General features: G+C 61.0%; 50 protein-coding genes, 4 pseudogenes and 1 riboswitch (1 of these 55 running past the window's edge). Of the genes and pseudogenes, 27 read left to right on the top strand and 27 right to left on the bottom strand.

Features of this window, described 5'->3' with window-relative positions; genetic code table 11:
• From A3AU_RS1000000137960 to A3AU_RS0115775, 8 genes are all read left to right on the top strand, one after another.
• The coding region (locus tag A3AU_RS1000000137960; protein WP_209444653.1) for a 6-carboxytetrahydropterin synthase at nt 1-103 on the top strand (103 nt) is incomplete at its 5' end.
• Entirely contained in the window at nt 100-837 is a 738-nt protein-coding gene (gene queE / locus A3AU_RS0115805; RefSeq protein ID WP_027053706.1) for a 7-carboxy-7-deazaguanine synthase QueE, read from the top strand. The genes A3AU_RS1000000137960 and queE, both read left to right, overlap by 4 nt.
• 253 nt (nt 838-1,090) lie before the next feature.
• Nucleotides 1,091-1,202: riboswitch (TPP riboswitch) on the top strand.
• Between the two features lie 105 nt (nt 1,203-1,307).
• Nucleotides 1,308-3,143 (top strand): phosphomethylpyrimidine synthase ThiC, encoded by a 1,836-nt coding sequence (gene thiC / locus A3AU_RS0115800; protein WP_032917490.1) that lies wholly within the window; start codon nt 1,308-1,310, stop codon nt 3,141-3,143.
• On the top strand, nt 3,140-4,141 hold the full coding sequence (gene thiO, locus A3AU_RS0115795) for a glycine oxidase ThiO (RefSeq protein ID WP_027053704.1): 1,002 nt from the start codon (nt 3,140-3,142) through the stop codon (nt 4,139-4,141). Before thiC ends, thiO begins: the two co-directional genes overlap by 4 nt.
• A complete protein-coding gene (gene thiS, locus A3AU_RS0115790; RefSeq protein WP_027053703.1) occupies nt 4,110-4,307 on the top strand; it encodes a sulfur carrier protein ThiS in 198 nt (65 codons plus the stop codon). Before thiO ends, thiS begins: the two co-directional genes overlap by 32 nt.
• 3 nt (nt 4,308-4,310) lie before the next feature.
• A complete protein-coding gene (locus A3AU_RS0115785; protein ID WP_027053702.1) occupies nt 4,311-5,084 on the top strand; it encodes a thiazole synthase in 774 nt (257 codons plus the stop codon).
• Nucleotides 5,081-5,686, top strand: coding sequence for a thiamine phosphate synthase (locus tag A3AU_RS0115780; protein WP_027053701.1), 606 nt, complete (start codon nt 5,081-5,083; stop codon nt 5,684-5,686). Before A3AU_RS0115785 ends, A3AU_RS0115780 begins: the two co-directional genes overlap by 4 nt.
• Nucleotides 5,677-6,438 (top strand): hydroxymethylpyrimidine/phosphomethylpyrimidine kinase, encoded by a 762-nt coding sequence (locus A3AU_RS0115775; RefSeq protein ID WP_027053700.1) that lies wholly within the window; start codon nt 5,677-5,679, stop codon nt 6,436-6,438. Before A3AU_RS0115780 ends, A3AU_RS0115775 begins: the two co-directional genes overlap by 10 nt.
• Nucleotides 6,439-7,102: 664 nt before the next feature.
• Here the strand turns inward: A3AU_RS0115775 and pmtA are convergent.
• From pmtA to panB, 3 genes are all read right to left on the bottom strand, one after another.
• The gene (pmtA, locus tag A3AU_RS0115770) at nt 7,103-7,699 is read right to left on the bottom strand and encodes a phospholipid N-methyltransferase PmtA (RefSeq protein ID WP_032917437.1); all 597 of its coding nucleotides are present in this window, start codon (nt 7,697-7,699) and stop codon (nt 7,103-7,105) included.
• A 76-nt stretch (nt 7,700-7,775) separates the two neighbouring features.
• The gene (panC, locus tag A3AU_RS01000000135580) at nt 7,776-8,666 is read right to left on the bottom strand and encodes a pantoate--beta-alanine ligase (RefSeq protein WP_051355377.1); all 891 of its coding nucleotides are present in this window, start codon (nt 8,664-8,666) and stop codon (nt 7,776-7,778) included.
• The gene (gene panB, locus A3AU_RS0115760) at nt 8,663-9,508 is read right to left on the bottom strand and encodes a 3-methyl-2-oxobutanoate hydroxymethyltransferase (RefSeq protein WP_027053698.1); all 846 of its coding nucleotides are present in this window, start codon (nt 9,506-9,508) and stop codon (nt 8,663-8,665) included. Before panB ends, panC begins: the two co-directional genes overlap by 4 nt.
• 735 nt (nt 9,509-10,243) lie before the next feature.
• On the opposite strand from panB, the gene A3AU_RS1000000137290 reads away from it, so the two are divergent.
• The 5 genes from A3AU_RS1000000137290 to A3AU_RS0115730 all read left to right on the top strand — a co-directional run bounded on the left by A3AU_RS1000000137290 (nt 10,244) and on the right by A3AU_RS0115730 (nt 15,785).
• Nucleotides 10,244-10,702, top strand: a complete 459-nt coding sequence (locus A3AU_RS1000000137290) for a gamma-glutamylcyclotransferase family protein (protein WP_051355376.1) — start codon at nt 10,244-10,246, stop codon at nt 10,700-10,702.
• 184 nt (nt 10,703-10,886) lie between these two features.
• On the top strand, nt 10,887-11,954 hold the full coding sequence (locus tag A3AU_RS0115745) for a DNA cytosine methyltransferase (protein ID WP_027053696.1): 1,068 nt from the start codon (nt 10,887-10,889) through the stop codon (nt 11,952-11,954).
• A 1-nt stretch (nt 11,955) separates the two neighbouring features.
• Nucleotides 11,956-13,026 (top strand): HD domain-containing protein, encoded by a 1,071-nt coding sequence (locus A3AU_RS0115740; RefSeq protein ID WP_027053695.1) that lies wholly within the window; start codon nt 11,956-11,958, stop codon nt 13,024-13,026.
• Nucleotides 13,016-14,866 (top strand): ORC-CDC6 family AAA ATPase, encoded by a 1,851-nt coding sequence (locus tag A3AU_RS0115735; protein ID WP_027053694.1) that lies wholly within the window; start codon nt 13,016-13,018, stop codon nt 14,864-14,866. Before A3AU_RS0115740 ends, A3AU_RS0115735 begins: the two co-directional genes overlap by 11 nt.
• On the top strand, nt 14,796-15,785 hold the full coding sequence (locus A3AU_RS0115730) for a hypothetical protein (protein WP_245235501.1): 990 nt from the start codon (nt 14,796-14,798) through the stop codon (nt 15,783-15,785). The genes A3AU_RS0115735 and A3AU_RS0115730 overlap by 71 nt, the downstream gene beginning before the upstream one ends.
• A 32-nt stretch (nt 15,786-15,817) precedes the next feature.
• Here the strand turns inward: A3AU_RS0115730 and thyX are convergent, their stop codons facing one another.
• The 3 genes from thyX to A3AU_RS0115710 form a co-directional block, all read right to left on the bottom strand.
• On the bottom strand, nt 15,818-16,759 hold the full coding sequence (gene thyX, locus A3AU_RS0115725) for an FAD-dependent thymidylate synthase (RefSeq protein WP_027053692.1): 942 nt from the start codon (nt 16,757-16,759) through the stop codon (nt 15,818-15,820).
• A 520-nt stretch (nt 16,760-17,279) separates the two neighbouring features.
• Nucleotides 17,280-17,879: a hypothetical protein gene (locus A3AU_RS0115715; RefSeq protein WP_154674604.1), complete on the bottom strand. Its 600-nt coding sequence runs from the start codon at nt 17,877-17,879 to the stop codon at nt 17,280-17,282.
• Between the two features lie 135 nt (nt 17,880-18,014).
• Nucleotides 18,015-18,320 carry a hypothetical protein gene (locus A3AU_RS0115710; protein ID WP_027053689.1) on the bottom strand — a complete coding sequence of 102 codons (306 nt, stop codon included), beginning with the start codon at nt 18,318-18,320 and terminating at the stop codon, nt 18,015-18,017.
• A 343-nt stretch (nt 18,321-18,663) separates the two neighbouring features.
• Here A3AU_RS0115710 and A3AU_RS1000000140385 point away from each other — a divergent pair, with 343 nt between their 5' ends.
• Nucleotides 18,664-19,314, top strand: a complete 651-nt coding sequence (locus A3AU_RS1000000140385; protein WP_245235500.1) for a DUF5623 domain-containing protein — start codon at nt 18,664-18,666, stop codon at nt 19,312-19,314.
• A gap of 32 nt (nt 19,315-19,346) precedes the next feature.
• On the opposite strand, the gene scpB (A3AU_RS0115700) is transcribed toward A3AU_RS1000000140385, so the two are convergent.
• The 8 genes and pseudogenes from scpB (A3AU_RS0115700) to A3AU_RS1000000140370 all read right to left on the bottom strand — a co-directional run.
• Complete coding sequence (scpB, locus tag A3AU_RS0115700; RefSeq protein ID WP_027053687.1) at nt 19,347-20,036, bottom strand: SMC-Scp complex subunit ScpB; 690 nt, start codon at nt 20,034-20,036, stop codon at nt 19,347-19,349.
• Between the two features lie 4 nt (nt 20,037-20,040).
• Entirely contained in the window at nt 20,041-21,039 is a 999-nt protein-coding gene (locus A3AU_RS0115695) for a DUF1403 family protein (RefSeq protein WP_245235499.1), read from the bottom strand.
• 445 nt (nt 21,040-21,484) lie between these two features.
• Nucleotides 21,485-21,855 (bottom strand): annotated as a pseudogene (locus A3AU_RS1000000140380) (plasmid maintenance toxin (PemK-like)).
• Between the two features lie 27 nt (nt 21,856-21,882).
• Nucleotides 21,883-22,134, bottom strand: a pseudogene (locus A3AU_RS1000000140375) (type II toxin-antitoxin system Phd/YefM family antitoxin); the annotation flags it as partial.
• A 344-nt stretch (nt 22,135-22,478) separates the two neighbouring features.
• Nucleotides 22,479-23,684: a plasmid replication protein RepC gene (gene repC / locus A3AU_RS0115680; protein WP_027053685.1), complete on the bottom strand. Its 1,206-nt coding sequence runs from the start codon at nt 23,682-23,684 to the stop codon at nt 22,479-22,481.
• Between the two features lie 155 nt (nt 23,685-23,839).
• Nucleotides 23,840-24,841, bottom strand: a complete 1,002-nt coding sequence (gene repB, locus A3AU_RS0115675; RefSeq protein ID WP_027053684.1) for a plasmid partitioning protein RepB — start codon at nt 24,839-24,841, stop codon at nt 23,840-23,842.
• A gap of 75 nt (nt 24,842-24,916) precedes the next feature.
• A complete protein-coding gene (gene repA / locus A3AU_RS0115670) occupies nt 24,917-26,122 on the bottom strand; it encodes a plasmid partitioning protein RepA (RefSeq protein ID WP_027053683.1) in 1,206 nt (401 codons plus the stop codon).
• A 956-nt stretch (nt 26,123-27,078) separates the two neighbouring features.
• Nucleotides 27,079-27,590, bottom strand: a pseudogene (locus A3AU_RS1000000140370) (site-specific integrase); the annotation flags it as partial.
• A 416-nt stretch (nt 27,591-28,006) separates the two neighbouring features.
• Between A3AU_RS1000000140370 and A3AU_RS0115645 the strand changes: the two are divergent.
• The gene (locus A3AU_RS0115645) at nt 28,007-28,240 is read left to right on the top strand and encodes an AbrB/MazE/SpoVT family DNA-binding domain-containing protein (protein WP_027053680.1); all 234 of its coding nucleotides are present in this window, start codon (nt 28,007-28,009) and stop codon (nt 28,238-28,240) included.
• Nucleotides 28,237-28,641: a type II toxin-antitoxin system VapC family toxin gene (locus A3AU_RS0115640; protein ID WP_027053679.1), complete on the top strand. Its 405-nt coding sequence runs from the start codon at nt 28,237-28,239 to the stop codon at nt 28,639-28,641. Before A3AU_RS0115645 ends, A3AU_RS0115640 begins: the two co-directional genes overlap by 4 nt.
• 50 nt (nt 28,642-28,691) lie before the next feature.
• Here the strand turns inward: A3AU_RS0115640 and A3AU_RS0115635 are convergent, their stop codons facing one another.
• Both A3AU_RS0115635 and A3AU_RS0115630 read right to left on the bottom strand, forming a co-directional pair.
• Entirely contained in the window at nt 28,692-29,798 is a 1,107-nt protein-coding gene (locus A3AU_RS0115635) for a site-specific integrase (protein ID WP_027053678.1), read from the bottom strand.
• Between the two features lie 13 nt (nt 29,799-29,811).
• On the bottom strand, nt 29,812-30,045 hold the full coding sequence (locus tag A3AU_RS0115630) for a hypothetical protein (RefSeq protein WP_154674603.1): 234 nt from the start codon (nt 30,043-30,045) through the stop codon (nt 29,812-29,814).
• A 50-nt stretch (nt 30,046-30,095) separates the two neighbouring features.
• Here A3AU_RS0115630 and A3AU_RS0115625 point away from each other — a divergent pair, with 50 nt between their 5' ends.
• Both A3AU_RS0115625 and A3AU_RS0115620 read left to right on the top strand, forming a co-directional pair.
• Nucleotides 30,096-30,392 (top strand): hypothetical protein, encoded by a 297-nt coding sequence (locus A3AU_RS0115625; protein ID WP_027053676.1) that lies wholly within the window; start codon nt 30,096-30,098, stop codon nt 30,390-30,392.
• Nucleotides 30,382-30,975, top strand: a complete 594-nt coding sequence (locus A3AU_RS0115620; protein WP_027053675.1) for a type II toxin-antitoxin system VapC family toxin — start codon at nt 30,382-30,384, stop codon at nt 30,973-30,975. The genes A3AU_RS0115625 and A3AU_RS0115620 overlap by 11 nt, the downstream gene beginning before the upstream one ends.
• A 172-nt stretch (nt 30,976-31,147) precedes the next feature.
• On the opposite strand, the gene A3AU_RS1000000136890 is transcribed toward A3AU_RS0115620, so the two are convergent.
• Nucleotides 31,148-32,062, bottom strand: a complete 915-nt coding sequence (locus A3AU_RS1000000136890; protein WP_051355374.1) for an ISNCY family transposase — start codon at nt 32,060-32,062, stop codon at nt 31,148-31,150.
• Nucleotides 32,063-32,074: 12 nt separating this feature from the next.
• Nucleotides 32,075-32,302 (bottom strand): helix-turn-helix domain-containing protein, encoded by a 228-nt coding sequence (locus A3AU_RS1000000137285; protein WP_161633514.1) that lies wholly within the window; start codon nt 32,300-32,302, stop codon nt 32,075-32,077.
• A 459-nt stretch (nt 32,303-32,761) separates the two neighbouring features.
• On the opposite strand from A3AU_RS1000000137285, the gene A3AU_RS0115610 reads away from it, so the two are divergent.
• Both A3AU_RS0115610 and scpB (A3AU_RS0115605) read left to right on the top strand, forming a co-directional pair.
• On the top strand, nt 32,762-33,784 hold the full coding sequence (locus A3AU_RS0115610) for a DUF1403 family protein (RefSeq protein ID WP_027053674.1): 1,023 nt from the start codon (nt 32,762-32,764) through the stop codon (nt 33,782-33,784).
• Between the two features lie 6 nt (nt 33,785-33,790).
• Nucleotides 33,791-34,483 (top strand): SMC-Scp complex subunit ScpB, encoded by a 693-nt coding sequence (gene scpB / locus A3AU_RS0115605; RefSeq protein WP_027053673.1) that lies wholly within the window; start codon nt 33,791-33,793, stop codon nt 34,481-34,483.
• Between the two features lie 165 nt (nt 34,484-34,648).
• On the opposite strand, the gene A3AU_RS1000000140755 is transcribed toward scpB (A3AU_RS0115605), so the two are convergent.
• The 4 genes from A3AU_RS1000000140755 to A3AU_RS1000000140130 all read right to left on the bottom strand — a co-directional run bounded on the left by A3AU_RS1000000140755 (nt 34,649) and on the right by A3AU_RS1000000140130 (nt 36,764).
• A complete protein-coding gene (locus tag A3AU_RS1000000140755; RefSeq protein WP_272481090.1) occupies nt 34,649-35,059 on the bottom strand; it encodes a DUF2026 family protein in 411 nt (136 codons plus the stop codon).
• Nucleotides 35,060-35,090: 31 nt separating this feature from the next.
• Nucleotides 35,091-35,288 carry a DUF2026 family protein gene (locus A3AU_RS1000000140960; RefSeq protein ID WP_032917433.1) on the bottom strand — a complete coding sequence of 66 codons (198 nt, stop codon included), beginning with the start codon at nt 35,286-35,288 and terminating at the stop codon, nt 35,091-35,093.
• Between the two features lie 66 nt (nt 35,289-35,354).
• Complete coding sequence (locus tag A3AU_RS1000000140135) at nt 35,355-35,936, bottom strand: hypothetical protein (protein WP_209444652.1); 582 nt, start codon at nt 35,934-35,936, stop codon at nt 35,355-35,357.
• Nucleotides 35,937-35,948: 12 nt separating this feature from the next.
• Nucleotides 35,949-36,764, bottom strand: a complete 816-nt coding sequence (locus tag A3AU_RS1000000140130) for a hypothetical protein (RefSeq protein WP_209444651.1) — start codon at nt 36,762-36,764, stop codon at nt 35,949-35,951.
• 103 nt (nt 36,765-36,867) lie between these two features.
• Between A3AU_RS1000000140130 and A3AU_RS0115590 the strand changes: the two genes are divergently transcribed.
• Nucleotides 36,868-38,745: a competence protein CoiA family protein gene (locus tag A3AU_RS0115590; RefSeq protein ID WP_027053671.1), complete on the top strand. Its 1,878-nt coding sequence runs from the start codon at nt 36,868-36,870 to the stop codon at nt 38,743-38,745.
• Nucleotides 38,746-38,873: 128 nt separating this feature from the next.
• On the opposite strand, the gene A3AU_RS0115585 is transcribed toward A3AU_RS0115590, so the two are convergent.
• Nucleotides 38,874-39,299, bottom strand: coding sequence for an AbiJ-NTD4 domain-containing protein (locus tag A3AU_RS0115585; protein WP_027053670.1), 426 nt, complete (start codon nt 39,297-39,299; stop codon nt 38,874-38,876).
• Nucleotides 39,300-39,834: 535 nt separating this feature from the next.
• Between A3AU_RS0115585 and A3AU_RS1000000136880 the strand changes: the two are divergent.
• The 5 genes and pseudogenes from A3AU_RS1000000136880 (at nt 39,835) to A3AU_RS0115555 (ending at nt 51,804) form a co-directional block, all read left to right on the top strand.
• Nucleotides 39,835-43,126 (top strand): annotated as a pseudogene (locus tag A3AU_RS1000000136880) (DEAD/DEAH box helicase).
• Nucleotides 43,123-44,862 (top strand): phospholipase D-like domain-containing protein, encoded by a 1,740-nt coding sequence (locus tag A3AU_RS0115570; RefSeq protein WP_027053668.1) that lies wholly within the window; start codon nt 43,123-43,125, stop codon nt 44,860-44,862. The pseudogene A3AU_RS1000000136880 and the gene A3AU_RS0115570 overlap by 4 nt, the downstream one beginning before the upstream one ends.
• A 387-nt stretch (nt 44,863-45,249) precedes the next feature.
• Nucleotides 45,250-45,900, top strand: coding sequence for a hypothetical protein (locus A3AU_RS01000000135545; RefSeq protein WP_245235498.1), 651 nt, complete (start codon nt 45,250-45,252; stop codon nt 45,898-45,900).
• 10 nt (nt 45,901-45,910) lie between these two features.
• A complete protein-coding gene (locus A3AU_RS0115560; RefSeq protein WP_027053667.1) occupies nt 45,911-48,517 on the top strand; it encodes a PD-(D/E)XK nuclease family protein in 2,607 nt (868 codons plus the stop codon).
• On the top strand, nt 48,514-51,804 hold the full coding sequence (locus A3AU_RS0115555; RefSeq protein ID WP_027053666.1) for a UvrD-helicase domain-containing protein: 3,291 nt from the start codon (nt 48,514-48,516) through the stop codon (nt 51,802-51,804). The genes A3AU_RS0115560 and A3AU_RS0115555 overlap by 4 nt, the downstream gene beginning before the upstream one ends.
• Here the strand turns inward: A3AU_RS0115555 and A3AU_RS0115550 are convergent, their stop codons facing one another.
• The 4 genes from A3AU_RS0115550 to A3AU_RS0115535 form a co-directional block, all read right to left on the bottom strand.
• Complete coding sequence (locus tag A3AU_RS0115550) at nt 51,805-53,223, bottom strand: UvrD-helicase domain-containing protein (protein WP_027053665.1); 1,419 nt, start codon at nt 53,221-53,223, stop codon at nt 51,805-51,807.
• Nucleotides 53,210-54,931, bottom strand: coding sequence for an ATP-dependent nuclease (locus A3AU_RS0115545; protein ID WP_027053664.1), 1,722 nt, complete (start codon nt 54,929-54,931; stop codon nt 53,210-53,212). Before A3AU_RS0115545 ends, A3AU_RS0115550 begins: the two co-directional genes overlap by 14 nt.
• 136 nt (nt 54,932-55,067) lie before the next feature.
• The gene (locus tag A3AU_RS0115540) at nt 55,068-56,180 is read right to left on the bottom strand and encodes a nucleotidyl transferase AbiEii/AbiGii toxin family protein (RefSeq protein WP_027053663.1); all 1,113 of its coding nucleotides are present in this window, start codon (nt 56,178-56,180) and stop codon (nt 55,068-55,070) included.
• Nucleotides 56,161-56,901: a DUF6088 family protein gene (locus A3AU_RS0115535; protein WP_027053662.1), complete on the bottom strand. Its 741-nt coding sequence runs from the start codon at nt 56,899-56,901 to the stop codon at nt 56,161-56,163. Before A3AU_RS0115535 ends, A3AU_RS0115540 begins: the two co-directional genes overlap by 20 nt.
• Nucleotides 56,902-57,027: 126 nt before the next feature.
• Between A3AU_RS0115535 and ligD the strand changes: the two genes are divergently transcribed.
• Nucleotides 57,028-57,187, top strand: partial view of a DNA ligase D gene (gene ligD, locus A3AU_RS01000000135540; RefSeq protein ID WP_245235497.1) — the 5' portion only. The gene runs 1,895 nt beyond the window's last position; 160 of the gene's 2,055 nt are visible here — the first part of the coding sequence; its start codon is at nt 57,028-57,030; the stop codon falls past the right edge of the window.

The raw sequence follows: 57,187 nt of genomic DNA, 5'->3' as shown, positions 1-57,187 counted from the left end.
CCTGGCCAGGCACTTCTACGACTGGTGCAAGGTGCGGCTACCCGAAACCTCCGCCGTGCGGGTGAGCGAGACGCCGAAAACCTGGGCGGAATACCGGCCATGACTTGCGCGCTGCATACCGGAATCCGCGTAAGCGAGATTTTTGGGCCAACCATTCAGGGCGAAGGCATGCTGATCGGCTTGCCGACGGTGTTCGTAAGAACAGGCGGGTGCGATTATCGCTGTTCCTGGTGCGACAGCCTGCATGCGGTGGACAGTCGCTTCCGCCATGATTGGGAGATGATGTCTCCCGACGCGGTCTGGCAAAAGGTATTCACGCTTTCTGGCGGTCAGCCCGTGATGGTGTCGCTGTCGGGCGGCAATCCGGCCATCCAGCCGCTTGGCCCGCTGATCGACCGCGGGCATGGTGAGGGCTACCGCTTTGCATTGGAAACCCAAGGCTCGGTGCCTAAGCAATGGTTCGCGGATCTCGACGTGCTGGTGCTCAGCCCCAAGCCACCCTCAAGCGAAATGACGACAGATTGGGCCGGGTTCGACACTTGCGTCGAGGCGGCGCAGGATAAGCCGCGGATGGCGCTCAAGCTCGTCGTCTTCGACGATGATGACTATGCCTATGCCAAGGACGCCGCGGCGCGCTACCCGCAATTACCCGTCTATCTGCAGCCCGGCAACCACACGCCGCCGCGTCCCGGCAACGAAGACGCGTTGATCGACATGGCCGGTGTGATGAAACGCATGGAATGGCTGGTCGAAAAAGTGACCCGTGACAGGTGGTTCGAGGCGCGTGTACTGCCGCAACTTCATGTTCTGCTTTGGGGAAACAAACGGGGCGTCTAGCCCACGCGGCCGATGACGTAAGACGGACATCCAGTTGTCGGCAGCAACGTCGGTCCAAGAAAGCCCGAAAATGCCGTGGAAAAGGTTTCGAATCCGCATGATGGCTCGCCTATCGTGGGCGCTTCACCGCTCCCTCATAGGCGTGACTTGTTCTCCTATACGTGCGCGCACTTTTCCTTGGGTTTGATTGGTCGCTGATCGCCGCCTCGGGCCGAAAGCGCTTGACAAGATAGCGCCGGCCCGTTCAATTCGGCGCATTCACCAGGGGAGTCCCGGCAAGGGGCTGAGATACTGCTAGAGCGCGCAGTGACCCGTTGAACCTGATCCAGTTCATACTGGCGTAGGGACGGTGCAAGCGCTTTGCGGGAGTTCACGCCCGAAGTCCTGTTTCCAAGCAGGGCGACCAAAGCGTCTTTTCATCCTTCCGGCACAGAACTGGGTCTCCAATGCATGAGCAAAGGAGCCTCAAGATGAATGCCCTTACCCCCGTCGTCTCGACGGGACCACTGCCTGCCTCACGGAAGATCCACAAATCCGGCGTCCTCTATCCGCACATCAAAGTGCCGATGCGCGAAATCTCCGTCCATCCGACGGCCGGCGAGCCGCCGGTCACCGTCTACGATCCGTCCGGGCCCTATACAGACCCGACCGTCGAAACCAGCATCGAAAAGGGCCTCGCCCGGCTTCGCCACGACTGGATCATGGCGCGCGGCGATGTCGAAGCCTATGACGGCCGCCACGTGCGGCCGGAAGACAATGGATTCGCAGCGGGCGAGCGCCTGACGCCGGAATTTCCCGTTCGCAACTCGCCGTTCAGGGCCAAGGGCGGCAAGGCGGTGACACAGCTTGCCTATGCGCGCGCCGGCATCATCACGCCCGAAATGGAGTTCGTCGCCATCCGTGAGAACCTCGGCCGCGAGATCCTGCGCGGCAAGCTGCAACGCGACGGCGAAGCCTTCGGCGCGGCGCTTCCCGATTTCGTCACGCCCGAATTCGTGCGCGACGAGGTGGCACGCGGACGCGCAATCATTCCCGCCAACATCAATCATCCCGAGAGCGAGCCGATGATCATCGGCCGCAATTTCCTGGTGAAGATCAACGCCAATATCGGTAACTCGGCGGTCACCTCCTCGATGGCCGAAGAAGTCGAAAAAATGGTCTGGGCGATCCGCTGGGGCGCCGATACGGTGATGGACCTGTCGACCGGCCGCAACATCCACAACATCCGGGACTGGATCGTGCGCAATGCGCCAGTGCCGATCGGCACGGTGCCGCTCTATCAGGCGCTCGAGAAGGTCGGCGGCATCGCCGAGGACCTGACGTGGGAGGTCTATCGCGACACGCTGATCGAACAGGCCGAACAGGGCGTCGACTATTTCACCATCCACGCCGGTGTGCGGCTGCACTACATCCCGCTGACCGTCGACCGGGTCACCGGTATCGTCTCCCGCGGCGGGTCGATCATGGCCAAATGGTGCCTGCACCATCATCGAGAGAGCTTTCTCTACGAGCATTTCGCGGAGATCTGCGACATCTGCCGCGCCTACGACGTATCCTTCTCGCTCGGCGACGGCCTTCGTCCCGGCTCGATCGCCGATGCCAACGACGCGGCGCAATTCGCCGAGCTGGAAACGCTCGGCGAGTTGACGCAGATCGCCTGGGCGAAGGATTGCCAGGTGATGATCGAGGGGCCCGGCCACGTGCCGATGCACAAGATCAAGGAGAACATGGACAAGCAGCTCGCCGTCTGCGGCGAGGCGCCCTTCTATACGCTTGGACCGCTGACGACCGACATCGCGCCGGGCTATGACCACATCACCTCAGGCATTGGTGCTGCCATGATCGGCTGGTTCGGCACCGCCATGCTCTGCTACGTCACGCCCAAGGAGCATCTCGGCCTTCCCGATCGCAACGATGTCAAGATTGGCGTGATCACCTACAAGATCGCCGCCCATGCCGCCGACCTGGCGAAGGGCCATCCGGCCGCGAAAGTAAGGGATGATGCCCTTTCCCGCGCGCGCTTCGAGTTCCGCTGGGAGGACCAGTTCAACCTGTCGCTCGACCCCGAAACCGCGCGGTCTTTCCACGACCAGACCTTGCCCAAGGAGGCCCACAAGCTGGCACATTTTTGCTCGATGTGCGGACCGAAATTCTGCTCCATGCGGATTTCCCACGACATCCGCGCCGAGGCCCAGAAAGAGGGCATGGCGGCGATGGCGGCGAAATACCGCGAGGGTGGCGATCTCTACATGCCAGCGGACGAGACCGGCGTACCGCTCATGCCACAGGCGCCGGAAACGTCATGAGGGTGCTGGTCAAAGGGGCCGGCGTCGCCGGCCTCACCGCCGCCTTCGAACTCGCCGCCCGCGGCGCGACGGCGACCGTTGCCGAGATAAGGCATAGCCTTGGCGGCAATGCGTCGTGGTTCGCCGGTGGCATGCTGGCGCCATGGTGCGAGCGTGAAAGCGCTGAGCAGCCGGTTCTGGACCTTGGCCGCGATGCCGCCGGCTGGTGGGATGCGGTGCTGCCCGGCCAAGTGACACGGGCCGGAACGCTGGTCGTTGCTGCACCGCGCGATGCGGGCGAGCTCGACCGGTTCGCCAGCCGCACGGCAGGCCATCGGCGTGTCGATGAAGACGAAATTGCGCTACTGGAACCCGACCTCGCCGGCCGCTTCCGCCGCGGACTGCTCTTCCCCGATGAGGCTCATCTCGACCCGCGCCAGGCGATGGCGGCACTTCATGACAGGCTCGCTGCCATGGGTGTCGAATTCCGCTTCGGCGCCGATGCCCGGCATGTTTCCGGCTTCGATCGTCAGATCGACTGCACGGGAATGGCCGCCGTCGATGACAGGCTGCGCGGCATTCGCGGCGAAATGCTGATCCTGCGCACACCTGATGTCTCGCTGTCGCGCCCGGTCCGGCTGCTTCATCCGCGCTTTCCGCTCTATGCGGTGCCACGTGCCGACACGCAGTTCATGATCGGCGCGACGATGATTGAAAGCCAGTCCGCCGGACCGGTCACGGCGCGTTCCATGATGGAGCTTCTGGGTGCCGCCTATGCCCTCCATCCGGCCTTTGGCGAGGCCGAGATCGTTGAAGCCGGTGTCGGCATTCGTCCAGCCTTTCCCGACAACCTGCCGCGTGTTGAGGCACGTGGAACCACGGTCGCGATCAACGGGCTTTATCGCCATGGCTTTCTTCTCGCCCCGGCGATGGCGCACCAGGCGGCTGACCTGGTTTTCAGTCAAGACAGAACCAAGGAGCTTGCTCATGAAACTGATGGTCAACGGCGAAGCGCATGAGGTTGCCGCCACCACCCTAGGAGAGCTGCTTGCCGCGCTGGACTATGAGGGCGATTGGCTCGCCACCGCCGTCAACAGCGACCTCGTGCACAAAGCCAACCGGGCGGAATTCCAGTTGAGCGCCGGCGACCGGATCGAAATTCTTTCACCCATGCAGGGCGGCTAGACCATGTTCGATCTCCTTGGAACGACGCTCCCTTCCCGCCTGCTTCTCGGTACCGCTCAATATCCTTCGCCGGCCATCCTTGCCGACGCGGTCAAGGCGTCGGGAGCGTCTATGGTGACCGTGTCCTTGCGGCGTGAGATGGCGGGCGGCAAGGCTGGTGAAAAATTCTGGTCGCTGATCCGCTCGCTCGGCACGAGAATCCTGCCCAACACGGCCGGCTGTCACTCCGCCAAGGAAGCGGTCACGACCGCGAAAATGGCACGCGAGGTCTTCGGCACCAACTGGATCAAGCTCGAAGTGATCGGCAACCACGACACGTTACAACCAGACGTGTTCGGCCTTGTCGAAGCCGCCCGCATCCTGTGCGAGGACGGTTTTGATGTATTCCCTTATACCACCGATGACCTTGTCGTCGCCGGGCGGCTGCTGGAGGTGGGCTGCAAGGTCTTGATGCCGTGGTGCGCGCCGATCGGTTCGGCGCTAGGGCCAGTCAACATCATGGCACTGCGCTCGATGCGTGGACATTTCCCTGGCGTCCCGCTGATTGTGGATGCGGGGCTCGGACGGCCGTCGCACGCGGCAACCGTCATGGAACTCGGGTTTGACGCCGTGCTCCTGAACACAGCGGTCGCCAAGGCGGGCGATCCGGTCGGCATGGCGCGTGCGTTCGGCAAGGCGGTCGAGGCCGGCCGTGAAGCTTTCATCTCGGGCATGCTCGAACCGCGTGACGTCGCCGTGCCATCGACGCCGACGATCGGCAGAGCAGTTTTTTCATGAAGCTCGATCCCTTCTACCTGATCGTCGATAGCTCTGCCTGGATCGAACGGCTGGTGCCGCTCGGCGTCAAGCTGGTTCAGTTGCGCATCAAGGATAGGGACGAGGCCACGCTGCGGACGGAAATCCGCCGCGCGAACGACGTCTGCGCGGTCCATGGTTGCCAACTGATCGTCAACGACTATTGGCGGCTCGCCATTGAGGAAGGCTGCGACTTCGTCCATCTCGGCCAAGAGGATTTGGCTGCGGCCGACCTGCTGGCGATTAACTACGCCGGATTGAAGCTCGGGCTTTCGACCCACGATCACGCCGAACTGGAAACAGCCCTCGCGGCCGAGCCCGACTACATCGCGCTCGGCCCGATTTATCCGACCATCCTGAAGAAGATGAAATGGGCGCCGCAAGGGATCAAGCGGATCAGCGAGTGGAAGCACAGGGTCGCACCGATACCCCTAGTCGCCATAGGCGGCCTCAACCCTGACCGGCTCAACGGTGTCTTCGCGGCTGGCGCGGACAGCGCCGCAGTGGTCACCGACATCACGCTGAATGCCGATCCCGAAGCGCGCACACGAGAATGGATCGAAAAGACGGAGCGATGGCGCTGAGGCGAGACCCTTATGTGCTCGTCGTTGGCGGGTCGGACTCCAGCGGTGGAGCTGGAATTGCCCGCGATATAGAGACGATCTCCTCCATTGGCGTGCGCACCTGCCTTGCCGTCACCGCGCTGACGGTGCAGACGCACGACGCCGTCATGGAAATCAGTCATTCGTCCCCAAGCCTGGTGGCCGATCAGATGCGCGCCGCGCTGCAGGCCAACAAGGTGGCGGCCATCAAGATCGGCATGCTCGCAACGGCTGAGATCATCGTTGCCGTTGCCGCAGTGCTGCGCGAGAATCCGCAGGTGCCGGCAATCCTTGACCCGGTGCTGGCCTCGACCTCAGGCCGGGCGCTCCTGGAAGCAGGCGCCATCACCGCCCTGAAGCTTGATCTGCTGCCGCTTTGCCGCCTGGTTACACCCAATCTCATCGAACTGGCGCTTCTGGTTGGCTCGGAACCGGCAGTGGATGAGGACGGCGCGCTGTTGCAAGGACAAGAATTACTGGCGACCGGCGCGCAGGCCTTGCTGGTCAAAGGCGGCCATGCAGCGGGACCCCGATCTACCGATATTCTGTTGCGCCACGATCAAGAACCAATCCGCTTCGACATGCCCCGCCTTACCGCGTCGATGCGCGGGACGGGGTGCATGCTGGCCAGCGCGATTGCGGCGCATATGGCGAAAGCGAGCCCACTCGAAGACGGCGTGCGCGACGGCAAGCTGTTTGTTTTCGAGAAGCTGCAAGCCGAAAACAGCGAGTGACCGTTTTTTGGGGCGGTTTGCCGATCGCGCCGTAATGGCTGACGAGCGACCTCCCTCCTCCAAAGAAAGCGAGCCGAGGGGCCTCGCAGGGAGCGGAAGAACTCGCGTTTCCTTTTTTCGCGGTCCGCTGAAAAGTCTTCAGCCTAAACATGACTATTGTGGTTCGCCTGTCGTATTTCCCAAGGCCATCACAGGGTAGAGTGACAACGCTTCGCCGCTCGCGGCAGGGAATGGCAGATCCATGCCAAGTACGGCAAGACGGCGCAGACCGTCACGGTCCAAAGAAGACGTCACTTTCCAGAGGGAATCTTCATCAGGGGTCCGGCGATCGGGAGGTTCGGCCGGTGAATGGACGACGGCTAATGATGCGCTCCAAAGATAAATGGCACGATCCAGGCCAGACACATGCGCGAATCGCCTCCCAAAAATGGCGGGCCGGTCCCGGTATCGAGACGCCGTCGCGAGATTTTCGCGGCCGTGGTGGCTTCTTTGTCTGTTGTCCGCAGGGCGAAGTGCGTAGCAGATGAGTGAGCGCTAGAAGGCATAGCCGTCTCCGCAAAGTTGTGGCGGCAACAAAAGCGCAATCGATGCGAATTTCGTGACGGCCACCGTCCTATGCTTCAGCACGATTTTGCGAACTGCCCGCCGTCTCCGCGCACACACGTCAGACTGCTCGTCGATATGTCCAGAGCTGTGCGGGCGGGATGTTGCGGACCACGAAATCATAGTGAGACACGACGTAGCGGTCGGGCATTTTGATCACCGGCGACAAAGGCCCGTAGGTGATCTGAATCACAGGCCTCCCAGCAGGAATTCGGGCGAGCAAATCCTCGAGCAAGGCAACACGCTGTTCCATTGGAAAGCTCAACATCGGCACCGCACTTATGACACAGTCGAATTGCTCCACGCTCCGCTCGGCCAGCACCTCCTCCAGCGCGAACGCATCGCCCAATCGAAAATCCACGCCCGGAAAGCCTCGCGTCAGGCGCTGATAGAAATCCTTGGAATATTCGACCGCAATCAGCTGATGCGGCTTGATGCCTCTTTCCAGGATTGCCTTGGTGATGACGCCTGTTCCCGCGCCAAGTTCAAGAACCGGCAATCCGGATGCCGGATTAATGACGCTTGCCATGCGACGCGCGGCATGAATGGACGTTGGCATGAGCGCGCCTACTCGTTTCTTGTCCTTCTGCCAGCCCTTGAAGAATTGCACTTCTTCTTCGAACTTCTTGGCGAGGCGCTCCTTCAATCGAAAGACCATATCCACTCCCTGCTACTGCCATTTGTCTGGGTCATGTTGACGACGCACGTTTGTCCAAGCCTCGCGGCATTCTCAATCATGCGGCATTGGCTGCCGCGAGCACCTCGCCCTTGCGGTGGCCGGGCAGAACTCCGAAATTATCGATGAGCCGCGTCGCGCCGAGCCAGGCGGCGACGACCAGGCGGGCCGGTCGGTCCGCAACGGAAAGCGGCGACAGGTCCTGGTCTGCTCGTAGCTCGAGATACTCGACCTCGTCGTAACCGGCAGCGAGGATCGCTAGTCTGGCCTCGGCAAGCACAAGCTCTGCCGGCGCTCCCGCCGACAGCCGCTCGACCGAAGCCGACAGGACTTCGGCGAGCCTTGGCGCTGCCAGGCGCTGTTCGGCCGAGAGCCTGACATTGCGCGACGACATCGCCAGGCCGTCGGCTTCACGCACCGTTGGACAGGCGATGATCTCGATCGGAATATCGAGATCGCGCACGAGCCGGCGAACGACGTGCAGTTGCTGGAAATCCTTCTCGCCGAAGAAGGCGAGATCGGCACGCGTCTGGAGAAAGAGCTTGGCGACGACGGTTGCCACGCCGTCGAAATGGCCGGGACGGAACGCGCCGCACAGGCCCCTGCTCACCCCACTCACCGAGATCGTGGTGGCGAATCCTTCCGGATACACGTCCGCTGCATTTGGCGCGTAGAGCAGATGAGCGCCGAGCGGCGCGAGCCTGACGGCATCGTCATGCTCAGTGCGCGGGTAGGCCGCGAGATCTGCCGCGCTGTTGAACTGTTTCGGGTTGACGAACAGTGTCACGATAACCCGGTCGGCCTTGGCAAGTGCCGCACGCACCAGGCTCAGATGGCCTTCACGCAAGGCACCCATGGTCGGCACGACAGCCACCTTCAGGCCATTCTGACGCCATCCGGCCACAGCCATGCGCAATTCGGCGACGGTTCGTGCGATCGGAATGCTCATGCGCCTTCTCCACCATTGACCGTCTTTGGCGCATCGCCGAACAGATGCTCGGCCGCCGGAAAGCGGCGGTCGCGCACTTCCTGCGCATAGGCGGCAATCGCCGCCTCGGCGATCTCACCGAGTTCGGCATAGCGCTTGACGAATTTGGGCCGGAAGTCGCCGAAGATGCCCAACATGTCGTCGACGACGAGAATCTGCCCGTCACAGGCCGCCGAGGCGCCGATACCGATGGTCGGGATCGCTACCTCTGCGGTGATCCGGCGGGCGAGCGCCTCCGGGACCTTCTCCAGCACCACAGCGAATGCCCCCGCTTCGCTCACAGCAAGCGCGTCGGCCCCGACGCGCTCCGCATCACCGCCTCTGCCCTGCACGCGGTAGCCGCCGAAGGTATTGACCGCCTGTGGCGTCAAGCCGACATGGCCCATGACCGGCACGCCGCGTGCAGCCAGGAAGCGGATCGTCTCGGCCATTGCCTCGCCACCTTCGAGCTTGACCGCCGCGCAGCCGGTTTGCGCCATGACATGTGCAGCATTGCGAAAGGCCTGCTCGGGGCTTTCCTCGTAGGAGCCGAACGGCATGTCGACGATCATCAGCGCCTGCTCCAGGCCGCGTCGCACGGCCTGGCCGTGCATGATCATCATCTCAAGAGTCACGCCCAGCGTCGACGGCAAGCCGTGGAGCACCATGCCGACGCTGTCGCCGATGAGAACAATGTCACAATGCCGATCAACGAGCTTTGCGATCGGCGTGGTATAGGCCGTCAAGCAGACGAGCGGCGTTCCACCCTTCCGGGAACGAATATCCGGCGGTGTGATCGCCTTGGTGTTAGCAACCGCACTCAAGAGGGCTCCTTCCCCAACGTTACCAACCATGGGGGCTGCGTTTGGCACATTTTTGTGCAGGTGCGAAGAGCTAATAATGGCGGTGGCGCGTGACGTTGACGAGCCGACACTCACGTCAGAATCAATTAAATCGGTTAAGCTGCTTCAGCGTGCCCATCGAGGGATCATGGCTATCAGGCAAGGTTGAGCAACGCCGTCACTTCGACGACGCCAAGGTGAGACATTGAGGCTCCATCGGTTCGAACCCAATGGCAACGACCCATATTCCACACTCCCTTTTTATGCGACATGCGAAGCACAAATCATCAACATGGGATGACGGGGTATGGGGTTCAAATTCGCCGCCAGGCGTCAGCTTCGCGCCCTATTTCGGACGTGTCACAGGGATTCACGTCTGTCCTGAGAGCAGACATCAAGACAATTCCGCGGGCGTTTCCGTACAGGAGCGGGGCATACTTCAACCAAATAAGGTCGCCGTCGTGCTTGCCGCCAACTGGGAGGGTGGCAACGTGGGCATTGTCCTCTGCGGCGGCAACTTCGCACATCAGAGCTAAAACAACATATAGTCCCCCGACGAGACCTTCGCTGAACTTTGGGGGACGATGCTAAAAGCTGTCGCTTGATGCCACTGGATCGGCTATGTCGGAGGTGGGCATATAGAGACCGCTTGTAGCCTCTGATCGCGACTCAACGACGATCATAGTTCGGGCCGCCGTGTCTCTCACTGGGGGGCTCATGCTGTACTTCGCCTACGGGTCCAACATGGATCCAGCTCAGATGAAAATTCGTTGCAGGAACAGCGAAGTTGTCGGCATCGCCGTGCTCCCCGAACATGAACTATGCTTTCCTCGCCTGTCGAAGAACCGCGGGTGCGGTGTTGTCTCGGTAATTCCCCGCGCCGGAAAGCAAGCATGGGGAGTCCTCTACCAGCTGACCCCAGAGGACGCAGACGCGCTTGATGCGAATGAGGGCTTCAAGGTCGGCCGAAACACGTCACTCAACAGCTATAATCGCGTCGAAGTGTCCGTGCTGGTGGGCGGAATCCCTACCATCGTCAGCACTTATGTGGCCGTCACGCAGGAGACGCCGCCACTCCCGAACCTTGCTTACCTGACGCATCTCCGCGACGGTGCTCGCCACCACAAGCTACCTGAAGAATACATCGCGCTGCTTGATTTGCTGGAGTGCCAATGAATTTCCGATTTCACAGGGGCTTATCGCAACAGTGCATCGCAGGCGTCCCCAAAGATCATATCATGGGCATCGCAGTCCATTACTCGGTTCCAAGCTCTTGCCAAACTGGGCTGTACCTACTACGCGGCTCGGGCAAGGCTAAAGATCAAGAAAACGGCCAACCTGGTCCAGAGTTCGACGGCGCATGATTGGAATAGATTTGTTCGCGGGCGGGGGCGGCCTGACGCTCGGCGCCAAGCTTTCCGGCATCCATGTCAGGGCTGCCGTCGAGAACCATCCGTCTGCGTGTCTGACGTACCAGACCAACCATCCCGATACCGTGATGCTCGCGTTCGATATCGCGAAAGTCGAAACGATTGATGTCGGCAAGCGTGACCAGCCCTTGGTCCTTTTCGGTGGGCCGCCGTGTCAGGGCTTCTCCACATCGAACCAGCGGACACGCCATGCGGAGAACCCGAAGAACTGGCTGTTCAAGGAATATCTGCGGATGGTCAGGACGCTACGTCCCGAGTGGGTGGTGTTCGAGAACGTCGCTGGTATTCTTCAGACGGATGGCGGCATGTTCGCGGAGTCATTTCGGCAACAGCTGAAGGACATGGGGTACAAGGTCGCATTCGAAGTGCTCAATGCCGCTAACTTCGGGTGTCCGCAGCGCCGTTCACGATACATCGTGGTCGCGGCATTGAATGCGGAGCCAGAACTGCCCAAGGCGTCGGCCGATGCGGCGCGGCCGACGTTATGGGATGCGATTGGCGATCTTCCGGAATTGTCGAATGGGGCGATGGAGGACGTTCTTGAATACGGTAACGATGCCCAATCTGACTACGCCAAGGCGATGCGCTGCGGCCTCGCAAAATGCTCCGGACATCTGGTCAGCCGTAACGCGGACTCGATCGTAGCCCGGTATCCGTATATTCCCCAGGGTGGCAACTGGCGCGATGTGCCAGGCATGATGCGCGACCCGATTACGGACCGACGCCGATACCATTCCGGGATCTACAGGCGCCTCATGAAGGACGCACCTTCGGTCGTGATCGGCAATTTCCGGAAAAACATGCTTATTCACCCCACCCAAGATCGGGGATTGTCCGTCCGCGAGGCAGCAAGGCTCCAATCCTTTCCGGACCACTATCAGTTCTGCGGTTCGATAGGATTCCAGCAGCAGCAGGTCGGGAACGCGGTGCCGCCGATCCTTGCCAAGGCGGTATTCGACAACGTCATGGCAATTGCCAGCCAGGCGGGGGAGAACTGATATGTCTGTCGCCGTGTCAGCGCCGCTCGAAAGACTTCTGAAGGAGGACTCGGAGACGCAGCCCGAAGCGTTTCCGAACCGTGAGGGCGGATACTTCGATGTCTACAAGAACATGAAGCGAGTGCTGTCCGAGAAATTCTACTCGGTTGCGGGAGCTGGTCTTGCCAAGGACTCACATCGCTTCACCAAGCACGACATCAGCCACGTTGACGACGTCATCCACACCGCAGGCAGGATGCTCGGCTTCGAGAGTGCTGCTTCGACACCTGTGCGGCGGGACAAATTAGAGCCCTTCGAGGTATTCGTGCTGCTCACTGCCATACTGCTTCACGATGCCGGAAATGCGATCGCTCGTGATGGTCACGAGAGATCGGTCGGAAAAATCTTCAAGGAAATCTCGGCAGCAACTACCCTCGTATCGCTGGAGAAAAAGGTCATCACGTCCATCGCGCGTGCCCATGGAGGTAAACTGGCCAACGGTGACAAGGACACAATACCGAACCTGATAACCGAGGACGCGCCCAAAATTGGCGGGTTTCGGGTTCACGCGCGCCGACTGGCCGCTCTATTGAGACTAGCCGACGAGCTTAGCGAAGGTCCAAATCGCGTCGATCATGTCGCGCTGGCGGGTGATGCGGTCGTTTCGGACGAATCGGTGTTAGCCAACCTTTACTGCCGCTGCATCAATCCGAGCATTGACTACTCGGGCAGTGTGTTCCAGCTCTCGTTTCACGTCGAGAAGGAAGATCTTAATCGCGTCTTCACGCGCTTGGACGGCCGGGAAATGACGTTCATCGATTATATCGCCGAGCGGCTGGAAAAGTGCGAGTGCGAGAGGCGGTACTGCAACCGCTATCTCGCCGGATTCGCCAGCTACAACCGCATGTCGGTAAAACTGTTCATCCTCGAAGACGATGAAGAGCGCCTAGAGGCATCCTTCTTCTTTGAAGAGAAGGGATATCCGACCGAAATCAAGCCTTCGGTGAAAGACTTGGCGGAGAACTTTGACGGTTTCCGCCTTCGGGACAAATATCATCTGAGCCCAACGCAGGAGATCTCGCTTGAGCGATAATCCCTTCGGAGTCCAGAACCCCGAACACGTCGATCCCCAGTACATTGCGGAGAACTTCGTTGAGGTCCTGACCGACGTTCCACGACTGAAGGAACCATCCAACACGTTTCTGCATGGTGCGCGGGGGACTGGGAAGAGCATGCTCCTTCGAAGCCTCGAGCCTCGCGTGATGATGCTACGGGGCGATGGTGCCAAGACGCTGAAGGATCTTCCGTTTCTCGCCGTCCATGTGCCGTTGAAGATGGCGGACTTCGGCGCGCCGGAGATCAATCGATACAAGGGCTATGCCGCGACATCAATCGGCGAACATTTGCTGATCATGCACGTCATGCTCCGTATAGCCCAGTTGCTGGAAAGCTATTCGGAAGAGATCAGCGAGGCATCCGCAGACATCTTCCTCGCCCGCTTCGAAGACCTTTTCGGCATTTCGGGCGGTGGTGCGGTAGCTTCGGATCGGCCAGGTGCGGTGGGCAAAGGCCAACAGTTCCGCCGCATCGCGCGCACCTGTGAAGTCGATATCGTGGCCGTCCGACAGTTTTTCGTCCGAGCGCCCTTCAAGCAGGGTGAGGTCGACTACGACGGTGCCCTCACTGGGTTCCTCGACTTCCTAGTACCGCTTGCGGAGGAAGTGGGACGGATGGATGAGCTGCCAACCGTTCCGCTATTCGTCATGCTCGACGACGCAGACAACCTTCCGATCCCGATGCAGCGCGTGTTGAACTCTTGGGTATCCACGCGTAGCACTCGATCGATCTGCCTGAAGGTGACCACTCAGCTTGCTTACGCAACGCTACGTACGATCGACAACAGGATCATCGAAAGCCCGCATGACTATTCGGAAGTGAACCTCACTCAAGTCTACACCGCTTCATTCGATGACTACAGTCGACGTGTTCGCGAAATTGTAGCCAAGCGCCTGAAGAACTGTAAAATCGAGACACCTGTCGAGCAGTTCTTTCCTGAGGATGCCGCACAGGCGGCTCGGCTGAAGGAGATCGCTGCGGAGATCGCGGCGGAGCACGCTCTACGGGAGCAGGATGGGGCGCGTGACGGCGCTGCCCGCGCGAGAGACGAGACGCGACGGTACACGGTGCCGACTTTCATGCGGGAACTGGCAGGTTCATCGAAATCCGCGCACACCTTCAGCTATGCGGGCTTCAGGTCTCTGGTCGATCTTTCTTCAGGCGTGGTCCGCTGGTTTCTCGAACCCGCAAGTGCGATGTACGACCGGATGGTCAGTCAAGGAAACGGCAAGGTCACATCAATCCCTGTTGGGGTCCAGGACACGGTCATCAGGGAGTGGTCCGCCGAATTCTTGGAACTGCTGACGCGCAAGTCCGAGCAGGCTACCGAGGCTTCCGATACGATAGACACGAGCGAGGCGAGCCTCCACGCTGTTGGCCACGAAACCGTATTCTACGAGCAGCTTCGCAATTTGATCGATGGGCTAGGTCGCGTTTTTCGCGGTCGGCTGTTGAACGAGAAGGCCAGTGAACAGCGCGTATTTTCCATCGTTCTGCGCGATCGTCCCAAGAGGGAACTTGAGGACGTACTGAACATGGGTGTGAGAATGGGCTATCTGCAGCGGTCTGACAATGCCGCGAAGGAGGCTCTGGGCGGTCGGAGGCCACGGTTTATCATGGCTCGCCGCCTTGGCCCGTACTACAAGCTCGATGTTTCAGGGTATGCAGCTCACCTTTCGGTCATGGCTGGCGAACTGGAGATCGCGATGAAAGATCCAGGCGAGTTCGTCAAAAGGCGATTGAAGATTGAACAAGGGGAAACAAGCCAGTTTTCCCTCGATCTCGACGGTGGGCACGTTGAAAATTCTCACATCTGAACTCTCGACAAAAGTTTGGGCGCGCGATCGGCCGTTGATCAACCGTATCAGCTTCGAGGAGCGTTCTGCACAGGTGGCGCTGGCCGCACCTGAAGGGCGGAGTGCGAGTGGTCTGACATTCGTGTCCAACGGCCGCAGCGAAAAGGCGCAAGCGAACGTAGAATCGATCCGCCTACGGCATCCTGCCTTAAAGCAGGTCGAGCTGTTTCTGGCTGATCCCTTGGCGACGGCTGCCGCTATCAGCGAGGCGGTTGCCGGAGAGGACCTCCGCGATGCCCTAATCGATGTCAGCTCCTTCCGCAGGGAGGAGCTTCTGATGTTGCTGGAAGTTCTCAGGACGACAAAACCGGAGAGAAGGAAGGGCTGCGACCTTGTCTATGTAAGTGCCGGAAAGATGTCCGACCCTCTGTCAGGCAACGTCACGCAGTGCCGTTCGGTGGTGGGCTTCGCGGGCGAAATCTGGCCATCCCGTCCGACGCGTCTAGTCGTCCTGATGGGCTTCGAAATTCCAAGGGCACGTGCAATCATCGAAGCCTATGAGCCTAGATATCTGGTGTTAGGCATGGGTCGCGAGTCAGAGTCCATGAGCAAGGAACTCTTCGAAAGAAACAAAGCGTTCTTCCAAGAGCTGAAGTCGAACTACGACAATGTCGAAAACACATTCGAATTTTCGGCGCGGGAGCCGCTGTCAGTCGCGGCCGAACTGACCGAGGCGCTCTCCAAAGGAGCGCAGTCAAACGTCGTCTTGGCGCCGCTTCATACAAAGCTTTCGACTATCGGAGTGGGGCTCTACGCGCAGGCCCATCGTGAAGTTCAGGTGTGCTACGCCGAGGTAGGAGCGTACAACGAGGAAACGTATTCGACTACAGGGGGCGACAGCTACGTCTTCAGCCTCTCGGAGCTCTTTGGGGAAGCCTGACGGATCGAGTAATCGTCAGGCTCGATGCTAGACTATACGCTCGGAAGGCCAAGAGCCTGAACCACTTCCTGCCACTCGCGTGCCGTCAGGCCGCTATCAGCCTGCGTAACCGTCTCTCCAGCAATCATTCTACGAACTGCTTTCACTGCTGACGCCGACAGCTGAACGGAACCCATGCGGTACTCAAGGAATGCCGCATGCGCCAGTGGAACCCAGGCTGCCATCATGTCCAGCATAATATCGGCATAGGCCCGGATCTCGTACTGGGCATGTGCATCGGCGCGGAGACGCAGAAAATTCATGAGGTTGTGGAGGTCGGTCTTCCAATACCACTGGGTATAGAAGTTCAGCGACAGGTTCATGCGGGCGAGTTCGCGCGCCAGTCCCGAGCGGTCCTCCCGATGATCCGGACTCGACGGGTCGTTCAGCATAACTGAGTAGTCGCTGTAAGCCTGCTCGGCATCTCGGCGCAGTAAAGCGAGCACCTCGGCTGCTTCGTCGCCCTCCAGTACCGCTCCGCGCCCCTGCCTGTTCGATGTCGACTGCGCGGCGAGGTGTTCCGGTTCTGGAACATAGAACTCGTTGTCGAGCACCGAGTACCGTGCCGAGTACTCGTTCACACTGGCAGTGCGGTGCCGGATCCACTGCCGCGCGACGAAGATCGGGAGCTTCACATGGAACTTGATCTCGGCCATCTCGAACGGCGTCGTATGCCAATGCCGCAGAAGGTAGTTGATGAGGCCTGCGTCTTCCTGAACTCGCTTGGTTCCCCGTCCATAAGACACTCGCGCCGCCTGCACGATGGCGGCGTCGTCGCCCATGTAGTCGACCACGCGGATCACACCGTGGTCGAGCACAGGGAATGCCTTGTGAAGTATTTGCTCAAGTCCCAGGGAAACCGGCCGCAGGGTATTGGATGACTGAGATCGAAGGGTATCAATCTCAGCCGCGTGTTCAGTGGTCAAGTTCGGCATAACCGCATCCTTCGGGTTAAGATCGTCCCTTGGAGCGTTTACATTTTCTAGTGCGGATATGCATCGAATTTGTTTGGTCGATCACCACAGTGAAAAACTGATCTCGCTCCTGATTGTACGCGTGCGGTCACATGATATGCAAAATGGCACTAGGTCCGCGAGATGGCAGGTCTCGCGACGTATCGGCGGACAGCTTACTGCTTCCGGCCCAAAGGCTGCCTGTCTTTCTGAAATGCGCCTCAGTTGTCGTCGTTCGGGTGACAAATCGCCCACCTCGGAACCGGTCGTACAATTGGGAGCGCCATCGCGACTCCTGCCCGCCAAACGCGGGGGCGGGGTTTCCGCGTGGCTTGCCTAGCGATCGGACTCGGCCGCGAGCCTCCACGCGCCATCGTCCGCCATCTGCTCGGACAGCCGCTGCATCACGCAGATTACTTCGACGAGGCGCACGCCCTCGATCCGGCGCATGTGCATCGTCGGACGCCGGACTGCGATCAACTTCTGGATGTCATGGTCGAATTCAGTCTTCTCGACCTGACAGCTCACCCAGTTCGGTAAAATTGACTAGTGGTGCAAACGCTTCACCGCGCGCCATCGCCACCTTGCGAATCTCCTTCGCCTTGCCGATCAGGTTCGACGCGCGCAGCTTGAACCAGTCCGGACCGAAGCGCTCTTCGAGCTTGCGCTCGACATAGGCGCGAAGTTCCTGCTCGAACCGCCCGACCAACGCATAGGCATCCTTGCTGGTGCCGCGCGACTGCACAGTCATCGATACTTCGCCAAGCGTCACGACCGCCACGGCATTGGCTTCCGAGCGAAGTCCGACGGTCAGTCCGCTCTCGATCATGATCTCGAGCGCCATGCCGGGCTGGGCGACAACCAACCCTTCATCGACTTCGGCCTCGCGATACATGCGCTTGCGCACACGCCCGTCGCGCCGGAAATTTTCTGGAAGATCGACGCTCGTACGCCACTCGCCGAAGAGCGAATGATAGGCGTGGATCTGGAAATGGCTGCGCCGGTCGAAGACTTCGCCAATACCGGCGAGCGCCGACATCTTGAGCTGGGGCGCCGCGAAATCGGCTTCGAACCGGGCGGTCAGCCCGAGCATTGCGCTCATCGTGGCCTGATCGATCACAGCCGAACCGACGAAGTTCTTGGCGATCGCGTCGCGTATGTCGCCGACAGCCGTGCCAAGGCCCCCGCCGAGCAGTTTGGTGATATCGGGGGTGTCGAACCGGCCGAGCGTGCTCGCCTATTGCGAGGTCTTGGCGATGTCACCGAACGGCCCGGCAAGCGAGGCGAGCAGCGATTTCTGGACGGCACGCTGCTCTTCGAACTGCTTGACCGTCGATCCGATGCCGCCGAATGGTCGCATTGCCTCTTCGAACGTCCGCTGCGCCCCGCTGACGGTGCTCGCCAACAACGGATCGACCTTGAGCGGCTGCCCACCCTGGCCGATCCAGGCGAGCTTGGCATGGTCGATTGCCAACGGCTGGATCGCATTGAGCTTCGCGGCCAGCGCCGTGGACGGTACGAGCATCTTGCGCATCGCTTCCATGCGCGCGGTCTCGGCCGCTCCAAAGGCCGGGCCAAGCCCGAGCGCGACCTGCTGCGCAGGATGCGTATCTACCAGACTCGGCGCGCGCGGCTCTGGACATCGCTTGCGGAGCTGCGAGGGTACTTCAGTTCATGGAGATCACGGGCCTGCAGCCATCCAAGGCGCACGTCGAACCCGGAGCGGAATATTCGGCTCGCCTGCCTGGACGTGATCATGGAAGTGCCTGGTACGATCCCGTCGCAAAACATCACGTTGGGGCCGACGAACCTTACGCAGGGAGTGTTGCGTCGAAAGATCGTGACGCCTGGGCGCGGCGACACAACTCGTCGCTCGCAAGGCCGGAATGGGCGGGGATGTACTATCCGGAGGGCTGTGTCCTTTACCTGTATGCCGATGCGTCGAAGGGATATCGCTTGATGGGCTTCTCAAGGCGCTTTCCAAAGGCCCTTCACGGATCGTGCCCGCGAATTGTGACCGGGTCGCCATCGACGGTCACGCTCCTTTTGTGACTCCGGGAGAGAAGGCTAAAGCCGAGGCGAAGCTCGCGAGAAACGTCCAACGAAAAGCTACCCCGCCACGCGGTCCCAATACCACTGTCGAGTACCGGCTGCCGCTCAGCGGCAAGCGGCGCCAGCGTCCGAAGGCGGCGATGCCTGTGGACGCGCATGCCAGGATAGGCACTCTGCTGAATGGTGTGCTGACTGACATGCGAGCGAGCGCAGGCGTCTACAAGCGCGTCGATGCAGTCCGAAGAGAGCTTGATGACTGGGTTCAATGCGAACACGATCGGGCGGCCATGCCCGATGCGTTGTTTTTCGACCTCGACTACGGAGAGAATTCCGCCGGAGGAACGTCAAAAGCTGGCGAACAACACATCGAGGACCTCCGCCTCGCACAGTCCATGCTGATGCAACACTATCCGGATTGTGCGCCGTTGAGGGACCTCGTGGGGAAAATCGATCTTGCCGTCATATCGCTCGAGAAGTTGCGGTGACGATAGCGGGCGTCCGGCCAGGCACAGGCGCTCTATTCGTCGGCGTCGGCATCACTCTCGCCGGGGGCGGAAAACCCCGGCATGATGTCGCCCGCCAGAAGCTTTTCCTTCGACAGCAGCCCCGCATCCTGGAGAGCCTCGAAGTCGGGAATATCGCGCAAGGTTTCAAGCCCGAATTCCAGCAGGAACTGTTTCGTCGTCACATAGGTATAGGGGGCGCCTGGCGTCGGGCTCCGCGGGCCGGAGGCGATCAGGCCGAAGGAGCGCAAATTGCCGATCAGGTCGCGGCTAATCTCCTTGCCGAAGAAGGACGACAGTTCGGCCCGCGTGATCGGCTGGAAGAACGCGATGCACATCAAGACCAGCACTTCGGATTGCGTGAGGTCGACGGCGCGTTCGCTAGAGCCGACGGCCGTACGGATGGCGTCGGCATAGGCCGGCCGCGTCAGGTGCTTCCAGCCGCTGGCGACCGCGACCAGATCGTAGGGCCGGCCCCGCAGCTCCTCGCGGATGTCGTCGATTAAAAGGTCGATGCTGCAGGTCTTGCCGACGATGCGGGTAAGCACCTCGCGGCTGACCGGTTCGCTGGCGGCGAAGATGGTTGCTTCGACGCGGTTCATCCATTCGCGCCAACGTACTTCTGGCGGCAGGTGATCCAATTCGCGGTCGATCAGGTGACCATCTGATCGCTCCTTCGCCCTTTTCCCCCTCGCCTGCTCCATGGTCTCACAGCCCGTAGATGCGGAAGGTCGGACGACCGGACAGCTCGCGCACGGCGCCAAGTTCGATCAGCCGGTCGAACAGGCGGCGCAGGCCGCGGTCGCTCATGCCGGCGATCTTTGAGGATGCGACGATCGCGTCGTCGGACAGCAGCTTCTCGACGACAGTGTCCGCCCCTTTCGCCCGCAGCTTTGGGGCGACAGCCAGCAGGCGGTCGGCGCGGCGGCCGAGCTCGGCCGCAAGATCCATCGCCTGCAGCGCCGCCTGCGCATAAGCCGCCCAAATGCGTTGCCGGGACGCCTGCCCGGATTCCCGTTCGGCATGGGGTGACCGACGACCGCCCGCCACCGGGTGCAAGCCGAACAGGGGCACCGCATGCGTCCACCCTAGCCGGTCGGCCAGAACAGCGTCCGCAAGCCACGGTCCAAGCTCACGCGTGGCGCGACTGTGATGACGCTCGAGCACGGCCATCGCGTCGACCGCGCCAGCGACTGCATTACCGACCGCGCCAGCGATCGCCTGAATTTCGTCACCGATTTGGCCGGCCGCCCCCACGTCAAGCGCGCTCCCCAGATCCGCGGCGACATCGACCAATACCGCCTCGCTGACCAACGTCGCGACCGGACGCGATGCCAGCGTTCGCCAGGCAAGCAGCATACCGCCGGCGGGTCCAACGTCGTCGCCGGGACGGGTGAGTAGCAGCGCGTCGCGCAACGCCGCCTCGTCCTCGACCCGGCCGGCGCGTTTGGCGGTTGCCGCCGCTGCCGCGAGTGCCAGGCGCTGCCGCCAGGCGCCGGCCCACCTCTCCTTCCGGCGCACCACCGCATCGAGGGCGGTCAGCGCCGCGGCCGCGGCAAATGCAGCGTCTTCAATCGAGTCCGGACCGGCCGCAGCTGCGCGCAGCCAGATCGGCACGGGAGTGGCCAGCGCAGCCGGGGCTCCACAGGTGACGACCACAGGTCCATGGCGAAGCAGTTTCTGGCGCAGAATCATCGTCGACAGCATGAATCATCGCGGCGCTTCTGGCAATGAAAATGGCCGAAAGCCGCCGTGCCCGTCGACAGTTAACAACGAACGATAAACCGTAGCCTTTCGTTTTGATCTTTCTAGAGGAGATGCTCTCTCTCGTCGATCAAAACCCGGAAATACGCGTTGGGCAAGAGCAAGCATACCGCGAGGGTGGCCGGCAGGTCGAGGCCTGATCTCCTTTCCGAAGAAAGAAGACAGTCGGCGCGGGTGATTGGCTGGAAGTAGGCGACGCACATCAGCACCAGCACCTTATCAACGCCGCCCCCCGCCTCCGCCGCGAAGTCGCAAGGTAAAACCAGCGCCGAATTCTTAGCCTATGACTTTAATTGAATCAGGACACAGCCGCCAAGGCCGCAGAAACGCGCCTGGAAGACGCCATGATGCAAGACCGTCCCTGCCCAGCATGTCGCAGAACTAGCCGTTACGCCGAGCGCGGCCTGCTCCTATGCGATCGGCTTGTCGCGATGGCGACAAACCGGCGCTTGCCCGTGGTTAACAGCGCCGGCGGCAGCGGCCCGTAATAGCCGCTCTCCGTCTCCAGACCGCTCACGGTCCAGCCGCAAGCGCGGTTTGACTGCGGCCGGGATCTCGATGGCCTCAGCGGGATCAAGCGGCGGCGTATGGGTGATCGGCAGGCCCCGGACAATCGGCGAGCCGTCCCCTGTCTGGCGACCCGCGCTAGCACCAGGCATGGCGGGTCCTTGTCGGCTTCTTCGCGCCCCTCGCGGTGTTGCCATGCCAGAGAGACGAATAGCGGAAGACGTGACCGACCTTGATTTCAGCCGGCAGCATTTTTTGCTGTCCGACCTTTGCCGGAGGAAGCTCGCCGTTGAGATGGTCAAGGCCCGGCTCCATTTCGGCGGCTTCGACCGCGGCGATTTCGTCGGCGCTGAATTCCGCGGTCAGCTCGACCCGCCGGTCGCGCTTCGACAGTCGGGCAAAATCCACGTAAGCCAGCAACACGGTGCGCGGCCGGCCGTTCTTGGTGATGATGACCGGGACGCGAACCGCGGCATCCTGATAGGCGTCGAAGTTTTTCGACACGGCGGCGGCGGTGACGGTGGTCGTCATGGGCGGAACTCCTTTCTTCCGGAATATACGGGCCTTTCGGGCTTTCATAAGTATCGGACGCTAACCTGGGGAAACGAAGCTGTGACAGGGCTGCTTGCCATTACCAAGAAGGCCAAGCTCGTTGTGCGACAGGCGGAAGCAGTGCCGACGGCTGCTGAGACGGGTGGCGCCGATCATCGTATGATTGGGAACAGGATTCACGGAAAACTGCCCTGCCCTTGTTCCTTGTCGGTCAGACTGCGCAAAAAGCCGCCCACACGCTTGCCGGTCAGCGAAACCGACGATCGACAAGGCCGTTTTCGCACTTGAGCTGGGCGCGCGACAAGCTGCGGGATTGACGATCGTCATCCCGTCATCCTCGCCGTCGCCCCGTTCGCCTTGAGCGCCGCCATCAGCATCGGCCCGACCGAGAACTGCCCTGCCGTCGCCTTTTCGGTCAGTACCCGCAAATAGCCGCCGGCCGAGTTAATGTGCTGCGCCCTTTGCAGGATGCAGGCAATCACGATCGCCGCGATCTCCTGGCCCATCACATGGCAAGCCTCCTCATACGCTGACGGCGAAACGCCCAGATATCCCCGCACCTGGGCGGCGGTTATCATGAGATCGCGCCAATTGCCGATCCCGTCGACGGCATAATCCGCAATTTCGGGGCAGGCCTTCAGCACCATCCCCAGCGGGTATGTTTTCGGCGCCTCTGCGGTCCTCGTCCTGAGCTCGGCCTTCGCCCCGCCTTTCTCGAAAGCAGGTTCAAATTCAAAAATAGAGTCGGTGTTTGAATCAGATTGCTGCCGCTCGTTTTGAGAGTCATTGCCGCTCGGATTCGTGTATTTCATATGACTTTCCAGCAGCTTATCCACATTATCACGCAAGGCGGCCAGATCGGCAACGATGGGCTCGAGCTCGGCAATGCAAGCTCGGCGCGGAATTGCCTCCACAACGCCGCGGAAACGCTTCCACAGGCCTCCCCAGTCGCCGGGGACATCTTCGTCAAGGGCCGCCTCTATCAGCTTGTGGATGTCACGGCGGTGCAAGGTGATCCGCTCGCGCATTAGCCTGAGCGCCCGGTTGTCGGCACGAACACGCTCGGCCGCGGCCTCGAACTCGTAAGCGCGGGCCAGCAGGGGTGCCAGGGAGAAGCCGAATGCTTCCTCTATCTCCCCTCCCCTCCCCTTCCTCGCATAACGCTTGCCGTTCGGGCTATCCCGACGGATGATCAGCCCGCATTCAACAAGAGCCGCCAGGTGCCGCCTGACTGTGGGCTCGGGCATTCCGTGCGCCCTGAGCGACAGCTGGGCGTTCGAGGGAAAGACGATAAGCCCGTTCTCCTCGCTCAACTCACTGTCCGGGAAAAATGACAGCAACGCATTCAGAACGGCCAGAGCACGATCGCCGATGCCGACAATGCTCTTGCCCTCGCAGAGGTTGCGATAGATCTGCCATTTGTCGACAGCCCTGCCCTTGGGGATTTCACGTGATTCGTTTTGCGCTGCCAGCATGGCAAGCGACATAGGCCGCCGCCCAAAGGGCGTCGTTGCAATACCCGTCTCCATTTTTTCCTTCGCCTTTAATCAGGCAAAAGAAATCCGTCCGCCGAATCGACGCTTAAAACGCTTGACACTGATTCGCGGAAATGAGATTCTCGGCTTGCTAAAGATCGAGAAGGGCTTCCACGGTTCGCCGTCGGGGGCCTTTTTCTTTTGCGGTTTTAGTCTCTCTTAATTTCCTTTTCCTGCTTCCTGTAGGCCTCATAAAGACCGTCCAGTTGGCCTGCTATGAACTCAGCAAAATGGAGACCGTAAGCTGCCTCGACTATTATCGAAGCTTTCTTTGGTGTCCCTCTAATCGCAACGCTCAGTGATTTGTCGGCAGGAGCCCAGGCTTTGGGCGCGATGGCAACCTTTGGCTTCTTGGGTGTCTTGGATGATTTCAGATGACTGAGGAGCAGGTTGAAGACTTCATCCTTCACCTGACCTGCTGCAAACTGCTCGGTTCGAACGTACTCGATCGCTTTGGTAGCATTGGCTGGAATCTGGACTAGTTTTTTGAGTTCTTCCCAACGATCCCTGCCAACACCCTTTGCGGCCCCAACGACACTCAGCACCGCTTCGGGAACTGTCTCAGCAACCGACAGCATACGAGACAGCAGCGTGTCATCGACCGTAAGAGCTGATTTGACAGTATCCTTCGTCATGCCGCCCTCAATCAACTTCCGAGCGAACAACGACTTCTCGATAAACGACAGGTCGGCTCGAGCAGTATTTTCTTGGCCCTGTGCGATGACATGCTCAATGTCAGCCAAGCGCTTCACGACCGCTCGGACATCAATGCCGAGATCGCGGGCGACCTTTGCCCGTCGATGGCCAAATACAATCATGTAGCGGCCTGTATCATGGGGGTGCGGTCGCACAAGGATCGGTGTCGACTGGCCAGATGTACGAATGGCTTGTCTGAGCTGTAGGTATTCTGCGTCGTCCTCCCCTATACGATCAGCAATGAACGAACCATCGAGATCCTTGGGATCAATCGCCACCACGGTTTCGCCATCGAGCATCCGCACTGAATTCTCGGCCAGTTCGTCCAGTGACTGCATCATCGAACGCGACGCGCCACGCTTGGCGTAGTCAGACCTAGCCTGAGACGCAGAATGCACTGGCTGTTCCCGTGTAAGTGACGCGGTTACGCTTGCCAGAAGGTCCTTTCTAGCCATTCTGTCCTCTCAGAACCGCTCTCATCTTTTTGAAATTGCTCCCAAAACTGTCGTTCTGCACGGCTGTCAAAATGGTCACTTCCGCCCCCATGCCTTATGAATAAGTGATGTAATCTCGGAATTGACCGCGTTCAGACTTTCAACCGCCCGCTCATATGTTGATCGCGTGAATTGGCTTTTCTCGACCTCGTAAAGTGTCTGTTTCGTGATGCCAGCGTCTGAGATGGCCGTGGTCTTCACCATTTGGTTCTTGAGCATGCGCTTGTTGAAAAGAGCTTGCAGGAAACCAACCATCTGGGCCTGGGGACCATCAGTCGGCTCATATCGAGTCACGAGATAACGGAACCACTTCAGCTTCACGGCTGCCCCAGCCCCCTTGATGGACTGCAGGATCCCGCCGAGCATGAGCAAAAACTGAGACATCGACATCACATCGAGCATCTGCGGGTGCACGGTAATAATCACCGACGTCGAAGCTGTCAGAGATGTGAGCGTTAGGTAACCGAGCTGCGGTGGGCAATCTATGACAATCACATCATAGCGATCGTCAACTTCCTTAAGCGCCGCAGAAATGCGCGTGAAGAACAAGCGCCCTTCTGGTGAATTCTTGTTAGAAGCGGCTAGTGGAGTGTCGTACTCATATTCCTGCAGTTCAAGATTGGCAGGTACGATGTCCAAACCCGGGAAATTGGTCGGCCGAATAATCTCCTTGATTGATTTCCTGTGCTCGTCGTATCGGAGCGCTTCATAAAGCGAGGGATTCTTGTCGAGTTCAGGTTGAATGCCATGCAGAGCTGACAGGGAAGCCTGCGGATCAAGGTCAATTGCGAGAACGCGGTGCCCTGTCAGAGCGAGGTATTGAGCTAGATGGGCAGCTGTTGTTGTCTTGCCGGAGCCACCCTTGAAATTGACGACGGAGATGACTTGCAGCGTGTCACCTTGACGGCGGTGAGGAACGTAGCGCTTGAAGTCCGAACGACCGTGCTTGTCGAGGTATTGACGCAACTCGAGCATCTGCCGAGCGGTGTATGAACGACGACCCGAACTGGAAACCTCAGGTGCGGGGCCCTTGCCTTCGAGATGCAGCTTTTTGATATGGTTCTGGGTGACGCCGAGAAAGTCCGCGACCTCGACCGACGAAAATTGCCGTAGTCCCTTCATCGCATTTGGGGGATACTGCTCAAGCCGCAGCATGTTCAATTTGTCCGAGATAAGCTCTCCCTGTTCGAGAATCTCCTCGTCGAAATCGAACTCCAAGCCGTGGTCGGGCATCAAATTCATATTCGGCAACTTCCAGAATAACGCTTTTCTGACATGATTGTCACTGCAAGCGTGATTAATGCCCGATTCGGGCAATCCAGCAAGAAGTTTTTAGTTAACAGGAGGTTAACGGGCGTCCTCGCCTCGAAAGCGTAATCTAAAATTGCATCTCCCGAGCAGTTGGGAACAGTCGTCATAAGCCTATAAGGCAGCGCAAGCTTGACATGACATTCGTACGTCTACGCCGTTGAAATAACGGCACAATTATCCGATTTGCACGGCTGTCAAGTTTAAAGGCCAGGGCACCCTTCCGGTTCCGTGGTTGGGGTTAGGCCCTCTGTGCAAGATAGGAACGGTGATGGGTCGACCTGAGGGCCGAATTTCAGCGGGAGGCTAACTTGGCCTGGTCGTCACCCCTCGCAACTGCCGAACTGGCCGACCTAATTTCGGATGAGGAAAGGCCCATGTTGAAGATCGAAGCGCTGTACCGCCGGGGTGAGTTCCTAAGCCAGACATAGATTGATGAGTTCTGCTTTACAGAGCGGGGGCCGGAGGGCCACCAAGCTGGAAATCGCGCAGGCCGGCCAAGAGATCGCCGCCGCCGCCATCAGCCCCGTCATCCGAATGTATCGCCGACTCCATGCGTCCGTTCCAGAAGCGGTCTCAATGAGGGGAAAGAGGCACGATTCGTATCATTGCGATTGCATCCGCTCACCGTCGTTTCAACGAAAGCCGCGTTCGTCGATCGGCGTCTTATGCCATATGCTCCAAGCTGGCATCGGAGCGCGGGGGGCTGTGGTTATCTCGAGGCCTGGCCCATGGAGCATCTGATGAACCACGCCGACACTCCTCGGCGGGGTCCCGAAGGCCGGGAGAACTTCTCTCAGAAAGGATTCCTACGAATAGCGCCTGACGGTCCGGACCAGGTTCGCTTCTCGGTCACGACCTTTGACGGCTTGAGCAACGTTATCGTTGCCAACCTCAGTCGAGGAGGCGAGGCTAGCGCCTAAAGCGAGTGCCCGCAGAATTTCATCTCCCGCTCGCCCTCCGCAATGTCGCCGCGCACCCCGGCCGGCAGGGCTTTGACTTGCGATTTCCCGATCGTTAAGCCGCTCGGCTCCCACCGCTTTGTCTTTTCCGGTGTCCCGGCGGAACAGGGGCCGTGGGCGATGGCGGCCAGGCTGAGCCAAGTCTGCAGGGCGATGACACGGCAGGCGGCGTCCGACGCACCGCAGCCAATCTCGACCTAGCGCGAGCCGGTTTTGCCGCGCAGGGTAACCAGCCCCCTTGTCCGGGAAGAAATCGGTCGAGCCGCGGCCACCCTGGGTTTGGTCGCGAGCAAGATCGAGGCCGACGATTTCGGAGCGTCGCAAGCCGCCGGCGAAGCACAAAAGCAGCATAGGTCGGTCGCGCAGGCCACGTAGCGTGCCACGGTCGACTGTCTCCGCATGGCGATTAGATCGTCGCGCAGGACGGCCTCCTTATCTCTCGACGCTGTGTGGCTAATGAAATTGGAGGAGGGTAGAGCAGTACCGGGCGCTTGCAGAGGGCACTCGGAACGGTCGCGGCGGCGTTCGAATTTTGAGGTCATCTCGGCAATCGTGCGACCAAGCTGCTTCTGCACGTAACGCTCTTTGACCTCAACCGACGCGTCAGGCCCGGTCGCAGTCAATGGGCTGCAACTCTTTTTTCTCGATCACCCTCCGAGAGATCGCTCTGCGAGCGGGCGGCCAGAGCGGTGCGCTTGAACAGGCGGGCAACCCCCGGTCGCTCAGCGGACCGGGCATACGCGCGACTTTGAGCAGGACCGTTTAGTAGCCGGATCTGGCAATTTCGCAGCCAGGATTGCAAATCGGCGTGTGTGGTAATACCTTTAGTCAATATGGTATTACGATTGATGCAAGCATGACCACGACAGTCACAGCCAAGGGACAAGTGACGATCCCCAAACCGGTCCGCGACCTTCTCGGTATCGTTCCAGGCAGCCAAGTCGAATTCGTGCGCGCCGCCGATGGCAGCGTGGTACTCGCGCGCGCCGACAAGAAACGACCGGCGAGCCGGTTCGCCAAATTGCGTGGCCATGCCGGCAAGGGACTTGATACCGACGCAATCATGGCGCTGACGCGTGGCGAAGCGTGACGCTCGTCGACACCAACATTCTGCTGGACCTTGTCACCGATGATCCGAAATGGGCCGACTGGTCGCTTGCCAAGCTGGAGGCCGCGAGCATCGCTGGCCCGCTGCTGATCAACGATGTTGTCTACGCAGAGCTTGCGGTTCGCTATAACCGCATCGAGGAACTGGATGCCTTCATCAAGCAGGCAGCCCTGGAACTCGCCCCGATCCCGCGCGACGCCCTGTTTCTGGCGGGCAAGATCTTTACGCAATACCGCAAATCTGGCGGAGCGCGCACCGGCGTGCTGCCTGATTTCTTCATTGGCGCCCATGCCGCCGTGGGTGGTCTGCCGCTGTTGACCCGCGACGTCGGCCGCTACCGCACCTATTTCCCGTCTATAAAGCTGATCGCGCCCGACGGCTGAGGTTCTCGTGGGCACAACTCTGTCAAAGGGGCAGAGGTGAGGGCATGCGATCAAAGCCCGCTTGCCTTGGTGAGGTTGACCCGAAAACGGTCGCGGCGGCGCTGGTATTTGCGCGTCATCTCCGCCGAGGCGTGGCCAAGCTGTTTTTGCACATAGCGCTCGTCGACCTCGGCGGAGGACGCGAGGCCTGCGCGTAGCGAATGGCCAGAAAACTTTTGGCCGCGCTCGCCCTCGGAAAGATCGCCGCGCACGCCGGCGGCCAAGGCTGTGCGTTTGACCAGCCGTGCCACCTCCTGGTCGTTTAATCTCTCGGCGCCGACAGCCTTGCCTTGCCCGGTAACGCGCCGGAACAGCGGGCCATGGCCAATACGCGCTAATTTGAGCCAGATCTGCACCGCGACAACCGGGCACGTGCTGTCGGCCGAGCCGCGGCCGATCTCGACCTCGCGCCAGCCGGTCTTTCCGCGCAAGGTCACCAAAATCCCTTTGTCGAGAATCTCTATCCAGCCGCGGCCATCCTCGGTCTCGTCACGGCCGCAGTCGAGACCGACGATTTCAGAACGGCGCAAACCGCCGGCGAAGCCCAAAAGCAGCATGGCGCGGTCGCGCAGACCGCGCAGCGTGCCGCGGTCGAGCGTTTCCAGCATGGCGACAAGATCGTCGCGCAGGATGGCTTCCTTCTGACGGGGAGAGGAGGCGTGCTTGTTGCGGATGCCGGCCAGCACGGTTGCGATATGCCGGTCCTTCCGGTCGAGCGGTTGACCGCGTTGCGTATAGTTCCAGGTCAGGGACGACAGGCGGCGTTCAATGGTCGACACAGACTTTTTGTCCCTTGCCGATCCGGAGGCCTGGGCCGTGATATAGAGGCCGACAACTTGTGGATCTGGCGGCAGCGGATCAAACGACTGGCGCCGGCACCAGGCGCAAAAATGCTTCCAGTCGGCGGCATAGGCGCGACGGGTGTTTGCCGAACTTGCCGCCTCGACATAATCGCGCGCACGGTCGGCCAGCTTTTCGAGATGCGCAGGCAGTGATGCTTGTCGCGAATCAACGACCTGCGGGGGAGGGGAGGGGGCCTCATCCGGGCGGCCCATTTCCATGACGACGTCGACAATGTCAGGCAGGCCGTCGGTGTCGATCGCGTCGACGGGCGTCATGAAATTACCGGCACTACCCATCGGCGCTCTCGTTCATTGGAATGTCGCAGTGGTGCGATTCTGAGAACACAACGTGCGACCAACGCGCCGAATTGTCCACCGCGAGGCGCTTGACGAATAGCCCCGAGTTTTGCTTCCCGCCACGCACGACAAAGAGCGGGGCGCGCTTCTCGCGGCGCCGGGCGAGCACTGTACTTATGGACGATGCGGCGATCGCTTCCACGCCTTGCCCTTCCTTGCCGTTCATTGCATATGCGTTCAACATCCTCTATGTTTCGTTCAACAGGAGAATCCAGGATGAGCATACGTGGCGCGACGGCAGCCGAAAGCGAGGAGCGGATTGCCCACACCCGCAACCGTCTGGTGCTTGAGCAGGCGAGGGCGGTCGGCCTTCTTGGCGCGGCCAAGAACACACGCCTTTCCGGCAGGGTGCCGTCGGAATTGATCGAGGCGGCAAAGAAGCGCGCTCATGTGACTTCCGACACCGAACTGCTGGAGCTCGCCCTGTCGCGGCTGGCCCTCGAGGATGATTTTGGCATCCGGCTCGTCGGCCGCAAGGGCAGTATCCCGGCGGACATTGATCTTGGCGTTTGATCTCGGGAGCGCGTTGCGTTCTCTCAAACCGCAGCGGCGCACCGCGGGGCTGGAACGGCGGCCGGATTCCGCGCTGTCCTGGGCAGGCGAAGAGCCGCCTGTCGGCGGCGCGCTGCTATTGGACGCCAGCGTCTATCTGGATGTCCTGCAGGGGCGCACGCCCGAAGCGGTCGATGACCTTCTCACCTATCGGCTTTGCCACCACTCGGCCGTATGCCTTGCCGAGCTCAGCCATGTGTTCGGCCGTCTCGATCCGGCCCACGCCACGACGAAGTCGGTCCTGAAAGTGGTAGCGGACACGATCGAGGATCTTCCAGCGCACCGGCTGCATGCTCCCGACGCCACCGCCTGGGGACGGGCTGGCATGCTTGCCGGTCTGCTGTTCCGGCTCAGCCATCTGCCGAAAGGCGAGGGACACGAACGCCGCTTCCTCAACGATGCGCTGATCTTTCACCAGGCCGGTCTGCTGGGAGCCACGGTTCTGACTGGCAACATCCGGGATTTCGATCCCCTCAATCAGCTTGTCCCGTCGGTGCGTGTAATTTTCTACCGGCCGGCTGCAGGCTTGCCCTCGCAAGGTTGAAAGCATTGTTGGGAGATAGGCGCGTGCACCATCGTCGTCGCGGGCGAGGGGAGTGACCGCAGCGAACAATGAAAGGGCGAACGGGGAAAGGGCGAACGGTGTCGGTAGCTAATCAAGTTGTCCGGTTTTGGTAGCACGTCACTTGTCCGCTTCAGTTTTGCGTCGAAGCGGTTCACGCGGCTTGCCTGATTGGGCAAGTGTCTTCGATTGCTGCGCCATCGGGCATGTATCGTGCAATGCGGCGCGGCCCGTGGAAGATTGCCAGCGTCCCATCCGGATACTGCCTGATCTTGACCGTGGCTTTGACAAAGTGATGCCGGATCTGACTTTTGGGCAGCTGCAATCGCAGGCGCGCGAAGGCGATCGTGTTATCGCGGGCAACGACGCGCTCCTCTTCGATGCACAGGATCTGGGCCAGTTGTTGCGGGTCGGCGGCGACAAAGGCGCTGTCTTGGACCGCGGGCGGCCTGGCGAATCGGGCATTGTGAGCCGGCAGGTAGGTCTGTGCGATGAAGTGGTTGGCGGTCTCGATATCGGCAATTCCAGCCAGCGCCAGCTCTCTGGGCAGCCGATCCTGCAAGGTGGAGAACATTCGCTCCGAGCGCCCCCGTGCTTCAGGCGAATAGGCTGGAATATGTTCGATGCCCAGCCGCCCAAGCGCCCGGCCGACCTGGGTCAGGCGGATCTTGTCGACAGCCCCGCCGGCCTTGAGCGTCACGAAATAGTGGCTGCCACGATCGCTGTAGAGGCTTGACGGCAATCCCTTGGCGACGAACGTCTCCAGAAGTCCCTGGAAGCTCGACGCCGTGCCTTCCTCCTCGATCAGGAAGGCCGAATAGATCGTGCTCGTCGCATCGTCCATCGTCACGATCAGATCAAGCATCGGCCCACCCGCCAGCCACTGATGACGGCTGCCGTCCTGGTGCAGCATCATCCCCTCGCACGGCTTCCTTTCCCGCTTGCGCCGGTGAGCGCCGCGCCGCTTGGCCCGTTCCACTAGGCCCGCCGCGTGAAGCTGCGTCTTGATGAAGGTGTAGCCCCAGCTGAAATCGTGATCGCGCAGCAGGTGCTCGTGGAAATGCTTCACGTTCCAGCCAAGCTAACGATGACGATAAAGCTCCAGCATCTCCTCGATCGCCTCCGCCGGCACCCGACGCGTCGAAAGCTTGCCCAAACGCCGGTCGAGCAACCCTGCGTCCCCAGCCTCTTCATATCGGTCACGGTAACGCCGGAATTGCCGCTCCGACATGCCCAGCAACTCGCCAGCCTCCATCATCGAAAGGTCGCCGCCATTCCAGCGGCTCAAAACGTCCCGAAACTTCTGCATTCTCCGGTCCTGTAGCCATGCTGCCCGTCTCATCCCCAGCCTCCGTTCGCTGGAAATCAAACCGGACAACTCGCGTGCTACCTAATCCGGACAACTCGTGTGCTTACGACAGGGGAAAGGGCGAACGGTTGCGAAAAGGGCAAAAATGCGCTATACGCTGTCTTGAGGTGGAGAATGCTGTGATCGTTCCATCTTGGTCGGGTCTAAGGCTGCTGGCAGCCGATAACCCCGAGGGCCAGGCAAGATAATTTGCCGGCGTGATGGCGACAGTCGGCAGCTTTCGTGCCGCGACATGGATCTCATTTCCGGTGAAAAATAAGAGCGGCTGAGGCATTTCGTGGCTTATCCGCAAAACGAACGATAATGCAACATTATCGTTCGTTATTTGTCCACGACAAGCGCGGCGGTTTTATCGAAAAAACGTTGCGATAAGCGCCGCGCTGATTCATGCTCTCAGGGATGATTCTGCGCGCCAAATCCTCTCCGCGCCACCCTAGCCCGCTTCCTGGAGCGACAACCGCCACGCCAGCGGTCCTCGTGCCAAGCTGGCTGCGCCGGGCCATCCCCGATGCGCAAAGCCTTGCGGGGAAAGATGTGGAGGACGTCGCGCTCGCTGCCGGCGCCGCCATCGGCGCGCTCGATGCGGTGGTCCGCCGGCAGGAAAAATGGGCTGGTGCCTGGCGGCAGCGCCTCGCACTTGCGGCGGGCGCGGTGACCGCACGACAGGCGGGGCGCGTCGAGGACGATAGCCAGCTGCGCGACGCCGTGCTGCTCTCACGCCCGGGCGATTTTTTGTCGGTCGGTCCCGCCGGCCTTTTGCTGCTCGCCTGGCGTCGGCTGGCAGCCCGGCCCGCGGAGGAACTGCTGACGGGAAAAAACCTCGGCGCGGTGCTGGAGGAATTTGGTCACGCCCCCGACGATGAGGCGGTCGCAGATCTGGCGGGCGAATCGCGCCGAGTCTCCGCAGGCGCGATGGTGGGGATGTTGAAGGGCGCCTTCATTGTTGCCGAGGGTTGTGGTTTTGGGCGCGCCGTCGGCACCTGGTTGGCCGACGCTCTGGTCGCGCAGCGCCTGGGCTGGACCCACGCTGTGCCGCTGCTGGGAACGGACGGGATTGCGGGCCTCGGTGCCAGCCGTCCGCGTCGATCGGGAACCGGCATTGGAGCCACGAATATCGAGGATGAAGGCCTGTGGGCGAAGAACCTGCTCGCCGCGCAGGCCCGTGCCGCGTTGCGCGCGATTGATCTGTCTGCCGAACTCGGGCGCCGATCGGAGCGACTACAGGCGGTGGCACCTAAGTTGCGTGCTCGGGCGTCGGCTCTCGTTGTCGAAAGACTGTTGTCCGACGATGCGATCGTCGCGTCCGAAAAGATCGCCGGTATGAGCGACCGCGGCCTGCGCCGCCTGTTCGACCGGCTGGTCGAACTCGGTGCCGTGCGCGAGTTGTCCGGCCGACCGTCCTTCCGCATCTACGGGCTGTGACGACCTATGGCGGAGGCGACTCGCAAAGGACGGGGTAGGGCGGCAGAAGATGCGCTGTTCGATCGCGAATTGGATCATCTGCCGCCGGAGGCGCGTTGGCACGAATGGATGCATCGGGTCGAGGCAACGATCTTCGCCGCCAGCGAGCCGGTCGGCCGCGAGACGCTGGCGCGGATCGTCGGGAAAAACTGCAGCGTTGACCTTTTGATCGATGATATTCGCGAGGAACTGCGTGGCCGCCCTTACGATCTGGTGGCCGTCGCCGGCGGCTGGAAACACCTGACCCGCCCGGCCTATGCCGACGCCATCCGTGAGGCGGTCGGCGGAGGCGAGAAGACGGCCGAGCTGACGCAGTCCGAGGTGTTGGTGCTGATGTGCATCGCGTATTTCCAGCCGATCATACGCGGAGAACCGTCGTCGTTTTTTGGGAAAGAAATTTCCCGCGATCTGATCGGCCATCTGCGCGGCGCCAAGCTGATCGCTTCAGGCCCGCGCAGCCCGACGCCAGGCGCGCCCTACACCTACGTCACGACGAAAGAATTCCTGCTGGAGTTCGGCCTCGACACACTACGCGAGCTGCCCGATTTTGCGGCGCTCGAAGAGGCCGGATTGCTGTCGAAGGAGAAGTTGCTTGCTGGCGACATAGTGCCCGAGCTTTCCTCTAATCATCGAACCGCCGACTTCGAGATCGAGGACTAGCTGCCGCAGTCGCGCAGCAGCCGCTGGCCGTTGCGCATGTTAGCGGTACATGTTCGCAACGGCGGTCCTCGAGCCTTGTCCGCAGCCCCGGGACAGTGGACAAGCGGGGGGATCAGGCGCGCACGCCAACATAACGGTCAATGCACCGATCCGACACAGCGCCGATTACCAAGAGCTGGTGGCGACCGTCGCGGCAAGTGACAGCCGGGTAACAAGGCCTCTCTCGTCTTGCATCGCAAAGGTCGGCATCTGTTTCGCGCGCCGTTTCCCGTACCAGGCCATCGCAACTTTGATCAGATCCTCGTTGAACCGCTTGGCGAGAAAACCGTCGAGCAATTTGTCCGTCAGAGCCGGATCCGGATAATAACGAAAGTCGCCGGTGTGCGCCAAGGCATCGAGGTTGGGGGCTTCTTCATCCAGGCGCCGTTGCATCATCTTGCGCGGCAGGTCCGCTGATTTCGGGTAATCAGCAAATGCCTCTCGATAGATTGGAGCCATGAAGTCGATAATATGAGTGTCGGTCTGGAGCCACATGTGGAATGCATCGTGCCCGGACACTAACTGCCCATCCTCCAATTATCCGAAGGTGGCAACCTCGCCTCCACCGTCACCCACGCAAAGGCAGAATGCACCCCCCAACAACCTGCGCTCTGATTTTATAGCACTGGTTAAGAACATAGCCGCCAACGGCCGCAAAGAAGAGACATGCTCTCCCGGCGGTCGCGTCTGGTACGCCCTGAAGAACGCCATGGGTCACCTGATAGATCCGGTTGTATTCGCTAAGCGGCAGGAGGAACTTACCCATGAAACCTCAGGTTTTCGCGGGGAGCAAAAAACATACTGATGGCAAATCGATGTCGTCACTCGGTGTCTAGTCGGCTTCGAAATGGACACGATCCTCGGCTATTAGATGATCTTGCAGCGCTGGTGCCGGCTTATTCGCGTCCGTGATTAGAGTTTGCGACCATAAGATCGACGTCTCATAGACCGATCTGCATAACCATTCACCGTTCTCCTCGAACCAGTGCTGCGCTTCAGGTAGTAAATCGAAGGATACTGGATGGCGCGCGAAGGGGTTATGAAAAACTTCGATCTCGGCCGTCCACGGCTCATAGCCGTGCGGCCAGAGCCCTCGATACTCATCGCCGGTGATGTCGAGGCAGAACGGTATGCCCCGCAGGGCGCCGGGCGTACGGTCAAAGAAATGTCCCAGCCTGGTGTAGCGATAACCCTCAGGCGCGCCGCCACCCGAGATCGCGACTCGATTGAGCTTCGAGATCGAGCAGGCATTGGAGAAGATGACAGCCGACAGTTCGGCGTGGCGATCGTTGGCGAACAGGCCCGCCGGGAATTGTGTCGGCCCGAGCAGGTACTCAGCCGGCATTGGCACAGCTTGTTGCCGACCGTCTACCTCGGCCACAGTTGCGCCCGATCCTTGCAGATAGCCAATCAAGCCTTCGCGGCTCTATATCATTGAACCGGATGCATGAAAATCTGCGACTGCCAGCATGAACGGTTTTCCAATGACATGGGGAAGCTGATCGTATCGTCGTTCAAGCTTATTTCCGATCGTTTTGGCGAATCGTAGTGCGGCCGTGCCGAAGAATATCTCTTCGCGTTCAGTGGGCACATCCGCGAAGGGCGCGTTGACGTGATTGTATGGCACCTGTGGATTAGCGGTGACGGCCTCGACCCAGGCCTCGTTGCCAAGGCGATTCGCAATATGGAAATCCGGGGATTCAAACGGCTGTTCGACAAGCAGGCCTTGCTCGCGAAATGACGCGAGAAGGTGCGCTTCCCATAGGCGCGTGTGAAAATTGGTAGTCTGGCAGTCACTAGCCCAGTTGCGGTCAGGCTTTGGCATGGCGAGATAAAGCTGGTTCAACGCCCACCCGGCAGGCCGACGCGCCGTTGTGGCAAGCAATCGAAACACATCGCTTGGCTGCCGTCCGGCCAGATCGAATAGCGGCGGACGGCGGATGGCTCCGGCCGGCATTGGGTCAGGCGGCTGACCTTCAACGAGAAAGGGCTCCAAAGCGTCACGCGCGGCGTCGATATTTGCGAAGCCGCTTTGCTGTCGAGTGACGGTCCAGACCAAGTCCACCCGCCGTCGCATGAGAATGGTATTGAACGCGTCGGCGGTAGCGTCGTGTGTGACGATACCGCAGCTGCGACCGTCCGAACCGCCCCAGGCCGCGACCGGCGGTTCGGCACCGAAGTCGTGGCCGCGCGGGAGCGACAAGGCGTAAAAATCAAATTCCCATTGCGGGACTTTGCGCATCCATTCTCCATTTTCGCCGCTATCTGCTTTCGGCTGACGGCCTACCGTGTGGCTGCCTGTTTCGAGCTAGCAGCCATTACATGATGGCGGGTACTATCCGGTAATGTCGATTCATCAGGGCCATGACGACCCGGAAATCCGCCGCCAGTACGGCGATGACAGTGCGCGCCTCGTTTACGGCTGGGATTCTGAAAAGGAAAAGCTTTTCCACATCTCAGAGGCGCGTCGGGGCCTTGCCTGCGGCTTGATCTGCCCGCACTGCAAGGGGGTGCTGGTCGCGAACCTCAAGGACGACCTGAAGGCGGCGCACTTCGCCCATCATGGGCCTGCATGCGGAGGCGGTCCGGAAACTGCGTTGCATATCCTTTGCAAGGAAATCATCCGGGATGAGTTGCGGCTCACCGTTCCGCGCGAGTTCGCTGCACACGGCAGCTATGAACGGCTGATCGGCGAAGCGCGCGAAATCGTTTTCGCACATGTAACGCTCGAATTCCGCGACCATGTCGAGTTGATACCAGACCTCCGTCTCCAGGTTGACGATCTGGATCTCTTTGTCGAGATCGCCGTGACCCACCCTTGCGGAGAGGAGAAGATTGCCCGCCTGAAGCGACTGGGAACGGCCGCCGTCGAGATCGATATGTCCTGCGTGCCCCGCAACACGCCACGCGACGATGTGCGGATGGCCGTCGTCTCGACCGCGCCACGCGTCTGGCTGTTCAACGCGAAGATCGAGAGTGCGCTCGAGGACATGCGGCTGCGCGAACGACTAGACGTCGATGCCGCCGCCAAGCGGCTGGCATCAACTGCGAGGCGCAAGATCGAGGCTTATGGCCGAGTTCGCCAGCACGCCAACGAGCAAAAGCTGCGAATCAAGGACCTCGCCGCGCTGCGTGCTCTGGGATTGCGCGAACATCTCGGAATCCGGATCGGAGGGAGTGGTTGCTTCACGGTCCGGTCCGAGACCTGGCGATCGATTGTCCTCGCGACAATTCTGCGGCCAAGGCTCTATCATCATCGCTTCCTCGCTACAGACCATATCGTCTCCCGCCTTCTCGAAGAGGGGTACGTCCACAGCGACTTCGTCCAGCTGACAAAAGACCTTGCTGATGCGATGCGCAAGCTTGACCGTGAGTTCCTCACACCCTGGGAGGCCGTGCATCGATATCTCCAGGCTTTGACCACGGCAGGCCTGGCGGACCAACAGCACCTCTCTTTCGCGCTGAAGACCGGCCTGGTTGAACGGTGGCGCGATTGGGAAGTAACCGAGCAGAGGAAAAACGAGCGACAGAATAGCATCTCGAACCTTGTGTCCCGCATCCTGGACCTAATTCCAGACGAAGATCGCGCATTGATGACGGTCGATTCCTGGTGGCAGATGACCGAAACGGAAAGCGGAAGGCCGCGCAAGGAGACAATCGAAACCGACATCACGATCGATAGCGACCTGGAAAGGCTCCTCGAAGTCTTGGACCTGCGAAGCAGCGCATCGCCGAACAATCTGCACGGACTACCTGCTGAACGCGCCGTGAAGAAGGCGATATCCTTGAGAGCCGCGAACGAGGCGAAGGCTAAGGCAAAACGTGCGGCGGAAGAAGTGGATGGTCGCCGGCAATCGCTGATCAGGCTCGGGGAACACGCCTTGGATGACCAGGATCGCGCCGACTTCTTTCGTACGCCGCTCGCCGATCATAGTGGGGTCCTTCCGCTCGACCTGGCTGAGAGAAACTATGCCGACCTCGGGCTGGCTGAAGAGGCCTTGACCAGGTTTGCGCAGACGCGACGTTTGGAACGCGTCGCCGCTGAGTGGCGATCAAAGCTGGAGGACGAGGCCAAGAAACTCTTTGGAGATGGTGCCGCGCGTGTCGTCAGGCAAACGGTGGACGGCAAGCTCGATGGGCGCCCGCCGCTGATCTACTGTCGCAACGAACATACCTTTCGGACTGCGCTCGGCGTGTTGCAATGGATTGCGCAAATGCAATGAGCCGGGCCTGTGGCGTGCGTGCAATACCTCAACCGGATGGCAGAGCGTATATCAGTGTTCCACGCACTGCCGACTCCATGCAACGACTTCGCTCGTCCGCGATGACAGGACGGAACGTGGCGTTCCCCTTACAGGCAGTGGCGGGACGGGCGCGTTACATTGCCCAAGGGATCGTTTAGGTCGGCGGTTGTGTCTCGACCAGGAGTCGAATCGATACCCTTTCTCGCTGTTCCCGCTGATGCGAATAGGATTTGGCGAGCGCTCAGCGAACCTGCTGCGTTCGATGGACCAGTGTCATAGACCTTGAACCATTCGCAATCTTCGAGCAGCCCCCGAACCTCATCCCAGATGTTCGGGTATTCGGACCAGTTGTTGCGGTCGGGCGCCACAAATAGAACGGTGCAGACCACATCTCGAATATCGCTCGGCCCCATTCCTGCGTTGACGGCGATCTGCGCGATGGCAAAGCGCAGGTCATCCGGCGCGTCTTCCCGGATGGTGATCTCCGGTTCGGCCGGCTTGAAGCCGAAGCGGTCTGAAAAATTCTGCGACATGGCTGAAACTATACGATCGAGGCAAAGATGAAAGCGTCCCGGCACCGGAACGTTGCATTTGTTCACGTAGCGGAAAACTCGGTTGGCGTCTCGGCGCGATTTGAAGGTCAGCCGATGGAGATTTGGAGTTCCTTAACCTCCACGAGAGCAGCAATCTCCGAATAGAGGTCGACCGCTTGGCCCGATGCAGAGATCGAAATGGCCAAGGAATAGCGCGCCTTGTTCTTTGCCCGACGGCGTTGCCCGCCTATACGGGGCTCGACGCGGAAGCGAGCCCAGTCGCCATACGTCGTGCTCATCACCCGCGATTTGGTTTACCCCAGTTTTGTTGCCATCTCAAACGGCGTCGCGGCCTCGAATCTGCTAAGCAGAAGTATTCAAGGGCGCAAACCATATGGCTGCAGTCAACAAGAAGAGTAATCCGCCGTTAGATGCACGTTTCAAATTCGCAGAAGACTCGTTCGCACGGTTGACGGGAGGGTGGGATTCTCACCTTCGTACTGCTGTCGGGTCTGCGGACGGCGAGGCGTACCTACTGCGCTTGTTCAAGAAGACGGGCACCGCCCTCGACGATGATTTGCGGGCAATTGTCGCCCGTGGCCTGAGACGGATTCGACGGGTGCTTTCTTCTCGTCGTGCTCGAGACGTGCTGGTTGAAGTTCTCGAAGTTGCGGAAGACCAACACGAGCTTGCTATCGTAATGGTCGACCCCGGCAGTCCGATTTCCGGACCATCACAGCGCCGCAGGACAAGGCAGGGGCGCTATCTGACAAGCGCAAGTCGTGGCGTCTTCTGGCGGAACATGGTCCGCGTCGCAGAAGCGCTCACTCTATGTCATGACGCCGGCATTGTGCACGGTGGCGTCAGCATGCATTCGATATTCTCACACCGAGACGATGGTGCCGACTATCGTCTCGGTGGTGTCGAGGCGTGCGTCCCATATTTCGGATGGCGATCTCAAAGAGTCCGGGCACCTGCTTCGCGCCTTCGCCGCGATCTCGTTCCGGCAGGACTGGATCGACTTGGCCGCGGTTGCCGGCGAGCTCCTCGGCCTCGATGGCGACAACCCTCCCCAGCTTCTGTCCGTCGAACGCCGAATGCTGGAGCGGCTGGCCAGTCCACCGCAGTTCCAGCTCTTCGATGGTGCAGTAGTCCTCGACGAGCTACGAAACGTCGTCATCGAACTCGACAGGGTCGGTTCGAGCTCGGATGGGGAACTGGTTCTCTATCCCTCAAAGGGTGTGGTTCAAAGCGATTTGCCCGCCCTGTCTTCGGGCACCATACCCGCTGCCGATGGGGCAGCGATTATGCAGTTTGTCGCCGACGACCTGCTCTCCGCCGGCGTCAGCCTCGTTCCGGATCGGCAGGACACCGCACGTCTCATGACCGATCTCGCGATCTACAATGTTCGGCTCATGAGCGACTTCGTCGGAGTGATCGAAGGCGCGCACCAGCGTCGCGCAAATGAATGGATGCATGGTGCGGTCGACATAGTCCATCGATTGCATCTCTCCCGTAATCGAGCGAGCGCCGAAGAGCGGGTTCAGAACCTCGGGCCAGGCGCCAAGCGCTGGCGCGACCTCCTGGAACCCGTCCGGTCTGGCGACGGCACGGCCGACGTTCCGATATGGTTCGCTCTCATCCTTCTCGAAGCCTTCACCCTGCTGAGGGAACAGTTTCGCCTCTATCCCGTCGACGTCATCGCCCCAGCAAACGCCGAGGCGAACGTCCTCTGGCTGGCGCCCCACGATGACGCAGAACGTGATGCTCAACGCGAAACCATAGGGTTACGCCCGGCAGCCGAGGCGCTCAGGCGCGAATTGAAATATGACGACGGAAAGGCAAATTGGACGTTGTCACAATCGGCGCGCCTTGCAATGGGCCGCGAGCGTGTGCCTGAACTGAGCTACGAAGGCAGCGCCTTGATCAAAGGCAAGACCGCATTTGCTTTCGGAACCAACCTGTCGACCCAAGCCGGGCAACGGCTTTTTCTCCGGCCTCGCAGAGATACCGGTACCGAGCGGGCTATCCGGCGGCGGCTCCAGAATATTGTGGCCGCAAGGTCAAATGTCGAACTTCTGCGGGCGTTGGATGATCCGGCGCAGGTTGCCATGGATGAGGTGCTGCGCGACATCGCGACGCCCGGCCCGCCACCAACCGACATTGATATGGAGCGATCCAAGATCGAGGCATGGGAATCGATCGTCGCCGGCAGATCCATCAATGTGGTCGTCGGGCCGCCCGGCGTGGGCAAGACCTTTTTGATCTCACACCTCGTGAAGAGCATTTTGCATCAAACGCCCGATGCTCGTATCCTCGTGTCGTCTCAAAACCATGAAACGCTTGTCCACATGGAGGACGAGCTTCGCAAGTTCCTCCCTGCGACCTCCACGATCGTCGTTCGCGTCGAGCGATCGCGCTTCAGCGAGAAAGAGAGCACGCTAAGGCGGAGTTCGCATTCTTTGTTGCGATCCGTGTCGGAGCCGGACCCTGCCAGCGCCGCGATCATGACGAACCAGCTCAATCAAATCGTCCAGGCACTCAGACCTCTGGATACCTCGGAGCAGTCGATCGCCGACCGCGCCCTGCGTGACACGGACAATCTGATGCTGCGTTCGTCGGATGTGACGCTTGCAACCACGTCGTCGCATATTCTTGAGGAGATGATTGCCGATGGCGAGCAGTTCGACTGGGTCTTTATCGAGGAGGCAGCGCGGGCCAACGGCGCCGAATTGATCGGTGCTCTGCTCCTGGGAAACCGCAGGGTGATGATTGGCGATCACAACCAGCTGTCTCCCTTCGATGCGGCGGATCGCCAGAAGTTCTACGATTCCAGCCGGGCTAGCGAACTGCTGCGTGACGCGAAGGAGAAGCTCACCGCGATCTCCGACCTGCCGAGCGAGGTGGAGGTCGCCCTCGACGCGTTGAAGGCAGATCCCTTCCTGCTAAGCGACGTTCTCGCCATCGCGTCTCGTCTCGAAGAGCCGTTCAAATCAATTGCTGCGCGCGAAGAGATCAGGGCCGGGGACACCGGGCGCCCCAGCACGATCGCCAACACGCTGCGCGAGCAGAGCCGCATGCACCCGGCCATATGCGAACTGGTTTCCAACACGTTCTACAAACGGCTACTGCTGTCCTCAGATCGGGTGAAGGCTCGCAGGCCGGCCGTTGAGTGCGCCGACGGGTTTCCCGCTTCTCCGGTCGTGATTCTGGACGTCCCCTCGCTGAGCGTGGTCAAAAGAAGGGCATTCGAGGAAACGGCGAAGCGCTCGTATCGCAACGAGGTTGAGGCGACGGCAGTTCTGGCTGCCATGAAGAAGCTGCGGCCCGTCATACGCGAGGGCGAGCCGGTGCCGACGCTCGTCGTGCTGTCTCCGTATCTGGCGCAGGTCAATGACCTCGAACGACTGCTCAAGCCTGAGATCGACGTGTCCGCAGGCACCCTCTTCGGCTTCGCCAGCCCGCGGGGGGATGGAAAATTCGTCTACACCAGCGACAGTTTCCAGGGTGGCGAGGCCGATGTCGTCGTCGCCAGCCTTGTGCGCAACAACGTCCTGGTCGGCACGAGAGCCCTTGGCTTCATCAAGAACCCTCAGCGCCTGAACGTTTTGCTCAGTCGCGCCAAGCACAAGCTCGTCCTCGCAACCAGCCGGCAGTTCATCCGTAATGCGGTAGAGGGGATCGACCCCGACTCGGTGAGCGACGAACTCGGCTTTCTGCGGATCATGCTCGATGAAATCACCCGCTTGTCCGAGACCGACTTTCCGGCGGTCGGCAAGGGCGCCTCCGTCGTCCCTGTCGATGAGCAGGGGAGGCTACCCCGGTGAACAACATCTACATCCCGGCCTGGCACTATCGGGCACCCGGCATCGTCCAGCGGACCTGGGGATGGAGCCCGGTCGAGGAAATGATCCTGCTGTCACTCGACCGAAGCCCCGGAACGATCAATGATGTCTCCCAGACGCTCAAGATGCCCCGACAGGTGGTCGGCTCGACCGTCGCCCGGCTCATGCAATTCGGACTTGTCGAAGTCCGGCTGTCGCCGCAACCGGTTCTGGTCACCAGCAGCATTGGTCATGACTTCATACGCACAGGGCGCGCACTTCCCGAACGCTCGGCCGATCGCGAAATCGGCATCAGCGTCGTCTACGAGAAGGTCGGCTTGTCGGTTTTCAGGACGAGGGACGTTGATACGATCCCGGCCACCAAACTGCCCGCCACAGGCGCAATCATCAGGTTTCCGGAAGGCGAGCCACCCGAGACGCACTACTCGATGATGCAGCGCGTCAACGAGTTCATGGTCGGCATGCTCAGGCCAGGCGAATGGCTGCGGGGCGTACAGGCCAACAGCTCGTTCCTCGAGGCAAAGTTCCTCGTGCTCGATCTCGACGAGGTGGGCGCGGGCGTATTCCCACCAGGCGCGAGCGACCAACTCATTGATGCCCTCAAAGGGACGATCAAGACCGGCATTCTACCGAAAACCACGACCGCGCCGCCAGAGGGTCCCGTGTCCGTCGGGACCCGCTTTGGGGTCGATCAGCTTGTTGTGGGTGCCGAGCAGCACTTGCAGCGCTTTGAGGAGATTGTCGGCGCCGCAAAGTCCAACGTATTTATCCTGTCCACTTTCGTGGCGTCGCAGTCCGACGAAAAGGGGAGGGATCGCCGGGAACGCATTATCCGCGCGCTGGAGGACGCGTGCAGGCGGGGCGTCAGATGCCACCTCTTCTTCGGTACCTCGCTCGATCGCGCCAAGCATGCCGCGGCGATGCAGGAACTCTATCTGCGCTTGTCCGCCGCAAGGCAAACCAGGGGATATCTCCTGGTGCAGAGGAATCCTGTCGACAGCCATGCCAAGTTCCTCGTCGCCGACGACGGTCACGATGGAGCAGTCGTGCTTATGGGCTCGTGCAATTGGTTCCACTCCCCGTTCTCCGCCGTTGAAGTCTCGGCCGAACTCAGAGAGGCCAACGCGGTCGCAGAAGGGCTGGATCTGCTGCGTGAGATCGTTTCCAAACTTTCCAGTGCCAGCCGATCAGTGGAAACACTTCTGTTCATGGCATCCGAACTGCGGCGCCAACGGAACATGCTGTCGGCCCCCGAGGAGACGCAAGCGCCGGCAGCCACACTGACGATTCTGCTTGCCGCTGACCACCAGCGCCTGCTGCGCGCCGCAGCCCACGATGCGCAACAGCGTTTCATCTGCTGTACGAACAAGGTCGGCGCGAACATGGTGCCTGCGCTATTCGATCCGGCGGAGGTCGCCGGTCGGCGTCTGAGCGATGTCCGGATCTACTATTCGCGCCGCACCGGCCCAGTGAAGCGCAGCCATGTCACAAAGCACCGGGAAAGGCTCCATGGCATAGTGGACCTCACAGGTGTGCCCGAACCGCAGCTGCATGCGAAGTTTTTGGCCTGGGACACGGACCATGTCGTTGTCAGCAGCCTGAACTGGGGGTCCCAGTCTGGGCTCGAGGACAACCCGCTCGATGAAATCGGCCTCTATCTGGAGGGGCCGAGCCTGGCGACGTCGCTGCTCGAGAAATTCGAGGCCGAACTCGGATGATGGCCGGCGCCAGTCGCTCATTGCACGTGCCGGCCGCAAAGGCCGCCCTCAGACGGACCGCATGCGCAAAGCGGTTCAGTAGCGCGCCGAGGCTTCCTTCACCTCCGAATGACGGAAGTCCCGATCACGAACACACATCACCGACTATCTTCGTGTCAAACACAGAAGGCGGGCCATGTCGTCTCAAGAACCTCGCTTGAGGTCGTATGCCCCCGATGCTGGGCGACGATCGCCGAAACCATTGAAGAGGTTCCGAGCTATGATGTCCTGGCGGACCGCGAATCCGACGGGCAAGGCTACGCCGAACAAACGGTTACATGCTCCGGATGCGACCAGAAATTCGCAGTCGGTATCCGGAATACTGGGGGCCGCCTCGTGGCGAACCTGATGAATGAAAATATCCATGTGAGCGTGATCGATGATCCGGTCAACACTCCCGAGGACCCATGGGAGGTGGAAGCGTATCAGCGCGAGAACCTACCGAGCGACCCGGCACAGATCTTCAAATTTGCGACCTACGACATCGGTCATATCGCCGCCGAGATGGAGGGGCGGGGCCTCATTGACGAGCTGAACCGCATGCTGCTCGTCCAGTACTTTTCCGCCATCGAAGCATACCTCAGCGATCGTCTCATCAGACTGGTGCTCGATGATCCGAAGGCAATGTCAGCGTTGGTGAAGGGCAACAAGGAGTGGGTTGCCGACAAGATCGAAGTCGTTGAACTCGCGTCCAATCCGAACGCTTTTCGCGATTGGGTACACATGCGGCTGCGCGAGCTGATGTACCATAACTTCGTGAAGATCGATCATTACTACCGGAGCGCCCTCGGCTCGACCATTTTTCCAGATGAGGCGACCAAGAAAGCGCTTATGGGGTTCGTGCCCGTGCGGCACGATTGCGTCCATCGCTACGGCCGCGATCACGACGGTCGGGAGCGATCCTTAAGCAAGCCTGACCTCGAGAGGTTGAGCGAAGCCCTCGAAGGCATGGTCACTCATATCGAGGCCGCATTCGCTCGGCGGGGAGAGGCTGGCTGAGGCGGGCACCATGTCTATTCATTCTGTAGTTGTCGACGGGCCGCTGGCGTTGCGGATGCAACGGCTCGATGCCGCTCGTGAAGGAGCCACCGGGCGCCAGATACTGACCCTTCCCCTTCTTGCCGCCCGCCTCGCGGGCGGCTTTATCGCGCCGGCGTCACAGGAGATCTTGTATCCCGCAATAAGACAGGCTCTCGACGCTGGCGGATACGAAGACATCGGCAAGGTTTCCGGCTTGCCCGGAATGCCATCGGCCGTGCTCTCTGCGCTCCGGAGCTGGTGGGACGCCGGCACCCCAACGAGCATACCGGACAACGCCCGTCTTCGGGACTTCACCGTGCTGGAACGACGGGTGCGAGAGACATTGCCTCCGGGGACAATGGTGCCGCCCGATCTCTTTGAAGCGGCAGTAAAGCGCCTGCATCTCGCGCCGAAATTGCTCGGTCCAGTCACCATTCACGAGGTTCCCGATATCCGGCCCGTCTGGCGCCAGTTCCTCGCCCAACTTTGTGACGTTGTTCCAGTCCGATGGGTTGCGTCGTCCCACAGTCGACGGAGCTGGTTTCCCGGAAGGACGGAAACCGCACCCGCGGGATTGAGTCTTCTCGCCGCGGCCGATGTCTGCGCCGATCCGCGAAGTGAAGTGCGCGAAGCGCTTCGGTGGGCCCGCGCGCGGATAGCCGAGGACGGCATCCCTCCAGAAGAGATCGCCATCACAGCAGCCTCGCCGACAACCTGGGACGACACATTCCTCGTGCTCGCGCGTGAGGCGGGGCTCCCCTTGCATTTCAGCCATGGCATTCCGGCTTTGGCGACCCGCGAAGGCCAGATCTGCGCAGCGCTCGCTGACATCCTGTTGCGGGGTCTTTCCCAGGAGCGGGTCCGCCTTTTATTGGCCCGCGTCCCCCCGGCGCGCGAGAACATTCCGCTCGATTGGGCAAAGGGTTTGAGGCGCAGCGCTGCGCTGACGAGACTACAGCTGTGGCAGCACGCCCTCGAGCGGGCGCGCGCCGAGCGGGCTGATGGCGATGTTGCCGAGCGGACATTGCTGCCGGTTCTCGAGCTCCTGGCTGGTGGGATTTCGGAGGCGGATCGGGCGGGACGGCGGCTGTTGCGCGGGCCGGCGCTGAGCTTGTGGCAGGACACCCTGCGCATGGCGCCCCCACAGGCGATCGAATTGTCGCTGCAGGCGTTGCGTGTCGATGACGGGCAAGAACCCGGCAACACCATCGTCTGGGGACCCGCCCACCATCTGGCGGGCGCACCGCGGAAGCACGTCCGCCTTCTCGGCCTCGAAGCGAACGCCTGGCCACGGCGGGCGATCGAAGACCCGCTGCTTGCCGAGCATCTCCTCGAGGACATTCGGCTTCCATCGGCAGATATCGCCGACGACGATCGGATGATGCACGATATCATCGTCAACCAATCCGCCGACTACACCCTGTCGCGCGGAAATAGGAGCGCAACAGGTGCGCTGCAGGCTGCGAGCACGCTATGGCGTCGCGACCAAGAAAGAATTGTTGGTCGAAGCGCCATCCCTCGACACGCGTTCAGTCAAAGCGATCGTCTATATGCAAGGCCGGCCGATGCCGGCAAGCAACCGCAGGTTCGGTCCAGCCGCGCCTGCTGGCGCGCCTGGCAGAACAGCGATCGCCATACCGCCCATGACGGGCTCGTTCGAGCCAATCATCCATTGATCGTCGGCGCACTCGCCGACGTGCAATCGACGACGTCGCTCGATCGCCTTCTTTGCGATCCGCTCGGATTTGTCTGGGAGTACGCACTGCATTGGCGCGAGCCCAACCTCGACCCTCAACCGTTAGCGCTCGATCATCGGTCATTCGGCGAGCTCGTCCACGCCCTTATTGGAGGAGTGCTGCGCAATGGTGCGCCGCGCAATGTCGATGAAATCGAGATCGCCCTTGCGGATGAAGCCAACCGGCTCAGCGACGCCTGGCCGATCGCACGAGCCGTCCCACCAGGACTCCTCTGGCGCCATACCATGTCATTGGCGCGCGAACGCGCATCGCGCGGGCTGAGAGATGCTCTCGGTGAACCGCGCGGCACGAGCTGGACCGAACTCGCCTTCGGCGAGGCCACCGATGGGGCTCATCCTTGGACCACGCCCATGCCGGTACCAATCGGGACAACCGGTGTGGCGTTTCGCGGCCGGATCGATCGACTCGACGAAGACGGATCCAAGGGCTCGGCCATCATAACCGACTACAAGGCGGGAGCGGCACCGGAGCGCAAGAAAACCGTCGTCTTCGATCGAGGAACGGAGCTCCAACGCGTTTTCTATGCCCTAGCCGCCAGATCGTTGCTGCCGGATGTTCGAAACATCGAGTCGCGGCTGACCTATCTCCGGCACGAGCCCGCCCGCACATTGAATCTGGTACATGATGAACTGGTGACCGCAATCGAGCAGGCCGTCTCATTCACGGCGGCCGGGGTCGAACTTCAGCGGAGCGGTCAAATTGCGCCGGGTCCCCAGCCGGAGTTCTTCGATTCTATCTCGGTCGCTCTTCCGTCGGACCTGGAGGCCTACCGCCGGATCAAGCAACGGCCCTTCGCGCAGGTGAACAGCCAGCTTTCCAGGCTTTGGAGCAGTCCGTGACAATACCTGACCTAGCCGCTCGCAGGCGCGCACTGACGGATTTCAGCTCCAACATACTGGTCGAGGCGGCGGCCGGCACCGGGAAGACGGCCTTGATGGCGGCGCGTGTCGCGATGATGATAGCGAGCGGGATTGAGCCCTCCAAAATCGCCGCCATTACCTTTACCGAACCAGCAGCAAGCGAACTCGAAGCGCGCATTCGCTGGACGATCGGAAAGCTTCGCGCTGGAAAGATCCCGCCGGCGCTTGCCAAAATAGTCACCGACCGGTTGGGCGCTGACGAGCTTGAACATCTTGAGGACGCGGCCCCGCGTCTGGATGAAATTACGGCGACGACAATCCACGGGTTCTGCCAGGGCATCCTTCGCTCGCATGGGCTGGCCGCCGGTCTCGATCCCGGATCGCGGGTCGTCGACGGGACCGTCGCCGAAGCCCTTTTCGATGAAGTGCTCTCCGAATGGCTGAAGGGCAAGCTGACGGACGGTGCAGACGAAGATGGAGCGATCGCTACCGTGGCCAAGGACGATCCGCTTGGCGTCGTCGAGCGCATTCGCGAACTTGCCATGCTGCGCCGAGACCATCGCACTGCGACTGCGCCTTCACCGGATCTTTCATCCCGGCCAGACCTGACATTTGCCGATGCCGTCGCAGCGTTTTCCCGGTGGCACGCGGCTGGGCCTGGCGAAACAGGCACAGCGGACCTGATCGATGACTTGGAGCTGCTTGCCGCATTTTATAAGGAGGCCCTGGCGAATACCGACTTCGCAGCCCTGTGGCGCTTGACCCAGCCGCCGCGCATCGGTGCGATGCGGCCAAAGTCCATCGACCTGCAGCCTTACGGCAGAACAACGGCCTGGAAGAGCGTCCTTGGAGCGGTCGAGGGTCAGCGCCGGGCCGCCGAGGCGACCGCTCAGTTTGAGCAGGTCAGTGCCGCCTATCGCGTGTTGATCGGATCGATCGCGCAGAGGCTCGTACACGAACTGGCCGCGCTCTTGAGCGAAGTCATCGAGGCATATGACCGACGCAAACGAGATGCTGCGGTCCTCGATTTTGACGATCTGCTTTTGCAAGCGCGCGTCCTTGTCTGCGAGCATCCTGAGATACGGGATTGGCTCGCCGGCCGCTACCCGCACCTTCTCGTCGACGAATTCCAGGATACCGACCCGCTACAGGCCGAGATCGTCTTCTGCATCGCTGCCGCCACTCGGCCTGCCCGATGGGAAGAGGCGCAGCTTCGTCCCGGTGCGTTGTTTCTGGTCGGCGATCCGAAGCAGGCCATCTATCGGTTTCGCGGCGCCGATATCGAGGCCTACGCCCTCGCAAAGTCGGTCATCGAGAAATCATCCAATGGCTGCTTGCTTGCCGTCACCGCCAATTTCCGGTCTCGCTCGGAAGTCATCGAGCACGTCAATCAGGTGTTTAAAGAGGTGCTCGCAAAGCCGGGGCAACCGGGTTTCGTACCCTTGACGGCAACCGTGAATCCGCCGCCGCTGCCATTCCCTGCTGCTGCCAAGCTGACGATCGACGTCCCGCGCGATGCCCGTGCCGAAGAGCAGCGCGAGGGGGAGGCGGCGGCGGTGGCCGAACTGTGCGCCCGCTTGATCGGGGCACTTACGATCACCGAGGCGGACGGCACCGACAGGCGTCTGCGCGCCGGTGACATTGCCCTGCTCGCCCCGACCCATACCGATCTCTGGCGCTACGAGCGCGCGCTTGAAGGACAAGGGATCGCTGTCGCATCACAAGCAGGCAACGCGCTGTTCCGGCGACAGGAGTTGCAAGACCTTCTCGCCCTGGTCCGAATCTTGGCGGACCCCTTGGACACGCTCGCATTCGGCGCCCTCATGCGTGGTCCGCTTGTGGGGCTGACCGACGAAGAGCTGCTGGACATCACCGCGGCCCTCCAGCCCGACGCCGATGCGCGCCGGCGATTCCAGCTTCGGACATCCGCTGACGACGTGGTCCATCCCCTTGCACGGGACATGCTCGTAAAGCTCCAAGGTCTGCATCGTCTCGCGGCGGAACTCACGCCCATGCAGTTGCTCGCCTACGCGATCGAGCGCCTGGACCTTCGGGTTGTGATGGCCGCCCGGCACGGCCAACGCAACCCCCGCGCACTGGCGAATCTCGATGCCATCGTCGAGCTTGCACGACCGTATGGAGTTGCGGGCCTGCGCGCATTTGCTCTCGATCTCCAGCGTGGGTGGCAACGCAAGCGCCGCCACCCCGAGGGTAGGGTGGATGTTTCCGGCGACTCGGTCGAAATCGTCACCATGCACAGTGCGAAGGGTCTAGAATGGCCGGTTGTCATCACGGTGAACTCCTCCACCCGCTTCAAGCCTCAGGACCAGTTCGTCTATCGGCAGTCGGATGACACGATCCATTGGATCGTCGGGGGCATCGAGCCGCCAGAGCTTGCGGCCGCCCGCGAAGAGGAGGAGTTCCGCGAAGCCAGGCAGCGTGAGCGGCTGTGGTATGTGGCGACCACACGTGCCCGCGACTTGCTGGTCATCCCCGACCTGCCAGGGGCATCCTCGCGCTCATGGTCGCGCGTGATGGATCTTGGCCAGAAGCGCCTGACCGAGCTTCAAACTGACTCATTGCCGGCCCCTGTGGCCAGCCCGGCGCATGCCGACACGAACGAACAGACAGAGGCGGTCTTTGCGACTGAGGCCGAGCGGATCGATGCGGCCTCAGCACCGATTATCTGGGACCGTCCGAGCGAGCGCGACCCGGACCGCAGCGCCGACACGATTGACAGCTTCGTCGTGGATATAACGTCAGACGGCCAACGCATAATCGGGGCGGGGGCACTGCGTGGTAACGTCCTGCATAAGCTCATGGAAGAGCTTCTCAACGGTGAACTGCCCTTGGCCCGGGAAGAAGTGACCCAACGTGCGTCCGAACTGCTGGGTCAATTGCAAACTCTCGTCGATGACGAGGCGGAAGCGGCCGGGCCGGATCCGGTCGAGATGGCCGCCACGGCGCTGCGCACACTCGGCCTGCCGGAGCTCACCCCATTTGTTTCACGGCTGGTTCCCGAAATCCCACTCTGGGCCGCCAGCCCGCCACGCTTCCTTGCTGGCCGAGCGGATGCTGTCGTGATGGAGGGGGATCGGATCGCCCTGGTCGTCGATTGGAAATCAGATGTGAATCCGGACGCGGCCGCACAAGGCGCGCACGCGGCGCAGCTGCGGGACTACCTCGTGGTGACCGGCGCCGAGCGTGGCGCCGTCGTCTATATGTCGTCGGGGCACCTTGTGTGGATCGAACCCCGTTCGCCCTGATCACCAGGCCGGATTGAGGATCGGTGACGGGGAGCAGACCAGCACCCGACGCGATCCTCTGGTCATGGCGACGTAGAGATTTCGGGCGTTCAGGGCGCCGGCATTGAGCACCACGGAGATGTCGGCCTCGAGCCCCTTGAGCAGCAGCGTGCTGCCGACCGAGCGTCTGGCCAGCGGTCGACCCACAAGCCGCGACTGCTCACGGATTGCAACCGTCGCTTCCTGGAAGGACGGTCCCCCGGCCGATCCCGCCAGCTGCAAGGCTCGCTGCGCCGCCGCAAGGACCGCCGGCCGATAGCATCGCACCCCACCTGCCCGGTTGATGGCAACGAGAAGATCGGTAACGCGGAAGAGCGTTCGCTCCTCCTCAAAAGCGACGGCCGCCTGCTCCATATCTGACAAGGCACGGCCAAGTGTGCCCGCCCTGGCCGATGCAATCGTCCGCACCAGGTCGGCCGCGGAAAAGTTGCTCATCAGGTTCTCAGCGAAGTCGGCCACGACGGATAGGGCTCGGGTGTCGCTGATATCGAAAGATGCCCCAAAATCGGTGAGGTCACGCAAGTCCACGGCTTCGACAGTCACCGCGCCATCCACCTGGCGCGCAAACCGACGTTGTCCGCGGGGATCGGTGCTATCGCCAATGATTAACACCTTCGTATCGCCAGGCGCTTCCACGGCGGCCGCGGCGACACGAAGCGCATCGTCACGCCGACCGTCGAGCTGGATCCACTGAACACCGGCAGGCGCCGTGCGCAGGTCAATCGGTGCGCCCTTGGCAAGGTCCCCTCGTATGGAGAGCAACCAATTGCCTAGGTCTGCTGCACCGGCATTGTTCCACCGCCAGGGCGTCGTCAGCTCCCCGGACACCGGAAAGAATGCGATGACCTCTGTATTCCAGTCCGCCAGGCGGTCAGCCCCGAATCCGAAGATCGATTGGAACGGGTCTCCCACAATGGCAGTCGGCAGGCTCTGAGCGAGCCAGGTCACGAGCGCATGCTGGCGGATCGAGCAATCCTGGTACTCGTCCACAAACAGCCTTTCGTAGCTGGCCGCGAGGATATCATGCACATGACCAGCTGCGACAAGCCGGGCGGCGGCATCCCGAATCGCTTCGTAATTGGGCCGCCCGCCAGTCACGATCCGAGGGTCGTGTCCCGCCCGCTGTGGGAATGTTGATATGAGGCGGATCGCGAAACCGTCCAGAGTCGTGGCACGGTAGACGGCCGGTTTCACGCCCGCCTTTTCCAGACGACCGCGCAGCGCTGCGACACCCGCATTGGTATGGGTCAGCACCAGGATCGGCTTCGCGCCGCCGTGTCGGGCAAGGGCGTCCGTGATGAGCTGCGTCTTGCCACAGCCGGCCGGTGCTATGACAAGACCGCGGCCGATGGCCCTTAGGTCGATCTCAGCGGCTGCCATCTTCGACCCAATTCAGCACGCCATCCATAACGCCGGTCAGGCTGGCATTGCTCTCACCATAGGCCGGCCCGACAATGGTCCGCCCGGCAATCTCCATGGCCGTAATGGTCTTCAGCCAGCCGAAGCGGGCCGCCGCATTGCCGAGGAGTACCCGGCTAACGGCACTGAAACCATCGATCAGCGCCTCGGTCTCCAAGGCGTCAAGTGTTTGGGCTCCGTTCGATATCGTCTTGATATGTGCCTCAACGAGCGCTCGGTCCTTTGTCTCGACGGCAAGATCTAACAGCCTGGCGGCGGGACCATCGGGAAGGGCGGCGAAGAGTTCCTGCTCCAGCGCTCGTCCGCCGCCCCAGGCGAAAACATTCCCTCCCCCGGCAAGGAAGGTCGCTTCCGCCGCCGCCGGCGCGAGCTTGTCACTATCGCGCAGAATGGCGACGCGATATCCCAGAGACTGCAACGCATTGGCGCGGCTGAAGGTCTCATCACCGTTGCCGTTGACGAGCGTGGCCCCACAAGCGGCCAAGGATATCTCACCCGTACTGGTAAAATGCTGATCCAGTCCGCGCATGAGCCCGATCTCGCTGCCGCCTTCGCACACGATGATCGAGGTGGCGAGCAGGGCGTGGGCGTGAACTCGGATCGTGCCCTGCACGTCGCCGGCGTCGCCGGCGCGAGTGACGACGTGCTCTCCGCCGCTATTGCGTCGCACGATATGCAGCTGATAGGCACTCAATTCCGTAACAGCCGTCGGGGAATGGCTCGTCGCGAACACCTGCAGCGGGGGAACGTCTTCTTTTGCACCAAGCGCTCCGAGCAACCGGATGATGCGGTGCGGCTCCAGACCATATTCAAGTTCATCGATCAGGAAGGTCGTAGCCTTGTCAGCAGCCTTTCGCTGCAACGCCGCGATAAGCAAACGCGACGAGCCCAGGCCGAGAGATCGCAGCGGTATGCCATTCTCATCGTGAAGAGAGATCGTGCCGCCCGTGAAGGTGACCGAGCCTGCATCGATGAGAGCCTGCACCGCCGCGCCGACTGGCACACCCATCTCGCCTGCAGCGGTCGTGACCAGCTTCAAGGACCCTTCGAGTTCCTTGAGTTCCTTCTGGTCGAAGGCGTCCCGCATTTGGCGGGCCAACCGGGTAAGTTCGCTCGATGTATCCGCCTTGCCATCTGAAAGTTTGCTCAGCACCGAACCGCGCCGCCACGTCAGGTGGGTGTCCCCGGTAACACCCAGACGCGCAGGCGCAATTCGGGTGCGATCGGCCCAGTTGAGATTCCGCGTGCGTCCCGCTGCCTGAGCGCGCGGGGATACAAGTGACCATTCCGGCTCGAGATCACTCTGCACCGTGAGTTGCAGGGTCAGCGCCGTTTCGATCCCGGCTCCCGGTTCGGGTTCGACAATGCCGGTGCCGGCGTTGAACCCTACGAGGAAATCGCCATAGGTGTCGATGCTCTTGAGCGGTTCATCGAGGGCACCAAGGGTCACGCAAATGCGGATGGGTTGATCAAAATCGACCGCATGAAAATCCGCATCCGTGAAGGACAGCGATCGCCGTGCGCCAAGGCACAGATCGATGGCGTCGAGGATGGTGGATTTCCCGCTGTCGCCCGGCCCAATCAGACAATTCATGCCTGGACCCGGCAACCATCGGAGCTTCTTGATGGCGCGAAAGTTCTCGATTTCGAGCACTCGAACCAATGTCATGCCATTCCACTCCCCCAGAACATGGCCGTGTCGGCTTTTTCCCTATGCCGTCCGCTCACCGACATGTTCAGTGACTGGTGGCATCTTTCTGCTCGACATGACGCAGGAGGTTCGACGCTGGCAAAGAGCGCGGCGCTCATGACGCCCCGACATCGGCCGGCGCGACGTTGAGATATTGCTCGAGCGCCTTGATGCTCGCCATGACCTCCGCAAAGGCCGGCGCCGTTCCGAAAATCATCGATGACATCCGCTGGTAGTCCGTCGCGAGCTTGGCCCGCATATCTTCCGTCGGAACCAGGCGATAGCTGCCTGGCACCGCGCGGTCGTAACGATGATCGGGCGCGCGAAACATCAGCTCCTTGTGCTGTCGGCAGGCCTCGGCAAGCTCGCGCATGGATGCCGTCGCGACGCCGTAATCGGGGTGCGTCCAGATCTGATGGACGTCGTAGTAGTGGCGTGAGTACCGATTGAGATCAGGCACGGGCCGCTCGGGATTGGCATCCTGACGCCGCTTTTCTGTCATCTCCGTCATCGCATGCAGGATCAGCACTTTCTCCCAGAAGGTCCGCTCGGGCCTCACCGTCGTCACGTTCCGAAAGGCGAGGCTTTCCCCGTCCGGCATTTCGGCGGCGATGTAGGGCACGATCTCGCGTGGCTCGGCCGGCTCGGGATCGGGACGCGCACCGCCTTCGATGCGGACCGCCGCTTGCACATAGCTGCCCGCGGACTCAAAGACGCTCTTGTAGCCAAGCACCAGGATGTCGAGCGCTTCCTTATTGCGATACAGATCAAAGCCGAAGCCCAGCGAAAAATGGCCAGGACGTCCGGCCGCCTCTTCGACGACCGCGAGCTCCCTGGTCAGCAGTTCTCTGAGCGGTCCGGAGATGTACTGCCGCGCTGCCTCGTCGACCTTCTCAGCGAGCGCGCGTTGCTGCTGATTGACGGAGGGCAGGGCGGCGATGTCCGCTTCCAGCGGGACATGCAGATCAGCTTTGTACATGCCGATGTCGATGTCCTCGGAGAACCGGCGCACCAATCCATACGCCTTGCTCAGGCTGGTGCCGCCCTTGAAATATAGACCAACCGGATCGTTCGGCCGGCGGTTGAACAGAAAGTCGAGCACCCAGCAGACGTAGAGGTCCTTTTCGATATTTGGCGCTTGGGTGCCCAAATGGGCGGCGACCGTCTCGAAGAGCGTACGGCGTTCGTCGACGCTCGAGCGCAGGATCTCAATGAACGTCTTCTGCATGATCGCCCTTCGCGGGTTCTGACTTCGGCGCGCTTTCGGTTTGATTCTCGACGATCCTGCGCGTGATTGTCTCTACCAGCGGATACATCCACGCGGGGACCGCATGAATGTTGTCGCGCAGGTCCTGAGCGATCTTGTCTCGATCGGGATTGCGCGACAGATGTCGAACGATCCCGTTGACGGCCGCATCGAAGCTCGATCGTTCATCCCGAAACCACGTCAGCGCCTGGATCACGCGCATGGCGGGCCGGCCGGCCCAGAATGCCGTCTTGGCCGAGATGCGCTTGAAGTCGAGTTTGTAGATGACGGGCCTGGTCGCCAGCGGATCGCCGGCGCTCGCCTCGATCTCGATTGTCCGCGGATAGGTGTCGGCATAGATCGTTGAGCGCGCCGGGACGGCTGTCGTCAGGCCGAGGTCGTTCGCGGCGGTCATTCCGTCGACGAGAACGCGCAGCTTGTCGCGCCGGGCAATGGCGTCGACAAACGAGGACCGGGGTGGAAACACCATCTTGCCGGTGAGCTTGCTGACGCTCGGCTTGTCATAGAGGCCGCGATGGGGTCGGCGGATGTCGCCCCGCAGTGTGAGCCGTTGCAGCGCCTTCTCAACGGCATTCGGTGTGCCGATGTCGAGAAAGTCGGCGCGCGACCATACGCCGGCCGGTGCCGCCTGGGTGATCCGGTCGTGAATGCGATCGAGCGTGTCCGAAGTCGGGTCTGGCATCTGAGCCGCCTTTCTGACCGAAGATTATATAGAAAAATTGGTCAGTAGCAATCGGCAACACCGTTGTGACCAGAATTTGTACTCAAACTTTGGTCAATGCCTCATTCCGCCTCGGGGTGCTCGTCGATGCTCAATCGAGATCGATCCATTCGCCCAGACTCTTCTGGTTCATTTCATCGGCGCACAGTGTGGAACTTAAACCCAGGGCAGAGTATTGAATCGCACCATGTATTCGGCTTCCCCATGTCGGCCGTAGAGGCCGCCCTCCCTAAAAAGCGCGCACGGC

Origin of the sequence: Mesorhizobium erdmanii USDA 3471 (assembly GCF_000472705.1) — a bacterium.
Taxonomy (GTDB): Bacteria; Pseudomonadota; Alphaproteobacteria; order Rhizobiales; family Rhizobiaceae; genus Mesorhizobium; species Mesorhizobium erdmanii.
This window is presented reverse-complemented; position numbering and strand designations above follow the sequence as displayed.

Bases quoted from the DNA above. Each gene is read 5' to 3' on its own strand.
- queE (WP_027053706.1), top strand. From the start codon at position 100: ATGACTTGCGCGCTGCATACCGGAATCCGCGTAAGCGAGATTTTTGGG.
- thiC (WP_032917490.1), top strand. From the start codon at position 1,308: ATGAATGCCCTTACCCCCGTCGTCTCGACGGGACCACTGCCTGCCTCA.
- thiO (WP_027053704.1), top strand. From the start codon at position 3,140: ATGAGGGTGCTGGTCAAAGGGGCCGGCGTCGCCGGCCTCACCGCCGCC.
- thiS (WP_027053703.1), top strand. From the start codon at position 4,110: ATGAAACTGATGGTCAACGGCGAAGCGCATGAGGTTGCCGCCACCACC.
- A3AU_RS0115785 (WP_027053702.1), top strand. From the start codon at position 4,311: ATGTTCGATCTCCTTGGAACGACGCTCCCTTCCCGCCTGCTTCTCGGT.
- A3AU_RS0115780 (WP_027053701.1), top strand. From the start codon at position 5,081: ATGAAGCTCGATCCCTTCTACCTGATCGTCGATAGCTCTGCCTGGATC.
- A3AU_RS0115775 (WP_027053700.1), top strand. From the start codon at position 5,677: ATGGCGCTGAGGCGAGACCCTTATGTGCTCGTCGTTGGCGGGTCGGAC.
- pmtA (WP_032917437.1), bottom strand. From the start codon at position 7,699: ATGGTCTTTCGATTGAAGGAGCGCCTCGCCAAGAAGTTCGAAGAAGAA.
- panC (WP_051355377.1), bottom strand. From the start codon at position 8,666: ATGAGCATTCCGATCGCACGAACCGTCGCCGAATTGCGCATGGCTGTG.
- A3AU_RS1000000137290 (WP_051355376.1), top strand. From the start codon at position 10,244: ATGCTGTACTTCGCCTACGGGTCCAACATGGATCCAGCTCAGATGAAA.
- A3AU_RS0115745 (WP_027053696.1), top strand. From the start codon at position 10,887: ATGATTGGAATAGATTTGTTCGCGGGCGGGGGCGGCCTGACGCTCGGC.
- A3AU_RS0115740 (WP_027053695.1), top strand. From the start codon at position 11,956: ATGTCTGTCGCCGTGTCAGCGCCGCTCGAAAGACTTCTGAAGGAGGAC.
- thyX (WP_027053692.1), bottom strand. From the start codon at position 16,759: ATGCCGAACTTGACCACTGAACACGCGGCTGAGATTGATACCCTTCGA.
- A3AU_RS0115715 (WP_154674604.1), bottom strand. From the start codon at position 17,879: ATGAGCGCAATGCTCGGGCTGACCGCCCGGTTCGAAGCCGATTTCGCG.
- A3AU_RS0115710 (WP_027053689.1), bottom strand. From the start codon at position 18,320: ATGGAAGCGATGCGCAAGATGCTCGTACCGTCCACGGCGCTGGCCGCG.
- A3AU_RS1000000140385 (WP_245235500.1), top strand. From the start codon at position 18,664: ATGGGCGGGGATGTACTATCCGGAGGGCTGTGTCCTTTACCTGTATGC.
- scpB (WP_027053687.1), bottom strand. From the start codon at position 20,036: ATGGAGCAGGCGAGGGGGAAAAGGGCGAAGGAGCGATCAGATGGTCAC.
- A3AU_RS0115695 (WP_245235499.1), bottom strand. From the start codon at position 21,039: ATGCTGTCGACGATGATTCTGCGCCAGAAACTGCTTCGCCATGGACCT.
- repC (WP_027053685.1), bottom strand. From the start codon at position 23,684: ATGGAGACGGGTATTGCAACGACGCCCTTTGGGCGGCGGCCTATGTCG.
- repB (WP_027053684.1), bottom strand. From the start codon at position 24,841: ATGGCTAGAAAGGACCTTCTGGCAAGCGTAACCGCGTCACTTACACGG.
- repA (WP_027053683.1), bottom strand. From the start codon at position 26,122: ATGAATTTGATGCCCGACCACGGCTTGGAGTTCGATTTCGACGAGGAG.
- A3AU_RS0115645 (WP_027053680.1), top strand. From the start codon at position 28,007: ATGACCACGACAGTCACAGCCAAGGGACAAGTGACGATCCCCAAACCG.
- A3AU_RS0115635 (WP_027053678.1), bottom strand. From the start codon at position 29,798: ATGACGCCCGTCGACGCGATCGACACCGACGGCCTGCCTGACATTGTC.
- A3AU_RS0115630 (WP_154674603.1), bottom strand. From the start codon at position 30,045: ATGAACGGCAAGGAAGGGCAAGGCGTGGAAGCGATCGCCGCATCGTCC.
- A3AU_RS0115625 (WP_027053676.1), top strand. From the start codon at position 30,096: ATGAGCATACGTGGCGCGACGGCAGCCGAAAGCGAGGAGCGGATTGCC.
- A3AU_RS1000000137285 (WP_161633514.1), bottom strand. From the start codon at position 32,302: ATGCAGAAGTTTCGGGACGTTTTGAGCCGCTGGAATGGCGGCGACCTT.
- A3AU_RS0115610 (WP_027053674.1), top strand. From the start codon at position 32,762: ATGATTCTGCGCGCCAAATCCTCTCCGCGCCACCCTAGCCCGCTTCCT.
- scpB (WP_027053673.1), top strand. From the start codon at position 33,791: ATGGCGGAGGCGACTCGCAAAGGACGGGGTAGGGCGGCAGAAGATGCG.
- A3AU_RS1000000140960 (WP_032917433.1), bottom strand. From the start codon at position 35,288: ATGGGTAAGTTCCTCCTGCCGCTTAGCGAATACAACCGGATCTATCAG.
- A3AU_RS1000000140130 (WP_209444651.1), bottom strand. From the start codon at position 36,764: ATGCGCAAAGTCCCGCAATGGGAATTTGATTTTTACGCCTTGTCGCTC.
- A3AU_RS0115590 (WP_027053671.1), top strand. From the start codon at position 36,868: ATGTCGATTCATCAGGGCCATGACGACCCGGAAATCCGCCGCCAGTAC.
- A3AU_RS0115585 (WP_027053670.1), bottom strand. From the start codon at position 39,299: ATGTCGCAGAATTTTTCAGACCGCTTCGGCTTCAAGCCGGCCGAACCG.
- A3AU_RS01000000135545 (WP_245235498.1), top strand. From the start codon at position 45,250: ATGAATGAAAATATCCATGTGAGCGTGATCGATGATCCGGTCAACACT.
- A3AU_RS0115560 (WP_027053667.1), top strand. From the start codon at position 45,911: ATGTCTATTCATTCTGTAGTTGTCGACGGGCCGCTGGCGTTGCGGATG.
- A3AU_RS0115550 (WP_027053665.1), bottom strand. From the start codon at position 53,223: ATGGCAGCCGCTGAGATCGACCTAAGGGCCATCGGCCGCGGTCTTGTC.
- A3AU_RS0115545 (WP_027053664.1), bottom strand. From the start codon at position 54,931: ATGACATTGGTTCGAGTGCTCGAAATCGAGAACTTTCGCGCCATCAAG.
- A3AU_RS0115540 (WP_027053663.1), bottom strand. From the start codon at position 56,180: ATGCAGAAGACGTTCATTGAGATCCTGCGCTCGAGCGTCGACGAACGC.
- A3AU_RS0115535 (WP_027053662.1), bottom strand. From the start codon at position 56,901: ATGCCAGACCCGACTTCGGACACGCTCGATCGCATTCACGACCGGATC.